The sequence below is a fragment of the Mesorhizobium sp. M0018 genome, assembly GCF_040323955.1.
In the GTDB taxonomy this organism is placed as follows: Bacteria; Pseudomonadota; Alphaproteobacteria; order Rhizobiales; family Rhizobiaceae; genus Mesorhizobium.
Genome location: NZ_JAMYVL010000011.1, coordinates 54223 through 106942 on the forward strand (window position 1 = coordinate 54223; position 52720 = coordinate 106942).

The 52720-nt window shown below is 63.5% G+C and carries 63 protein-coding genes and 2 pseudogenes (2 of these 65 running past the window's edge); 27 read left to right on the forward strand and 38 right to left on the reverse strand.

What is annotated here, in order from left to right; all coding sequences use genetic code 11:
- Positions 1-556: the 5' portion of a hypothetical protein gene (locus NKJ81_RS17115; protein WP_352541136.1), read on the reverse strand. Its footprint begins 17 nt before the window's first position; the window shows 556 of its 573 coding nt (coding positions 1-556); its start codon is at positions 554-556; the stop codon falls past the left edge of the window.
- 107 nt (positions 557-663) lie between these two features.
- Between NKJ81_RS17115 and NKJ81_RS17120 the strand changes: the two genes are divergently transcribed.
- The 3 genes from NKJ81_RS17120 to NKJ81_RS17130 all read left to right on the forward strand — a co-directional run bounded on the left by NKJ81_RS17120 (position 664) and on the right by NKJ81_RS17130 (position 1771).
- Entirely contained in the window at positions 664-852 is a 189-nt protein-coding gene (locus NKJ81_RS17120; RefSeq protein ID WP_352541137.1) for a type II toxin-antitoxin system HicA family toxin, read from the forward strand.
- A 4-nt stretch (positions 853-856) separates the two neighbouring features.
- Positions 857-1258, forward strand: coding sequence for a type II toxin-antitoxin system HicB family antitoxin (locus NKJ81_RS17125; protein WP_352541138.1), 402 nt, complete (start codon positions 857-859; stop codon positions 1256-1258).
- 195 nt (positions 1259-1453) lie between these two features.
- Positions 1454-1771, forward strand: a complete 318-nt coding sequence (locus NKJ81_RS17130) for a YMGG-like glycine zipper-containing protein (protein WP_352453776.1) — start codon at positions 1454-1456, stop codon at positions 1769-1771.
- A 732-nt stretch (positions 1772-2503) separates the two neighbouring features.
- Here NKJ81_RS17130 and NKJ81_RS17135 read toward each other — a convergent pair.
- The 13 genes and pseudogenes from NKJ81_RS17135 to NKJ81_RS17195 form a co-directional block, all read right to left on the reverse strand.
- Positions 2504-2986, reverse strand: coding sequence for a hypothetical protein (locus NKJ81_RS17135; protein WP_352541139.1), 483 nt, complete (start codon positions 2984-2986; stop codon positions 2504-2506).
- Positions 2946-3227 carry a hypothetical protein gene (locus NKJ81_RS17140; RefSeq protein WP_352541140.1) on the reverse strand — a complete coding sequence of 94 codons (282 nt, stop codon included), beginning with the start codon at positions 3225-3227 and terminating at the stop codon, positions 2946-2948. The genes NKJ81_RS17135 and NKJ81_RS17140 overlap by 41 nt, the downstream gene beginning before the upstream one ends.
- 37 nt (positions 3228-3264) lie before the next feature.
- A complete protein-coding gene (locus NKJ81_RS17145) occupies positions 3265-3585 on the reverse strand; it encodes a Bbp19 family protein (protein WP_352541141.1) in 321 nt (106 codons plus the stop codon).
- A complete protein-coding gene (locus tag NKJ81_RS17150; RefSeq protein ID WP_352541142.1) occupies positions 3582-5324 on the reverse strand; it encodes a portal protein in 1743 nt (580 codons plus the stop codon). The genes NKJ81_RS17145 and NKJ81_RS17150 overlap by 4 nt, the downstream gene beginning before the upstream one ends.
- A 179-nt stretch (positions 5325-5503) precedes the next feature.
- Positions 5504-6667 (reverse strand): acyltransferase family protein, encoded by a 1164-nt coding sequence (locus tag NKJ81_RS17155; protein ID WP_352541143.1) that lies wholly within the window; start codon positions 6665-6667, stop codon positions 5504-5506.
- A 361-nt stretch (positions 6668-7028) separates the two neighbouring features.
- Complete coding sequence (locus NKJ81_RS17160; protein ID WP_352541144.1) at positions 7029-7622, reverse strand: hypothetical protein; 594 nt, start codon at positions 7620-7622, stop codon at positions 7029-7031.
- Positions 7623-8060: 438 nt separating this feature from the next.
- On the reverse strand, positions 8061-8297 hold the full coding sequence (locus NKJ81_RS17165) for a hypothetical protein (protein ID WP_352472079.1): 237 nt from the start codon (positions 8295-8297) through the stop codon (positions 8061-8063).
- A 51-nt stretch (positions 8298-8348) separates the two neighbouring features.
- Entirely contained in the window at positions 8349-9440 is a 1092-nt protein-coding gene (locus tag NKJ81_RS17170; RefSeq protein WP_352541145.1) for a methyltransferase, read from the reverse strand.
- A gap of 81 nt (positions 9441-9521) precedes the next feature.
- On the reverse strand, positions 9522-10277 hold the full coding sequence (locus NKJ81_RS17175; protein ID WP_352541146.1) for a phage terminase large subunit family protein: 756 nt from the start codon (positions 10275-10277) through the stop codon (positions 9522-9524).
- 118 nt (positions 10278-10395) lie between these two features.
- On the reverse strand, positions 10396-10941 hold the full coding sequence (locus NKJ81_RS17180) for a hypothetical protein (protein WP_352541147.1): 546 nt from the start codon (positions 10939-10941) through the stop codon (positions 10396-10398).
- A 433-nt stretch (positions 10942-11374) separates the two neighbouring features.
- A pseudogene (locus NKJ81_RS17185) lies at positions 11375-12004 on the reverse strand (terminase large subunit domain-containing protein); the annotation flags it as partial.
- Positions 11970-12374 (reverse strand): hypothetical protein, encoded by a 405-nt coding sequence (locus tag NKJ81_RS17190; protein ID WP_352541148.1) that lies wholly within the window; start codon positions 12372-12374, stop codon positions 11970-11972. The pseudogene NKJ81_RS17185 and the gene NKJ81_RS17190, both read right to left, overlap by 35 nt.
- A gap of 3 nt (positions 12375-12377) precedes the next feature.
- Positions 12378-12782 carry a hypothetical protein gene (locus NKJ81_RS17195; protein WP_352541149.1) on the reverse strand — a complete coding sequence of 135 codons (405 nt, stop codon included), beginning with the start codon at positions 12780-12782 and terminating at the stop codon, positions 12378-12380.
- A 374-nt stretch (positions 12783-13156) separates the two neighbouring features.
- Here NKJ81_RS17195 and NKJ81_RS17200 point away from each other — a divergent pair, with 374 nt between their 5' ends.
- Positions 13157-13984 (forward strand): class I SAM-dependent methyltransferase, encoded by an 828-nt coding sequence (locus NKJ81_RS17200; protein WP_352472084.1) that lies wholly within the window; start codon positions 13157-13159, stop codon positions 13982-13984.
- A 713-nt stretch (positions 13985-14697) separates the two neighbouring features.
- A complete protein-coding gene (locus tag NKJ81_RS17205) occupies positions 14698-15003 on the forward strand; it encodes a hypothetical protein (RefSeq protein ID WP_352472199.1) in 306 nt (101 codons plus the stop codon).
- Between the two features lie 39 nt (positions 15004-15042).
- On the opposite strand, the gene NKJ81_RS17210 is transcribed toward NKJ81_RS17205, so the two are convergent.
- Positions 15043-15474 (reverse strand): DoxX family protein, encoded by a 432-nt coding sequence (locus NKJ81_RS17210; RefSeq protein WP_352541150.1) that lies wholly within the window; start codon positions 15472-15474, stop codon positions 15043-15045.
- A gap of 152 nt (positions 15475-15626) precedes the next feature.
- Positions 15627-16379, reverse strand: coding sequence for a tryptophan 2,3-dioxygenase family protein (locus NKJ81_RS17215; protein ID WP_352541151.1), 753 nt, complete (start codon positions 16377-16379; stop codon positions 15627-15629).
- Between the two features lie 156 nt (positions 16380-16535).
- Between NKJ81_RS17215 and NKJ81_RS17220 the strand changes: the two genes are divergently transcribed.
- Positions 16536-17012 (forward strand): Lrp/AsnC family transcriptional regulator, encoded by a 477-nt coding sequence (locus NKJ81_RS17220; protein WP_352541152.1) that lies wholly within the window; start codon positions 16536-16538, stop codon positions 17010-17012.
- Here NKJ81_RS17220 and NKJ81_RS17225 read toward each other — a convergent pair.
- Positions 16957-17481, reverse strand: a complete 525-nt coding sequence (locus NKJ81_RS17225; protein ID WP_352541153.1) for an Lrp/AsnC family transcriptional regulator — start codon at positions 17479-17481, stop codon at positions 16957-16959. The genes NKJ81_RS17220 and NKJ81_RS17225 overlap by 56 nt on opposite strands.
- Positions 17482-17593: 112 nt before the next feature.
- Here NKJ81_RS17225 and NKJ81_RS17230 point away from each other — a divergent pair, with 112 nt between their 5' ends.
- Complete coding sequence (locus NKJ81_RS17230) at positions 17594-18160, forward strand: RBBP9/YdeN family alpha/beta hydrolase (protein ID WP_352541154.1); 567 nt, start codon at positions 17594-17596, stop codon at positions 18158-18160.
- 52 nt (positions 18161-18212) lie between these two features.
- Here the strand turns inward: NKJ81_RS17230 and NKJ81_RS17235 are convergent, their stop codons facing one another.
- Positions 18213-19172, reverse strand: a complete 960-nt coding sequence (locus tag NKJ81_RS17235) for a prohibitin family protein (protein ID WP_352465360.1) — start codon at positions 19170-19172, stop codon at positions 18213-18215.
- 226 nt (positions 19173-19398) lie between these two features.
- On the opposite strand from NKJ81_RS17235, the gene NKJ81_RS17240 reads away from it, so the two are divergent.
- The 5 genes from NKJ81_RS17240 (at position 19399) to NKJ81_RS17260 (ending at position 21317) form a co-directional block, all read left to right on the forward strand.
- Positions 19399-19758 carry a hypothetical protein gene (locus NKJ81_RS17240; protein WP_352541155.1) on the forward strand — a complete coding sequence of 120 codons (360 nt, stop codon included), beginning with the start codon at positions 19399-19401 and terminating at the stop codon, positions 19756-19758.
- Complete coding sequence (locus NKJ81_RS17245) at positions 19755-20063, forward strand: hypothetical protein (protein ID WP_352472092.1); 309 nt, start codon at positions 19755-19757, stop codon at positions 20061-20063. Before NKJ81_RS17240 ends, NKJ81_RS17245 begins: the two co-directional genes overlap by 4 nt.
- 11 nt (positions 20064-20074) lie before the next feature.
- Complete coding sequence (locus NKJ81_RS17250) at positions 20075-20257, forward strand: DUF3606 domain-containing protein (protein ID WP_023675702.1); 183 nt, start codon at positions 20075-20077, stop codon at positions 20255-20257.
- A 209-nt stretch (positions 20258-20466) separates the two neighbouring features.
- On the forward strand, positions 20467-20664 hold the full coding sequence (locus NKJ81_RS17255; protein WP_352472094.1) for a hypothetical protein: 198 nt from the start codon (positions 20467-20469) through the stop codon (positions 20662-20664).
- A gap of 41 nt (positions 20665-20705) precedes the next feature.
- Positions 20706-21317, forward strand: a complete 612-nt coding sequence (locus NKJ81_RS17260) for a hypothetical protein (RefSeq protein WP_352472095.1) — start codon at positions 20706-20708, stop codon at positions 21315-21317.
- A 15-nt stretch (positions 21318-21332) separates the two neighbouring features.
- Here NKJ81_RS17260 and NKJ81_RS17265 read toward each other — a convergent pair whose 3' ends face one another.
- Positions 21333-22238: a S1C family serine protease gene (locus tag NKJ81_RS17265; protein WP_023675699.1), complete on the reverse strand. Its 906-nt coding sequence runs from the start codon at positions 22236-22238 to the stop codon at positions 21333-21335.
- Positions 22239-22486: 248 nt separating this feature from the next.
- Here NKJ81_RS17265 and yghU point away from each other — a divergent pair, with 248 nt between their 5' ends.
- Complete coding sequence (gene yghU / locus NKJ81_RS17270) at positions 22487-23374, forward strand: glutathione-dependent disulfide-bond oxidoreductase (protein ID WP_352453698.1); 888 nt, start codon at positions 22487-22489, stop codon at positions 23372-23374.
- A 219-nt stretch (positions 23375-23593) separates the two neighbouring features.
- Here yghU and NKJ81_RS17275 read toward each other — a convergent pair whose 3' ends face one another.
- The 3 genes from NKJ81_RS17275 to NKJ81_RS17285 all read right to left on the reverse strand — a co-directional run bounded on the left by NKJ81_RS17275 (position 23594) and on the right by NKJ81_RS17285 (position 26315).
- A complete protein-coding gene (locus NKJ81_RS17275) occupies positions 23594-24418 on the reverse strand; it encodes a hypothetical protein (RefSeq protein WP_352490956.1) in 825 nt (274 codons plus the stop codon).
- Between the two features lie 325 nt (positions 24419-24743).
- Positions 24744-24998 (reverse strand): exopolysaccharide production repressor protein, encoded by a 255-nt coding sequence (locus NKJ81_RS17280; RefSeq protein ID WP_352472098.1) that lies wholly within the window; start codon positions 24996-24998, stop codon positions 24744-24746.
- A gap of 195 nt (positions 24999-25193) precedes the next feature.
- The gene (locus NKJ81_RS17285; protein ID WP_502904297.1) at positions 25194-26315 is read right to left on the reverse strand and encodes a KamA family radical SAM protein; all 1122 of its coding nucleotides are present in this window, start codon (positions 26313-26315) and stop codon (positions 25194-25196) included.
- A gap of 491 nt (positions 26316-26806) precedes the next feature.
- On the opposite strand from NKJ81_RS17285, the gene NKJ81_RS17290 reads away from it, so the two are divergent.
- Positions 26807-27238, forward strand: coding sequence for an SAM-dependent methyltransferase (locus tag NKJ81_RS17290; protein ID WP_023675692.1), 432 nt, complete (start codon positions 26807-26809; stop codon positions 27236-27238).
- A 61-nt stretch (positions 27239-27299) separates the two neighbouring features.
- On the opposite strand, the gene NKJ81_RS17295 is transcribed toward NKJ81_RS17290, so the two are convergent.
- The 4 genes and pseudogenes from NKJ81_RS17295 to NKJ81_RS17310 form a co-directional block, all read right to left on the reverse strand.
- Positions 27300-28922 carry an ABC-F family ATP-binding cassette domain-containing protein gene (locus NKJ81_RS17295; protein WP_352472101.1) on the reverse strand — a complete coding sequence of 541 codons (1623 nt, stop codon included), beginning with the start codon at positions 28920-28922 and terminating at the stop codon, positions 27300-27302.
- A 161-nt stretch (positions 28923-29083) separates the two neighbouring features.
- The gene (locus NKJ81_RS17300; RefSeq protein ID WP_352541157.1) at positions 29084-29635 is read right to left on the reverse strand and encodes an isochorismatase family protein; all 552 of its coding nucleotides are present in this window, start codon (positions 29633-29635) and stop codon (positions 29084-29086) included.
- 363 nt (positions 29636-29998) lie between these two features.
- Positions 29999-30268: a WD40 repeat domain-containing protein gene (locus tag NKJ81_RS17305; RefSeq protein WP_352541158.1), complete on the reverse strand. Its 270-nt coding sequence runs from the start codon at positions 30266-30268 to the stop codon at positions 29999-30001.
- Positions 30269-30329: 61 nt separating this feature from the next.
- A pseudogene (locus NKJ81_RS17310) lies at positions 30330-30380 on the reverse strand (hypothetical protein); the annotation flags it as partial.
- Positions 30381-30445: 65 nt separating this feature from the next.
- On the opposite strand from NKJ81_RS17310, the gene NKJ81_RS17315 reads away from it, so the two are divergent.
- The gene (locus tag NKJ81_RS17315) at positions 30446-30910 is read left to right on the forward strand and encodes a GFA family protein (protein WP_352541159.1); all 465 of its coding nucleotides are present in this window, start codon (positions 30446-30448) and stop codon (positions 30908-30910) included.
- A 39-nt stretch (positions 30911-30949) separates the two neighbouring features.
- On the opposite strand, the gene NKJ81_RS17320 is transcribed toward NKJ81_RS17315, so the two are convergent.
- From NKJ81_RS17320 to NKJ81_RS17345, 6 genes are all read right to left on the reverse strand, one after another.
- A complete protein-coding gene (locus tag NKJ81_RS17320; protein WP_352472106.1) occupies positions 30950-31720 on the reverse strand; it encodes an exodeoxyribonuclease III in 771 nt (256 codons plus the stop codon).
- A 9-nt stretch (positions 31721-31729) separates the two neighbouring features.
- Positions 31730-32374, reverse strand: a complete 645-nt coding sequence (locus tag NKJ81_RS17325; RefSeq protein WP_352541160.1) for an alpha/beta hydrolase family protein — start codon at positions 32372-32374, stop codon at positions 31730-31732.
- 181 nt (positions 32375-32555) lie between these two features.
- Positions 32556-33650: a tetratricopeptide repeat protein gene (locus tag NKJ81_RS17330; RefSeq protein ID WP_352541161.1), complete on the reverse strand. Its 1095-nt coding sequence runs from the start codon at positions 33648-33650 to the stop codon at positions 32556-32558.
- Positions 33647-34561, reverse strand: a complete 915-nt coding sequence (ku, locus tag NKJ81_RS17335; protein ID WP_352472110.1) for a non-homologous end joining protein Ku — start codon at positions 34559-34561, stop codon at positions 33647-33649. Before ku ends, NKJ81_RS17330 begins: the two co-directional genes overlap by 4 nt.
- Before the next feature lie 218 nt (positions 34562-34779).
- Positions 34780-37278: a DNA ligase D gene (gene ligD / locus NKJ81_RS17340; RefSeq protein ID WP_352541162.1), complete on the reverse strand. Its 2499-nt coding sequence runs from the start codon at positions 37276-37278 to the stop codon at positions 34780-34782.
- An 87-nt stretch (positions 37279-37365) separates the two neighbouring features.
- A complete protein-coding gene (locus NKJ81_RS17345; protein WP_352472112.1) occupies positions 37366-37590 on the reverse strand; it encodes a hypothetical protein in 225 nt (74 codons plus the stop codon).
- Positions 37591-37907: 317 nt separating this feature from the next.
- Here NKJ81_RS17345 and NKJ81_RS17350 point away from each other — a divergent pair, with 317 nt between their 5' ends.
- From NKJ81_RS17350 to NKJ81_RS17365, 4 genes are all read left to right on the forward strand, one after another.
- On the forward strand, positions 37908-38858 hold the full coding sequence (locus NKJ81_RS17350; RefSeq protein ID WP_352472200.1) for a substrate-binding domain-containing protein: 951 nt from the start codon (positions 37908-37910) through the stop codon (positions 38856-38858).
- Between the two features lie 228 nt (positions 38859-39086).
- Positions 39087-40661 carry a sugar ABC transporter ATP-binding protein gene (locus NKJ81_RS17355; protein WP_352541163.1) on the forward strand — a complete coding sequence of 525 codons (1575 nt, stop codon included), beginning with the start codon at positions 39087-39089 and terminating at the stop codon, positions 40659-40661.
- Positions 40658-41674, forward strand: coding sequence for an ABC transporter permease (locus tag NKJ81_RS17360; protein ID WP_254819652.1), 1017 nt, complete (start codon positions 40658-40660; stop codon positions 41672-41674). Before NKJ81_RS17355 ends, NKJ81_RS17360 begins: the two co-directional genes overlap by 4 nt.
- 46 nt (positions 41675-41720) lie before the next feature.
- On the forward strand, positions 41721-42218 hold the full coding sequence (locus NKJ81_RS17365) for a GNAT family N-acetyltransferase (RefSeq protein ID WP_352541164.1): 498 nt from the start codon (positions 41721-41723) through the stop codon (positions 42216-42218).
- Positions 42219-42425: 207 nt separating this feature from the next.
- Here NKJ81_RS17365 and NKJ81_RS32650 read toward each other — a convergent pair whose 3' ends face one another.
- The 4 genes from NKJ81_RS32650 to NKJ81_RS17385 all read right to left on the reverse strand — a co-directional run bounded on the left by NKJ81_RS32650 (position 42426) and on the right by NKJ81_RS17385 (position 45374).
- On the reverse strand, positions 42426-43055 hold the full coding sequence (locus NKJ81_RS32650; protein ID WP_502904293.1) for a DUF982 domain-containing protein: 630 nt from the start codon (positions 43053-43055) through the stop codon (positions 42426-42428).
- A complete protein-coding gene (locus NKJ81_RS17375) occupies positions 43052-43267 on the reverse strand; it encodes a hypothetical protein (protein ID WP_352472116.1) in 216 nt (71 codons plus the stop codon). Before NKJ81_RS17375 ends, NKJ81_RS32650 begins: the two co-directional genes overlap by 4 nt.
- Before the next feature lie 103 nt (positions 43268-43370).
- A complete protein-coding gene (gene groL / locus NKJ81_RS17380) occupies positions 43371-45002 on the reverse strand; it encodes a chaperonin GroEL (RefSeq protein WP_352501213.1) in 1632 nt (543 codons plus the stop codon).
- Positions 45003-45059: 57 nt separating this feature from the next.
- Entirely contained in the window at positions 45060-45374 is a 315-nt protein-coding gene (locus tag NKJ81_RS17385; RefSeq protein ID WP_352457303.1) for a co-chaperone GroES, read from the reverse strand.
- 339 nt (positions 45375-45713) lie between these two features.
- Here NKJ81_RS17385 and NKJ81_RS17390 point away from each other — a divergent pair, with 339 nt between their 5' ends.
- Positions 45714-45983, forward strand: a complete 270-nt coding sequence (locus NKJ81_RS17390; RefSeq protein ID WP_352457304.1) for an usg protein — start codon at positions 45714-45716, stop codon at positions 45981-45983.
- 115 nt (positions 45984-46098) lie between these two features.
- Here NKJ81_RS17390 and NKJ81_RS17395 read toward each other — a convergent pair whose 3' ends face one another.
- Together NKJ81_RS17395 and NKJ81_RS17400 are read right to left on the reverse strand one after the other, a co-directional pair.
- A complete protein-coding gene (locus NKJ81_RS17395) occupies positions 46099-46368 on the reverse strand; it encodes a DUF982 domain-containing protein (RefSeq protein WP_352541165.1) in 270 nt (89 codons plus the stop codon).
- 137 nt (positions 46369-46505) lie between these two features.
- On the reverse strand, positions 46506-46718 hold the full coding sequence (locus NKJ81_RS17400; protein ID WP_245274651.1) for a hypothetical protein: 213 nt from the start codon (positions 46716-46718) through the stop codon (positions 46506-46508).
- A 345-nt stretch (positions 46719-47063) separates the two neighbouring features.
- Between NKJ81_RS17400 and NKJ81_RS17405 the strand changes: the two genes are divergently transcribed.
- The 7 genes from NKJ81_RS17405 to NKJ81_RS17435 all read left to right on the forward strand — a co-directional run.
- Entirely contained in the window at positions 47064-47540 is a 477-nt protein-coding gene (locus NKJ81_RS17405) for an Hsp20 family protein (protein ID WP_352453511.1), read from the forward strand.
- A 29-nt stretch (positions 47541-47569) separates the two neighbouring features.
- Positions 47570-48091, forward strand: coding sequence for an Hsp20/alpha crystallin family protein (locus tag NKJ81_RS17410; protein WP_352541166.1), 522 nt, complete (start codon positions 47570-47572; stop codon positions 48089-48091).
- Between the two features lie 63 nt (positions 48092-48154).
- Complete coding sequence (locus NKJ81_RS17415) at positions 48155-48835, forward strand: hypothetical protein (protein WP_352541167.1); 681 nt, start codon at positions 48155-48157, stop codon at positions 48833-48835.
- Positions 48836-48944: 109 nt separating this feature from the next.
- The gene (locus tag NKJ81_RS17420; RefSeq protein ID WP_352501216.1) at positions 48945-49547 is read left to right on the forward strand and encodes a CDP-alcohol phosphatidyltransferase family protein; all 603 of its coding nucleotides are present in this window, start codon (positions 48945-48947) and stop codon (positions 49545-49547) included.
- A gap of 26 nt (positions 49548-49573) precedes the next feature.
- Positions 49574-51361 carry a bifunctional alpha/beta hydrolase/class I SAM-dependent methyltransferase gene (locus tag NKJ81_RS17425; protein WP_352541168.1) on the forward strand — a complete coding sequence of 596 codons (1788 nt, stop codon included), beginning with the start codon at positions 49574-49576 and terminating at the stop codon, positions 51359-51361.
- Positions 51362-51363: 2 nt separating this feature from the next.
- The gene (locus NKJ81_RS17430) at positions 51364-52707 is read left to right on the forward strand and encodes a phosphatase PAP2/dual specificity phosphatase family protein (protein WP_352541169.1); all 1344 of its coding nucleotides are present in this window, start codon (positions 51364-51366) and stop codon (positions 52705-52707) included.
- A protein-coding gene (locus NKJ81_RS17435) for a hypothetical protein (RefSeq protein WP_352541170.1) crosses the window boundary here: on the forward strand, positions 52704-52720 show its 5' end (the start). It continues 412 nt past the right edge of the window; only the first 17 of its 429 coding nucleotides appear in the window; it begins with the start codon at positions 52704-52706; its stop codon lies beyond the right edge, outside the window. The genes NKJ81_RS17430 and NKJ81_RS17435 overlap by 4 nt, the downstream gene beginning before the upstream one ends.

The window sequence follows — 52720 nt, forward strand, 5'->3', positions numbered from 1 at the left end:
AGTTCTCCCAGAGCAGCGTCATGGTGCCCGTAACGGCAATCGTGCCGTCGGCGTCGATATCGGTGCCGGTCGCAAACGCCAGGTTGAGATAGAGGTCGACCGGCGTCGCGGTGCCGTCGAGCGTCAAGGCTGCGGCAACATCGGCAATCGACGCGCTCGACGGCGCGGCACCGGCGCCATCCAGCGTGCGGCCGGTGGCGCCCAGCACATTGACCATGGTGCCGGCAAGCACCGCGCTCGATGCTGCCGTCGAGCCGAGCGACCAGGTCAGCGCGGCATTGTCGTTGATGGTCGACGCGCGGGTAGTCAGCACGGCGAACTGCAGTCTTGCCGTGCCGCCCCTGATGCGGATCTTGCCATCGAGAAAGTCGAAGAGCTTCTGGCTGGCAAAGCCCTGCGCATCGGTGACCGGCACCGGCATGGCATTGAACGAAAAGACGGTGCGGTAGGCGCCGCCCTGTCCGGTCGTCCTGGCTATCAGCCCTGCCCTGGGTGGGGCAAGGCCGGCTTCTCTGGCGGCGGCACGCGAAAGCGTCCGGGCAAGACCTCGGGTCATTTGATTTCTCCATTCTTGCGGGATTGAAAACGGGGTCGGCTGGGCCGCCGCACACAACAGCGGCAAAAGCTCATGGACATTTGGATTTATGTGTATTTATACACAACATGAAGGGCGCCGATGTCATCCACAGGCTGTTGGCGGATGGCTGGTACGAAGTGGCTCGAAAAGGAAGTCACGCCCAGTTCAAGCACAAATCCAAGCCGGGCCAGCTGACAGTTCCGCATCCCAAGCGCGACATCCCGATCGGCACTCTCAAGAGTATTGAAAAACAATCCGGCGTGAAGCTGAGGTAGAGAAATGCGGAACTATATCGGATTGATCCACAAGCAAGCGGACAGCGACTTCGGCGTCTCCTTTCCCGATTTTCCGGGCCTGGTGACAGCCGGCGTCAACCTGGATGATGCCCGTGCCATGGCCGGGGAAGCACTGGCCTTTCATGTCGAGGGGCTGGTCGAGGATGGCGAGGCCATTCCCGAGCCGTCATCCCTGGAGGAAGTGATGTCGGACAAGGACAATCTGAGCGGTGTCGCCATCCTGGTTCCCTTGAAAGCTGAAGCTGCGAAGGTCGTGCGTGTCAACGTCACCATTCCGGAAGATGTCCTCGATCAGATTGACCGATATGCGGAGCGCCACGGCTACAGCCGATCCGGATTTCTGGCCGCTGCGGCGAAAAAGGTAATGCAGATCGAGGCGGCGTAGCGCCCTGGAAGGCGCGACTGGAGATGAAGCTCTTTGGGTCTTGTTCGGTTACTTTCTTTGCGGATCAGGCCGTCAGACAAAAACAACCATGTCTTATTTCGTGAGGCACGGTGCCTATGTTCCGCCGCAAATGCGACCGTACTTGGCAAAATCGGCCCGTGTATTAGTTCATAGGTTTCAAGGGAGTACCAGACGATGACCATGTCCAGAGCCATTGCCGCCATGCTCGTGACCGCCGCATTGGCAGGCTGTGCGCAGACCGAAGCACAGCAGAGAACCAGCACTGGCGCGCTGCTCGGCGCCGGCGCCGGCGCGCTTGCCGGCCAGGCGATCGGCGGCAACACCAAGAGCACGGTCATCGGTGCCGGAGCCGGCGCCCTGCTGGGCGCCGTCGTCGGCAACGCCACCACGCCGCAGCCGCGCAGCGAACAGCTTTGCCGCTATCAGGATCGCACCAGCGGCCGCATCTACACCGCCCCCTGCGACGACCGGTATTATAACGGCGATTATTGATTGGTCCCTTCTCCCCGTTCCATGGGGAGAAAACTCTGAAATGCCGGCTCCGCTCCTCACCAGCCCGCCGGTATCCTCTCCCCGTAGAACGGGGAGAGGGCGCAGCGTCAGCCTCGCGCATCCGTTTCCCCCGATGATTTGGTCCTTCCGCTGATTAGCGGTCAGCGCTATCGTCCAGGGCTACCCACGGGGGCGGGCAATGCGGACTATTGCAACATTGAGGCCGGCGATCCTGCGCCTCATAATCCTTTTGTCGCTTTGCTTGTTTGCAATGGAGCCAGTGAACTCAAAAGATGGCGACGTCTTCATATGTTCAGTAAGCGACTTCCACACATGGTCCGACATACCGTCATCAGATGACTCGGGATTCGTCGCAGCTAACAAGGCCAGGAAATTTGATATCCAAGAATTTGCCGATCACTTCATTGTAACCAGCAAATCGGGCACGTTCAAACCATCGTCAACGAAATACGATATCTTCCGACGAAACGTATATCAGATCGCTGCATTTGACAGCACGACATTTATGCTCGACACCTTCGTTATGAGGACAGCAAATATTGAAGGTCCTCCGACCAAGGCGCGGGTCACGCTACAAACTCCAACATATCTGAACACGTGGTATTTGGACTGCACCTTGCAGAATTGATGCCCGCAGAACCGATGGCTATTCGCGTTCAGGTTTTGCAGTCCATCAGCTAAATCTCTGACGTGCGAAGTCACTAGGATCATTCAATCCTTTTCCGGCTCGTCGAATGAATGAATCCCGGCCGACTCATTGCCGAGGCGCTCAAACACGTCTAGCGCCCGCTCTGAAACAACAAGCGTGTGGTTCGAAGCCATGCCGAAGTCATCATGTCCTGGCTGCCCATGGATCTTTATCCAGACGAAGGTTGGAAGTTCTGTTTCTGGCTGCAGCCGATGAAACAACTCCGAAGCAGTAACCTCGACGTCGGCAAACGTCGCCCCTGAAACTCGCATCTTCAGCAGCTCCAGCTCGGCTTCTTTGGTGACAAGATAACAGGGAAAACTCCTTATCAGGACATCACCTATCCAAACGTCAATCTCGTAGTGAAGTTTGCGCACAATCGGCGGGTGAACGCGGTTATCGAGAACCGTATTTTTGCCAAAATCACCAGCAACAAATGGCTCTACATAATAATAATCCATTTTTTCACCTATATTTTCCGACAGGCGGCACGAAATGATGGCCATATTTCTTATCCATCATTGTAGGATGATCCAGAATCTGCTGCTCCGTTGGATACGGGTACTTTTCATAGAATTTGTCATTTTCGCCCCTAATGATAACAAGATGCAGAATATCGTTTAAATCCTTAGGGATCCCGCGGAGATTTTCTATCGAATTGATCTTTTTCTTCGATAGGAAATTTAGAAGCCTCTTAAGTAATTGCTGCTCAGCCGGATGACGAATTACTACATCCTCGATGTTCACGTCGGGGTTCGCCTGAGCATACGCTTTCCTAAAGCCCCTACGCCTCCAGCCTCGCCGCCTTCTCCAGCGCAGCCAACTGCGCCTCGTCCAGCATCAAAAACCCCATAATATGCTGCACCACTTCGGCCCGCGCGTTGCTCAGCGCGCTGTGCAGCTCGAAGCCGTTCGGCGTCTTGGTCTTGGCCAGCCACTCGCCATAGGACGGGCGGCGGTAATAGCCGGTTGCGGCCGCCAGGTCGGCCAGCACCATTTCGCCGTCCTGGCCCGAGAACACCCTGAGATAGGCCTTGGCCAGGGCATCCCGCGCCTTGGCCGGGCCGCCGGCCTGGCTGGAATGGGCGAAGCGTTTGCCGCTCATGCGCCCTGCCCACCCGAAGCATCTTGCACAGCCTGCGGCATCAGCCCGCCGAGCCCATCGAGCAGGCCGCTGTCGCGCGCCTGCACTGCCGCCGGCACGGCATCCCTGGCGACCTTGCCCGCGGCAGCCATCGCCGCCATGCCGGCCTGTTCTTGCTGTGCCTTGGCGCGGGCATCGCGGATGCCCGCCACCTCGTCCTGGCGGCGAAAAATGCGCTGCGGGCTGCGGCCGGCGCCCTGCACGATCTTCAGCGCCGCGTCGCCGTCGATATTGTCCATCACGCCGGGATCGAACTGCGCCATCTGCATGGCGGTGGTGACAACCTGGATGGTGTCGCGCGCCTCGGCCGAACGGCGCAGCACGTCGAGCGGGCCGGTGAAGGTCGGCCGCAACGCCTTGCCGGCAAGGCTCGCCGGCGGCAGGAAGCGGCTATCTTCCTCGAAAAGTCCCTTGTCCTCGAGAATGCCCAGCTCGCGGTCGAGATTAGAGGCAAAGCCGGCCTGAATGATCGAGCCGGACGGCCCGAGCAGCGCGCCCTTCTCCTCTTGCCGGATCAAGGCCTCGGTCGCCGTCATCTGCGGGTTCTGCACCAGCGTTTGAAACAGGTTGACGAACATCATGTCGCGGATCTCCTCGGCCCGGCTGTCGGCATAATTGAAGGCATAGGTCGGGTTCTGTCCGGTGGCGATCGGCGCGATCAGCGGCCGGCCGGCATCGTCGATCAGCCCGGGATAGTTCTCGCCGGGATTGAGCACCGGCACATAGTCGAGCCTTGCCTTGGAGGCGGTCGCCGGATCGGTGATCTGCTGCAAGGCGCGCAGGCCGGAGCGCCGCACGGCGTTCTCCTCGCGCACCGTCGTCAGCGCCTCGATGGTCGGCGAGATGCCGTAGGGATCGCCCTCGTAGCGGCGCCAGTTGAAGCATGACACCGGGAACGAGCGAAAACCGCTTTCCCTGACGATCGCCTCCTCGTCCTCGATCACATGATAGGAAGCGAACGCGGTATCGAGATACTGGTAGGAGCCGCTCAGACTGTACATCTTGCGCTCGTCGCGCGGCTGGATGCACTGGATTAGCGAGATCTTGGTCTCGCATTTGGCGGGGTCGTCGACCAGAATCTTGATCCGCGCCGGCAGTCTGTCATAGCCGAGCAGTTGCGCCGCCTGTCTTGCCGTGCGCTCGTAGCGGCGGTGGAAAATATCGACCTGGCCCCAGCGGTTGCGTGAGAGATAGCCTTCGACCACTGGGATCGAGGCATAGCGGATCAGCGTGCCGCCAAAACCTTCCTCGGCATAGAGATAGGCCGGGCCATAGCGCACGACATTGCGCAGGCAGGCCTGCGTTGCCGGCACGAAATTGGAATTGGCGGAGTATCGCAGCGAGAACAGGAAGTCGCGCAGCGCTTCCGCCCATTCCTTCTCCTCGTCGGTTTCTTGGTCGTTGATGGCCGCGGTCGACAGCCCATGCCATTTCTCCGACTGCGGGATGATCAGGCTTTCCAGCCCGGCGGCCAGCCGGTTGGCGGCCGAGTTGATGGTATTGGCGTAGACACGCGCACCGCGCCGCTCCTGCCGCTCGGCCTGCGAATCGACGCCGGCCTGACGGCGGCCACTCCACATGTCGGGCGCGTCGGGATCGCAGAATTCGGACACCGCCTCCCAGACATGCTCGTACTGGCTGCGCTCGCTCTCCAGTTCAGCCTGTCGCGACAGGATATCGCGAGCACGGGAATCGCTCATGGTCAGCCTCGCTTGATGGGTGAATGGGAAAAGAAAGATGGCGGGACGTCGAAACTACCAATCTCCCACTTGAGGGGGAGATGTCCGATAGGACAGAGGGGGTCGTCTCGCGTGGATCGGCGACCCCCTCTGTCGCCTTCGGCGACATCTCCCCCTCAAGGGGGGAGATCGGCAGCGCCTTATTCCGCCGGCGTCGTCTCCAGCGCGGCTTTGCGCCCAAAGCGCTGCACCACGAAACGGCCCATCTTCTGGCCGGGCACTTCGATCAGCGTGTAGGTGATCCAGGACAGCAGGCACACCACCAGCAAGACGACGACAACAACGACCGCGAAGCGCAACGGCGCCGACAGCTCGTGGCCGAACTGGGTGATGACCAGAGCCGCCACCGGCTGGAGAACCAGCAGATGGATCAAATAGATGCTGAAGGAAAGCTCACCCATCAAATGAAAGAACCTGTTGGCGAGCGTCATGGCGATCTTTCTGGCCACGATGCCCATCGTTCCCGGCAGCATCCGGTAGAGAACCAGGGCAAAGAACCCCAGGACGAGCGCTTCCCGCATCAACAGCTTGCTCAGCCCATAGCCGCCGCCGAAGGGCAGCGCCGCCAGCAGCATGGCCAGTGCCAGATGCACGAAAGGCCGCTTCTGCCTTTGATGGACGACGCCCGCCAGCAGCATCCCGCACAGGAAAATCTGCATCTTCAACGGCAGGAACGACGGCATCGGAAAGTGGACCGACAATTGTCCCATCAAGAACACGATCGCGCTGCCGATCGCCGCGACCAGCATGGCCGCCCATAGCCAGTCAAGCCTGCGCACCAGCAGCATGATGGCCGGAAACAGTGCGTAGAACTGCATCTCCAGCCCGAGGCTCCAGTCGGGCAGCGGCGTGCGATAGGCGAAATTCGGCACCAGGCCGAACAGGAACAGCAGATGGGCGCCGATATTCTTGAGGCCGCTGTCGAGATAACGCTCGGGCGCCTGCGGCGACCGCAGCAGGAACTCGTCGATGACCATTCTCGACCCGTAGAGATAGGGGCCAAGCGCCAGGGCAACGAACAGCATGACGTAGAACAGCGGCGCTATCCTGAAATAGCGGCGGGTCCAGAATTTCAGCCAGGTTTCCGGCCTTTGCCAAGGCTCCCTGTCCTGGCGCAGCTGGTAGTGGAACACCATCAGGAAGCCGGACAGCATGATGAACAGATCGACGCCGAGGTCCGGTTCGCCGAGAATAGGAATCTGCCAGCCGGTCAACAACAAGCAGTGCCCGATGAGCACCCAGATCGCGGCAAGCGCCCGAAGCCCGTCCAGGCACTCGATGCGCGATGACCGGGCTTCTGTCATGCCGAACTCCTCGATAGCCATGTTGCAATGCAGCATGGCGGCTGAGGGAGGAATGTCAACCGTGCGGAAGGAACACGATTTGCGCTGGGCTGTTACGGAAAACGCGAAACACCTGAGGGCAATTGTAGAGGCATGCACTTGAACACCCGGGGCGCGAAGGATCGCGGCTTACGCGATCCCGGCAGGCAAGCTCCCGTCTATCTCATCTTCAACCTTGCATGCCGGCGCCAGTACCACCAAGCCAGCACCCGGTTGCGGAACACTCTTCTCATGGCGCCCATGTCACACCCCCAGCAGCACGCGGCGCTGGCCGGTCAGCTCACTGGGCGACAGATCGGTCTTCACCGTTCCTGCGGTGCCGTCATTGGCCGCAAGCTGGGCCCGCAAGGCGGCTTCGCGCGCCTGCACGTCCTTGTCGGCAATGGTCGGTGTCGGCGGCAACGGCTTCAGCGCCGGCGGCTTTTGAAAAAGGCACATAGTTTTCTCCAAAGTGAGAGGCTCTTGTCCAGTCGTAGAGCAGAAAATCCTCGCCGTTCCTGCCATAGCCCGGCAGGCGGCAGCGTTGCGTCGCGCCGAGCCGGCCTAGCCAGCGCAGCGCCAAATCATTGGCGGCCAAGGCGCGGGCCTCGACACGCCAGGCGCCGCGCGCGGCAACTTCAGGCCCGAGCACGGCATGAAAGAACTCCGTAATCCCAGGCACGCAGCGCCTCATGTGGCGCGTGCCCCAGCTCCAGGCGATCCATAAGCCGCCGCGCTGCTCGGCAGCGCCAAAGCCGGCCTCCGGATTGCCGTCGAGCTCGGCGACATAGGCAAACCCTTGCAGCGCCGTCAGCGCCAGCAGCGCAGGCGACCAGGCATCGAACTGGCAATCGATCTCGGCCCGGTCCTCGGGCCGGAGGTTGGCGGCGATGTAGGAGAGGTCGCGCAGGGTGGCGGGAATGATGCGGAGGGTCATGTTGGGTCACTTTCCGGCACGCTGCGAAGCGGAGAGCCCTAGAGAAACGAGGCGCCAAGCTAGATTGACTCTCTTTGCCGTCTGGATTTCCTTGGCCTGTGACTTGTGGATGTACCTATGGGAACAAGCGCATGACTTGTAGTAACTGCGCGCCGATCGAGGAGACCCGTACGATCTTTAGCACCGGTTGTCTCGCGGCGGCGATCACGATGGCCAAAGAGGCCATACGCGACGGTATTCTGCAGCAAGTACCGGGTGGTCCTATGTCGAGTGTCATCCCGCTTTCGGATCTCAACCCGGATGGACCATGGGACGATCTGCTTCGTTACCGCTTTCGCTGCACGACCTGCGCACAGGTTTTCTTGCTCTCCGCAGAGACCTATCATGGCAGCGGCGGCGAATGGGCTAAGGAGCCCGGCTAAGCTTTTCGGCGCTTCCTCACCGAAACGCCCCCAGCGGATCGGCCTGCCCGGCCTTCCGCCGCGCGGCCTTGAACATCGCCGGGTCGACCTGCGCCTCCCTCAGCATCATCACGCCGTAGCGGGTCGCGGCCATCAGATCGTGGCGCAGCTTCACCACTTGGCCGTCCCTGCGATGATAGAGACGGAACTCCTCGAACCAGGGCAAAAGCGTCGAAACCATCTTGAAGCGGCTTGATTGCATGCGGCCAAGCATCGGCCCGACCGCCACCGAACCGCCGGCGAACTGCGCGCGGGTGCCAAGCCTCTACTTGTAAGCCACTGCTGCGCTTGCAGGTCCCGCCAACGGAATAATCTCGCAGCGACTAAACCCTGCCTCTTTGCACCACTCGGTGAACTGGGCGCCGGTGAAGTCAAACGCCTCGCCAAATTCGATCAGCATGTTCAGCGACATCATGAGACCGAAGCCGTTTTGCCTGCGTTCGTCGTCGATGATGTTCTCGATGGCGACCAGCGCGCCACCGGTCGGCAATGCACGGTAGGCCTTGGCGATCAGCATTTTCTTGTTCTCGAGATTCCAGTCGTGAAGGATCATTCCCATCGTGATGATGTCCGCCTTGGGGAATTCGTCCGCGAAAAAGTCGATCGTCTCGGCGATGACCCGGCCGCCGAGATTGCGCTCCCTCAAGCGCCGTTCGGCGATCGGCTGCACATCGGCGAGATCGCACGTCCGGCATTGCATATGCGGATGCCGCGCCGCGACGATGGCCGAAAGCTGCCCGGTTGCGCCGCCTATATCGGCCAGCGTCTTATATTTGGAAAAGTCGAATTTCTCGGCAAACGCCGTGAAATTGCCCATGGAGATGCCGCTCATCGCGTCCATGAACTGCTCCAGGCGCGCCGGGTCCGCATAGAGCTCGCCGAACATCGACTTGCCTGTCTCCTTGATCTCGTTTTGAGGCTTTCCGGTTTGCAATGCCGGTGTGAGATCGCCCCAGAACCGATACAGTCGTGCGTTCGCCATCTCAAGGATTCCACCGATGTATTGGGGGCTCCGCTTGACCAGGAACAGCGCGGTCGATGGCGTATTGCCGTATTTGCCGGTTTCACCGGCGCCGTCCCTCTGCAGCAATCCGAGCGCGACGAGGGTGTCGAGAAAATCATACGTTGCGCGCGGATGCAGCCCCATCGCGCCTTGCAGTTCGAGGCCCGTTTTGGGGCCGTCCGCAAGCAGCGAGAAGAGTCCCAGTTCCACGGCGCTCAACAATGTCTTGGCTGGCCAGAACCCAAAGCCAATTTGCAGTATGTGGTCTGGAGAAATTCCGTCTTGCATCTGAGCCTCCCCTATCGGCGAACGCCCCCGTGAGGCCACGCCGATGCGTCCCTTGAGCGGGATCATTCGATGCTACACCACGTCCACGGACGTTCACTACAGTTTTCCAATCGGAGCCGGAGCGCATTGCCTCCCTCCCGATTTTCCTCACCGAAACGCCCCCAGCGGATCGGCCTGCCCGGCCTTGCGCCGCGCGGCCTTGAACACCGCCGGGTCGACCTGCGCCTCCCTCAGCATCATCACGCCGTAGCGGGTCGCCGCCATCAAATCGTCGCGCAGCTTCACCACCTGGCCGTCCCTGCGGTGATAGAGCCGGAACTCCTCGAACCACGGCAAAAGCGTCGCAAACACCTTGAAGCGGCCTGAATGCATGCGGTCGAGCATCTCCATCAGCCCGGCTTCGACCGAGACCGAACCGTCGGCGAACTGCGCATGGCTGGCGAGCATGTTCAGCCCGTGTGCGGAATATTGCTTCGCCAGTGCGGTGCCGGCACCTTCCAGCGTCTCGCGGCGGCCGTCGCGCGGCCATGCCCAAGGCAGCCATTCGCCCCATGGTTTCAAGGTCAGCGCCTGCATGGCGGGCGTCTGCTGCGAAGCCCGGCAGGCCTTTGTGACATAGACGACATCGGCCTCCGTATCCCAGGCGAGCTCGACCGCCGCCGAGGGATGGTCCCAGCCGAAATCGAGGGCCCCGAGCCGCGGCCAATAGCGCGGCAGCGGGAACGGCTCGCAGGCGATCAGCTCCTCGGCCACCGGAAAGATGCGGCCGGAGCCGAGCACCGGAATGCCCTTGGCCCGCGCCTCACGCTCATGCGCCGGATAGGCGGCAATGATCTCGGCGCGCTGCTGCGGCGTATAATGCCCCGCATCGTCGATGGTCATGAAGGTGACGTGGCGGGTCATTGTTTTTCACCCTCGCGGCATTGAATCGTGGTGGCGGGTGCGCGCTTCAACGCCCCGCCTCGCGGCTCCGTTTGCATCGCTCGGAACACCTGCCACGGAGCCGGTCGAAAAGTCGGGATCAGATCGCCCGACGTTTGATGCGCACGACTTTCGGCGCCTGTGCATCCATGAACATGTAGCACCGGCCTAGCAGCGCCTTTTTGCCAAAATCATCGAATACGTTCTGCCCGAGCGGCGTGAACAACACCTCGTCGGTCGTCAGTCCGTCCTGGTGGCGAGCCTCGATCTCTGGCCAATGCGCCTTGGCAATGTCGGTCAGCACGACGTTGAAGGCAGGATGATTGTAACTGACCAACAAATTGCCATCGTCCATATCAGACGGTTTCATGTCCGGGTGGTAGTTGTAGATCTCGGCAAGCGTCTGGATGGCTGCCAAGGATGCAGCGCCATCGGAAAGACCAGCCTCCGTCAGCACACAGGTGCCGTTTTCAAGGATGGCAAAGTCACGCTCCTGGTTGAAGTAGTAGCCAAAGCGCTCTTCGATGCGATCGATGGGCTGCGAAAACGATGGCCGCCATTTCGGAACGGGAGGAAAGGTCGCTGACATCTCGGCTCTGCCCGCTGATGATACTGCAATTGAAGACAGGCCGCCGACGAACACCATCCGCCTATTCATAGTCGTGCCCAACGCAGTCAGTCTAGTTCCGGATCGTGACTTGGCAACCGCGATGATCTCGGCGCAGCGTGTAGTGTCCGGCATCGTCGATGGTCATGAAGGTGACGTGTTTCACCTTGTCCGCATTGAATCGTTTTGGCAGGCGCCGGACGCATGGTGTTGTTCGGCAAAGAAACTTTACGCGCTCGCTCAAAAGGCTTGGGTTCCTCGCCCCACGGAGTGGGGAGAGGTGGCTCGGCGAAGCCGAGACGGAGAGGGGGAATGGCGCCGACCTGTGCAGACAACAATCGAGGGAGCCAGCGTCTGGTGCTTGCCAAAGTCCCCTCTCCGGCCGCTGCGCGGCCACCTCTCCCCACTTTGTGGGGCGAGGAACCCAAGTCCTGCGATGTCACCTCCCCATCCCTCCCACCTGCTCCGCAGACAAAAACAGCAGCACCACATCCGACATGCCGAGCAGCGGCGTGAAGGTGACGATGGTGATGCCGCCGGTGGCGTTGGTGCGGGTCAGCCCTTCGGAATAGATGTCGAGCGGCGGTTCCTCGTCGAACCAGACGCCGTGCAGCGTTTCGCCCTGCCATTTCTCGCGACCCTTCTCGTAGCTCTTGAACGACAGCACCGATTCGTCGGCCTGGACATCGCCGCCGCCGCCCCAGCGCACCACGACGCTGTCGAGCGCGCCCGGCGCCCGTCCCGCCATCGTGCTGACGAGGGCGTCGGCCGGGATCATGCCGGTGCCCCAGGCCGCCTGCTGCTGCGGCGGGCCGATCAGGATGCGCTGCGGGTTGTCGCGCGTGCTTTCGCCGGTGACGCCGGCCGCCCATATTCGAACCGGACAATCGAAAATCTTGCCTTGCCACCAATCTGGATAGCGGCCGGTGAGGTGCATCGCCCATTCGGCGCCGCCGGCCCTGGTCTTGCCGAGCTGGTTGCCGGCCATGAACAGGCGCTCGCGATTGGTCGCGCCGGCGGCGTGGAACTCGGCCTGTCGGGGATAAGGCCGATAGGCGGCAAGCTGGTTAGTGCGGCGCCTGCGGTCCAGCTCCGCCAGCAGGCTGAGATATTCCGTCCTTGCCGCCCGGCTCTGCGAGGCCTTTTGCGAAGCCCGGCTTCTCGAGGAACGGCCTGAGGACGGCTTCGAGGCCGCGGATGCGCTGCCTGATTTCGTCATCGCTCAATGCATCCAGATTGTTGATGTTGACACTAATATCCTTGGGCAGCACCGACAGCACGAGCTTCAGGTACTGGTCGGGCTTTTCGGCGCGCACCTCGGCGATGACGCCGGCGCCATGGGCGCGAAAATCGGCGCGGATCGCTTCGAGAAAGCCGTCGGCCAGCGTCTTCTTCGGCCGCCTGGTTCGGCCGGGCTTGCCGGGTGCTTGATCGTGCGGCTGCGGATCGCCGGCGGAAGGAGCCTTGGCCATGCCCTACTCCGCCGTCCCGGCGGACATCGGCTTCTTGTTGCCTGGCCGCACGATGCGCTTGCGCGGCTTGGCCTTCTTGCCGGCCCGTGCCGACTTCGGCTTCCGCAGCTGGCTTGCCGGTTTCGCATCAGTCGTCGTGCCGGGCTTCATCGCACCGGCGTCGGGCAAGGCATTCAGCCTTGCCCTGAGAATTGCCACCGCGTTGCCGTCGAGTGCTCCCGACGGGAAGCCAAAGCCGCCGACCGCATCGACGGTACCGCCGCGCACCATGCCGATCCGCACGCCGGCGGCGACCTGCTCGAAGCGGCCATGGCGGGCATAGGGTGCGGCGCCGGCGAACTCGCCAATAGCGCTGACGACCTCTCGGCCGTCATCGTCGGTGATGATGGTGGCGTAACGGTTGGACATGGGGTGTTCTCTGAAATGGGCGCACGGGCGCGTTGGGAAATCTATGGACGATAGGTGGTTGCGGACCGGGATAGTCGGTCGCGTTCATTCGCGCCGACATACCTCGGCAGCACACGCAACATTCGGTCGAACAGGAGCCCGAAATGAAAAACCCGCCTCGACGGGCGGGTCGTTGGAGCCAATTGGCACCATACCCAAATTAGTAGCATAGCTGCCGGCACAAAGCAAGAACAAAATGTGGCGCGGTGGCAGAAAAATGCGCTGCCGACCTCGCATCCCCGTCGGTGAACGGATGGAAAGAGGGGCGAAAAAGGCGGGGCATTGCGTGAGACTTGCGTTGATGGGATGGTGGTTGCGCTTGAGGGGAACGCGTCATGGGCAATGTCACCAGTCACTACGGCAGCGAGGGCAGCGACGGCATCGTCGATCGCATATTGGCCGCGATCCCGGACGCCGACCCGGCCGGCAAACTCGCGGCCGCGCAACTCTATCCGTTCGATCAGTTCCATGGCCGCGAACTGACCGCCACGCAGGAGCATGCGGCCCGTCTTGCTCCTTCGCCGACAGATCGAATCCTGGATATCGGCAGCGGCATTGGCGGGCCGGCAAGGTTTCTGGCCTCGGCCTATGGCTGCGAGGTCGACGGCATCGACCTGACACCAGCCTTTGTCGCCGCGTCGAGCCGATTGACCGCACTCAGCGGACTGGCAGACAAAGTTCGCTTCCATCAGGCCGACGCAACGAAACTGCCTTTTGGCGACAGCACCTTCGATGCGGCGATCTGCTTCTATGTGGGCATGAACATCGAGAACAAAGCCGCGGTCATCGACGAGGCCTGGCGCGTGCTGAAACCGCGAGGCAGGCTGATCTGGACCGAAGCCGTGCTCGCCGGCGGCGAGCCCTACTATCCCATGCCCTGGGCGGTTTCTGCGGCGACCAGCCACCTCGCCGATCGGGAAAAATTGAAAACCCTGTTTGTCGATGCCGGATTTCGCATCGACGAAATCGTCGACGAAACCGGCGAACATGTTGAGCTGGCGCTGAAGAGAGCCAATTCCGGCATCGTGCCCTCGCCGGCGCAGCAGCAGGCAAATGAAGTCGTCATGGGCGCGGAATTCCTGCAGCGCCGCCGCAACTACATCCGAAGCCTGAGTGACGGAAAACTCGCGTCGCTCGCCGTGATCGTCTCCAAACCGGCCTGAAACAAAAAAACCGCCTCGGCGGGCGGGTCGTTGGGGCCAATTGGCACCATATCCAAATTAGTAGCATAGCTGCCGGCACAAAGCAAGAACAAAATGTGGCGCGGCGGCAGAAAAATGCGAATTCCGTTCAGCGCCTCGCCTTGTCCGCCTCCCGATTGACCTTCCAAGAAGACCGCTAGGCTGCATTCCTTCGCGGCCCCCTCTGTCCTGCCGGACATCTCCCCCACTTGGGGGGAAATCGGCTTTCGCGCCGGCTTTCGCCAATCTCCAACGTTGCAGGAAGAGCGCAGCGCCGAAACCGCCAATCTCCCCACTTGAGGGGGAGATGGCCGGCAGGCCAGAGGGGGGTACTGTCCCGAGCGCTGTCCCGCCGACTTCACAGCCGGCAACACAAGCAACGTTCGATCGAAAAGAAGCCTGAAAACAAAAACCCGCCTCGGCGGGCGGGTCGTTGGAGCCAATTGGCACCATACCCAAATTAGTAGCATAGCTGCCGGCACAAAGCAAGAACAAAATGTGGCGCGGCGACAAAAAACCGAATTTCTCTTCGGCGCCTCGCGTTGCCCGCCAGCCACTTTGTGGGCGCGAACGCAGCGTCGGCAATTGGCGCTTCCTCCATTTGCCGAGGCATCTCACCGGCCGACGAGCAGCCGCAGCCGCGGATCAGAACAGGCATTCGCGCGTTTGAACCCCAGCCAATGGGAGCAAAAGCCATGAACGTCGCCAATCTGCAACTCGAAGGCCTGCTGATGGCCATCGCATCGATCAATCAGGTCCTGGTCCGCAAGGGCGTGGTCTCCGTCGAGGAGATAGACATCGCCTTGCGCAAGGCCGAAGCCAGCGAGACCAACGAGGAAAGGTCCGAAGGCATGTCGGCGTCGAGCCGCGATGCCGTCAACTTCCCGATCCGGTTGCTGGAGTTGGCCAATCAATGTCAGCCGGAGACGGACATGCCGTCCTTCTCGAAACTGGCGCGCATGGTCGGTCAGATCAAGGAACCTTACAACGACCAGATGTGACGCGGCGACCGAGGATGACCGCCGCAGCAAGCTTTGGCATCACCCCCTGCCAAGCCTCAGCGCCAAGACGCGGCCCGGCCCGTGCACGGCGGCAAACAGCAGCCCGGCCAGGAAGGTGAAGTGATCGACGAAGAAGCCGAACTCCGCCTGGTTGCCGGCCCAGTGCGACGGCCCGTGGAAGGCAAAGCCGAGGAACAGCACATAGGCGGCGGCGACGAGTGCTGCCCATGAGAAGAAGGCGCCGGTCAGGAAGCATAGAACGAGGACGACCTCGAGCAGGGCTGCGCACCAGGCCAGGAACAGCGGGAACGGAAACCCGGCCGCCGCGATATAGCCGGCGGTGGCGCCGATATCGACGAATTTGAAGATCACGGCCATCAGGAAGACGGCGGCAAAGATCAGGCGGGCGATAAGGATTGCCGCGGTCTGCCACGGCGACTGAACGGATGATTGAGCGGTTTCCAAGGTCATGATGTCCTCCCAGAGTTGCGATGGTTGTGCCCCAAGGACGCACCACCAGCCGCAAGCCCGACATCATCCCCCGAAAAACCTGAGAGATACAAGCGCCGGCACCAAAGTGGCGCCTTCCCTTCTCCCCTTGTTGTGGGAGAAGAAAGGTTGCGCTACCCCAACTTGACCCCCGGCTTGCTGATCGGCTCCCGTACCGTTCCATATTGGCTGCCCCAGCGGTCGGTCATCGCCCAGCGTATGTCCCAGAGTTCCGGGAAGAAGCGGTGGCGGGCGCCGGCTTCCAGCAATTCGACCGGCCGGCCCTTCAGCGATTTCGCGCCGAGGCCGATCGTGCGGTGGATGAGATAGAGGTGGTTGGCACGGAATTTCTGGAACAGCTCGTCGAACTCGATCAGCGCTTCGGCAACGACATAGCTGTCGCCGTGATCGTAGCCGGTATCGTAGACATCCTCGACCGAAAGGCCGCGGTCGTCGAGGTACGACGCCTTGAAGGCCCGCCACAGATCGGGCGGCAGACGCAGCAGCTGCTTGAAACCCGGCGATTCCTGACCGCTGCCATTGCCGAGCTGCAGCCGGATCTGCTGGTATTCCTTGGGCGACATGGTTTCGAGCAGGTCGAGCTGCGCCGTCATCAGCCGTATCAGCCGGTGCACGCGCGCCATCAGCGTGACGATGCGATGCGTATCCTGCTTTTCCAGGAAATCGACGACATCGACCAGCGTATAGGCGATGAGCTTCATCCACAGCTCCTCGACCTGATGAACGATCTGGAACTGCAGCTCGTCGGCATTGACCATCTCGGCCAGCGGCTTCTGGCAGGCAAGCAGCCTGTCGCATTTGAGGTAGACGCCATAGTCGCGCATCTCAGGCGTTTCGATGCGGGCATAATAATCCTGCTTGTCCATGGCCATGCTCCCTGCCCCGGCCGTTGGGCCGCAGGCGCCTGTTGGATCCCGGTCCCTGAGTCTAATCGCTTTCTTGCCGAACATTGTCCCTTTCTGTTATTCGATTAGCGCAAAATGAAGGACAAACACTGCGTCTGAAGCGGATAGGAAGAACGAATGATGCTGGATGCGATCGACCGGAAGATCATAGCTGCGCTCGAACGCGAGGCCCGCATCTCCTTTGCCGCGCTCGCCGACGAGGTCGGCTTGAGCAAGACGCCGTGCTGGAAGCGGGTCAAGACGCTTGAGGACGCCGGCGTCATCCGCGGCTACTCGACCCTGATCGACCCAGCCAAGCTCGGCTTCGGCATCGAAGCCTTCATCCAGGTGTCGATCGATTTCGAACTGTCGGACGCCTTCGAGGCGGCGGTCAAAAAGCATCCGCTGATCCGCCGCTGCCACGCCACGACAGGCGAGGCCGATTATCTCCTGCAGATCGTCACCGTCGACATGATGGCGCTCGACAGGATGCTGCGCGAGGAGCTCAGCCGGCTGCCCGGCGTGCGGCGCACGATCACCTCGATGGCGATGCGCGAGATCAAGGGCGGCATCTCGTTCGCCAATGCCGTCGGGCATACGCAGACCAAGCGATAGCCCTGGTCATCAATTCGCGTCCCAGCCGCTTCGGTTGCTCGGCGCGCAGAACCACATTTGTCGTCACCGTGCCGTACCGGCCGATGCTGTCGACGATGCTTTCAAGATCGGGCGGTGACGGGACCACGACCTTGACCAGAAAACAATCCTCGCCGGTCACCCGCAGCACCTCGACCACCTCCGGCAATTGGGCGAACTTCTTCAGGCAGGCCTGGATATGCTCATGCGTGGTGCGCAGGCGGATGACCGCCATGGTGCCGAGCCCGAGCGCTGCCGAATTGATCACCGCCTTGTAACCGGTGATGACGCCGCGCTCCTCCAGCCGCTTCACCCGTTCCGAGGTGGCGGGCTGGGACAGTCCGACGCGGCGGCCAAGCTCGGAGATGCCGATGCGGCCATCCTCCTGCATGATCTCAATGATCGCCAGATCGGTGGGATCGAGCCTTGGCCGATAATCGCCGTTCCGCATGATCGCCCTTTAATCCATCGGATTTCGTCGCTGCTTTCCGATGATCTCTCATTCCGCCACCTGGGAGAAGACCTAGAATTGCACGCGCTGCATCAGGAAAGAAGGGCTTCGCATGACCGACTTCATCATTGTGCCGGGCATCGGCGGATCGGGCGAAGCCCACTGGCAGACACGTTGGCAGCAGGCAAACCCGGCGATGCGGCGGTTCAACCCGGCGAGTTGGGACGCGCCGGACGTCGACGACTGGGTGGCCGCGCTGGAAACCGCTGTATGCCAGGCAAGGACACCGCCGGTGCTCGTCGCCCATAGCCTCGGCTGTCTGCTCGTCGTACACTGGCAGCGGATCTCCCCCCGCTCTATCGGCGGTGCGTTGCTGGTCGCGGTTCCGGACCCTGCGTCGCCGGCCTTCCCCTCCTCCGCCCGGGCCTTCGCCGACGCACCGCAACAACGGCTTCGCTTTCCGTCGCTGATTGTCGCCAGCACCAACGATCCCTACGGCTCGCTGGACTATGCCAGGGCGAAATCCGAGCGATGGGGCAGCGATCTCCATATCGCCGGACCGCTTGGCCACATCAATGGCGACAGCGGGCTCGGCGACTGGCCGGCGGGAATGGAGCTGCTGACAGCTTTTCTAAGTCAAACGCAGGCAATCGCCCGAGGCGCCGTGCTTCAGCCGTAACCGCACCAGGACGGCTATCGCGCCGGCGCCCTGATCTGGCTTGCGCCGCGCCTCAGTTCGATGCTGCGGCAGGCGTGCTGAGTTCGAGGAACGGTACGGTCGAGCCCGGGATCATCGACTTCGGCAATTCGCCGTTCCACCTCTCCGCCTTGGTCAGTTCGACCAGCAGCGGATTGTTGGCGATTGCGGCGGCGCGAGCCTTGATGGCGCCCGCGGTCGCATCGCCTTCGACCCTGGTCTTGTAGGCGCTGGCCTCGGCTTCGGCCTTGACGCTGTCGGCGCGGCCCTTGGCCTGGGTGACGGCGATATCGGCCTTGATCTTTTCCTGCTGCAGGTTCTGTTCCTGCTTCTGCACCTCGACCTGCGCCGTCATCCTGGCTTCGACCGCCTGCTCGTAGGCATCGGAGAAGTCGATGTTCTCGACCTGCACGCTGTCGATCATCACCGGCCCGTCGGTTACCGCCGCGATGGCCTCGGCGACGTCCTTGTTGAACTTCGCCCGGTTCTGGATAACCGACACCGCGTCGTACTGGCCGAACACCGTCTTGATCTCCTGCGGTGCCTTCCTGGCAATGACACGGTCGGCCAGTGCCTCGATCGATCCATAATTGGTGTAGACGTTGCTGACTTCGGCGGCCGGCACGTGGAAATTGACGGTGACGCGCATGTCGGCCGGCTGCTGGTCGCGCGAATAGGCCTGCATGGCCGGCAGGCCGCTGCAATCGTTCTGGTTCTCGCAGCCCCATTTGAGCACCTGCTGGCGCAGGCTGATCTTCTCGACACGCTGTAACCACGGCAGCTTGAAATGCAGTCCGGGATCAACGACCGAACTCAGCGCTCCGTTGGTCAAAAGCACGCCGCGGTCGCCCTGATCGATCGTGTACCAGGATCCAAACAGCGCAAAGACGCCGAGCGCCACGATGACGAGTGCGATCAGGCCGGAACCGATCGACCCCGATGCCATCCCCGGCTTGCCCTGCGGACGGCTTGAATTGCCTTGCGTTTCGGTCATCACCCCACCCCAACCTGATTGCCCGTGCTGCTTTTGCCCACAATAGTGGCGGCATTGCAATCCTCTGGATATGGAAAGACCTTCGAGGCAGCCGGCCGGACCGGCGGGTGGTTCAGGGTGGCCAGCCGATTTCCCCTGCAGCCGCGGCTGCGGGCTGGGACGCGTTGCCTGGCGTCTGCTTCTGCCGTCCGGCATCGGTTCTGCGCTTCGGGCAATCCTCGTAGTCGTGGTCGCAGATTGCGAAGGCTTGCGCACCGGCAAGGTCGATTTCGCCACGGAACCGCTGCCGCCGCATGAAAGTTATCTGCTCATTGCAACGGGAGCACAGGACATGGCCGACGACCCGAACCGCTACGAGACCGGAGCGAGGAAATATCCGGCAAAGACGAGCCGCGACGCGGCCGACGAATTTTCGCAGGATGCGGCCGGCAACAAGCCACCTCCCGGCGGCATGGGATTGACCAGGCCGGCTGACGATTTCGATGACAGGACCCTGCATTCGGAGGGCCAGAACCCGCCGCGCGCAGCGATCCGGCCAGACGGCAAGGCCACCGCCAAGAAGCCCGGCAAGGACACAAGACGATGAACGTCGCCAATCTCCAGCTCGAAGGATTGATGATGGCGATCGCGGCCGTCAACAACGCGCTGGTCCACAAGGGCCTGCTGTCGGTCGACGAGGTCGACATGGCGTTGCGCCGGGCCGAGGCGGCGATGACCAGCGAGGAGCGTCTCTATGAAGACATGTCGCCATCCAACCGCGACGCCGTCTGCTTTCCGCTCAGGCTGCTGCAGGCGGCCAACAATGCCCAGGGTGAAACCGGCGTACCGTCCTTTGCCGAACTGGCCAGGATGGTCGGCCGGACCAAGGAGCCCTATAACGACCAGATGTGATGGAGGACGCCATGGCCGACGACAAATCCAAGACCAAGCAGGATCGCAAACTGGTCTCAGGCGAAGAGCCTTACGAGGTCGCTGCCTTTGCCCGCAAATACGGCATACCGCAAAGCGAGGCCGCGACCATCATCAAGCGTTACGGCCCCTCGAGGAGGAAGCTCGACGCGCATATGGCGAGCCGCAACGCCTGATCCAATTCTAGCGGTGGCCGCCGTTCACGCCGGAAGCGTCCCTGCCCTGCCGCCTTGTCGAGAGTATCGGCACCGTCAGCCGTGACCTGTCGGGTTCGCCCCTGTGGGGATTCAACGCCTGGTTTTGACAGCCGCGGAATACTCTCGCGGCGCAACAACTCATTTACCTCGACGCTGTACCAGTCCGATGAGCAAAGCCGGGGGGTCGGATGCAGGAACAATTATTGCGCTACGAATGTGTCATGGAGCCGAACGGCCGATGGATGGTGTGGGACATCGTTCACGATCTGCCGGCGCAATTTTCGCAAATCGCGCTGATCGGCCTGAGCCGTCGTGAAGCGGTTTCGCTCTGCCGGCTGCTCAACGAGACGAGCCGTTCCGAGACGCGGCAGAGCCGGGCCTCCTGAGAAGCATGCTCTCAGGCCTGCCCAAGCGCGAGGGGATCTACATGCGATCGACAATATTCGGTCTGGTCCTGCTGCTGCCGGCCGCCGCCCTGGCAGAACCGATCGAGACGCAGAAGATCATCACGGCGGCGACCGGCGACTGGAACAGCGACGGCGCCGCCGATCTGGCGATGATCGTGGAGACCGAGCCCGGCCATCCCATGGACATGTATTTTTTCCTCAAGGATCGCGATGGCGATTTTCTAAAACCTGCCGGGGTCGTGCATGAACAGATTTACGGCGAATGGAAGGATTATGACCGGCCGGGCCCCGCCACATCCGACACCGAGCCCGAACTCACCGCGCTCCCCAACGGTTCGATCAAGCTCTATGTTCCGGCGATGGAGATCGGCAGCGAGCGGACCAATAAGACGCTGACGCTCGCCTGGCGCAACGGCACGTTCGTCGTCGCCGGTTTTGCCTACGACTATTGGGATTACATGGACGACAATGTTGCCGGCGACTGCGACTACAATGTGCTGACCGGCAAGGGCAAAAGCAGCAAGAAGCTGGCGGACGGCAGCACCAGGCAAGCGACCGTATCGGTCGAAGGCAAGGTCATCCCATTTGCGGAATGGACCCCGGGCACTGGCTTCAGCGCTTGCGGAGAGTGAGAGGTTTCGGTTGCCTCACTGCAGCGGCGGCTTCCACAGCAGGCTGTTGCGATCGGCGGACTTGACGCGCAGCCAGGTTTCGCGGCCATCGCGCAGCACCCGGAGCGGGATCTCGGCACCCGCCGGGCCGCTCTTCCAAAGCTTGCGATAAAAATCGGCAAGCCCATCGACCGCCGTGTCGCGGACATCCGAGATGACATCGCCTTGGCGAAGGCCCGCCTGGGCGGCTGGACCGCCCTCGGCGACGCTCATCACCACGACCTTGCCGTCGCTCTCGGCCGAGAAGGCGCCGAGCCACGGCCGCGGCGGCCTGGCGACCTGCCCGCGCGTCAGCAGATCGTCGAGGATGGGCGGCAGAAGATCGATCGGCACCACCATGTTGATGTCGGCGACCTCGCCGTTGCGGCTCATCTGCAGGCGCAGTGAACCGATGCCGAGCAGCCTGCCATCCGCGCCGATGAGGCCGGCGCCGCCCCATGAGGGGTGAGCCGGCGCCGTGAAGATCGCCTCGTCGAGCAGATATTCCCAATAGCCGGCGAATTCCTGCTTGGTGACGATCCGCGCCCGCACGGAGCGGCCGACGCCGTCGGCGAGCACGACGGGATCGCCGATCTTGGCCCTGGACGCATCGCCGAGCGCAATGGCGGGCAGCCCGAGCGGCGCCAGCGCCTGCACCAGGCCGAAGCCCGACTCCTGGTCGTAGGCGAGCGCATGGGCGGGAACCACGCGCCCGTCCTGGTCGGCCAGCCAGACCTCCTCGGCCTCCGTGATGAGATAGCCGATGGTGAGTACCAGCCCGTCGCCGCGGATGACCACGCCACTGCCCTCGCGGCGGGTGCCAAGTGTATTTGCCGTGAAGGCGTCCTCTGGCACGGTGGCGCGGACGGCCACGATGGATCGCAAAAGGGGTTCGATATTCATGCTTTGGTTCCTGGCAATGTTCGCAGCTGATATGGGCTATAGGTATGGCGCAGGTGATCAGGCGCAAGAGGTGGCGCCGGCTTTGGCGTGGACCGGCGCCGCGCCGTTCGCGCCGGGGTTTTGCAACAGCGCCGGCAGCCCTATCTGTACCTACGGCTATCCCAAGCTGCCCTATGCAAAGTTCCTCCGCCATTGCCCACGTTGATATCTGATATCCTCCCAACCCAACCCTTCCAAAGGCCTCCCAAATGAACGACTACGCAACGGACCAATACACGCCGCCAAAAGTCTGGACCTGGAACAAGGCAAATGGCGGCGCTTTCGCCAGCATCAACCGGCCGATCGCCGGCCCGACGCACGACAAGAAACTGCCGGTCGGCAAGCATCCGCTGCAGCTTTATTCGCTGGCGACACCGAACGGCGTCAAGGTGACGATCATGCTGGAGGAACTTCTGGCGCTCGGCCACAGCGGCGCCGAATACGACGCCTGGCTTATCAGGATCAACGACGGCGACCAGTTCGGCAGCGGCTTCGTCGAGGTCAACCCCAACTCGAAGATCCCGGCCATGATGGATCGCAGTGGGAAAAAGCCGGTCCGCATCTTCGAATCCGGCTCGATCCTGCTCTACCTCGCCGAAAAATTCGGCGAATTCCTGCCGACGGAGCAGCCGGCTCGCGCCGAGACGCTGTCATGGCTGTTCTGGCAGATGGGCTCGGCGCCCTATCTCGGTGGCGGCTTCGGCCATTTCTACGCCTATGCGCCGACGAAGATCGAATATGCCATCGACCGCTTCGCCATGGAAACCAAGCGGCAGATGGACGTGCTCGACCGACGCCTCGCCGAAAGCGAGTATTTAGGCGGCAGCGACTATACGATTGCCGACATTGCGGTGTGGCCCTGGTATGGCGGGCTGGCCAAGGGCCGTATGTATGACGATTCCGGCGAGTTCCTGCAGGTGGAGCAGTACAAGAACGTGCAGCGCTGGGCCGACGCCATCGACGCGCGGCCGGCGGTCAAGCGCGGCCGCATGGTCAACCGCACCTTCGGCGAGCCTTCGATGCAACTGCACGAGCGCCATGACGCCAGCGATTTCGAGACCAAGACGCAAGACAAGCTCGCGGCGGCCAAAAGCTAAGCGGACGACTGAAACTGCTGATCTCCCCCCACAATGGGCAGGGCTATTGCAGATGGAAAGCCGAGGCTTTCGCTCTACGATGGACCCCCACCCCTAACCCCTCCCCACAAGGGGGAGGGAGACTTCCGTTGGCGCTGACCTCGGCAAATTGCCTGCCTTTCGGCGCCAAAAGGGGAAGTAAGGGCGCGCGGCAGCATTCCCTCCCCCTTGTGGGGAGGGTTAGGGTGGGGGTCCATCTTCGTAAGAATCCAAATGCGATTGCCCTGCCACAAGGGGGGAGATCGGCAGCTTCGGCCGACTGCTCAAGCTCGCCTTCACCGCCGCCATCCACAGCCGGTCGATGTTGGCCAGGAATTTCTCGTCGAGCTTTTCGAGGTGCTTCCAGTACATGCCGTCCTCGAAGAAATAGCCGAGTTCCTTCTCGATCCTGTCGGCCTCCTCCGCCTGATCGAGCCGCAGGCCGGCAAGCATCTCGGCCTTCATTTCCGAAAGCCGCGAGGAAGAAAGCGCGCCGACTTCATCGAGCGTCAGCCGCGGGAAGACCAGCCGGCTGCGCGGCAGGTCGGATAGGTTGACGCACAGGCAGCCGCGCCGAAGCGCATGGATGAGCAGGCGGGCCGACTTCGCCTCGAGGTTGCGCAGGGTGACGTCGTTGCGCAGCGGATCGGCGCGGCCGACGCCGTAAAAATGCGTGTTGCCGGGCTGGTCGTAAATCATGTCGCAGCCAAGGAATGCCAGCACGTCCGGCTTCTGACTGTGGATCGTCCAGTAGGCCGCCGTCATCGACATGGTGCCCCCGGCATAGACGAAGCCGCCAAAGCTGTTTTGCGCCGGCACGTAATGCGAGGCGCTGAAGATCTGCGCCTGCTGCAGGGGACCGCCTTGCGGCATCCGCTCCGCCGGGAAATCGCCGGCATGGACGAGGAAATCCCAGTCGGGCCGCACGCGCCAGGCGTTGTTGATGGCGACGATCTTGCCGAAGGCCTGCTTGGGCCAGGCGGCGCAGCGCACCACATCGGGGGCGCTGCCGATCAGTAAGATCACGTTTGGCGTTCCGTCGATCACCACAACCCTCTCGACCGGCCGAAATGCATCCCGATGCCGCCCGGTTGAACGGCTTTATAGCCTCAACCGCCCATCGAAAACACCAGCCGGATTTAGGCTGCATCAACGAAAGGGAGCTTGCCAGCCGGTTGTAAAATGTGGCCTTAGGCACAGTCGTACAAGCAGCAGGCAGGTTTTCCCGCTAGCCCAAAAACGACGATATGAGTTGGGCGATATATATTAGTTGGCTAAACTAGCGGAACGTCCAACGCACATTCCCAGAACCGAACATGTCCTGTCTAGACCATGATATCTATATGGGACATTACTGCATAAGCTGAATGCGACCTCGACGGTTCGGCGGCACAGCCCTCAGACGCCGCGGCTTTGCCGCCGCGCCTTTCGCCCCGGATCCGTAGATCAACCGGACGACGAACAGGAAATATCCAACCTGCATGACGATCAAGGTCAAGATCGTCCAGGCCAGCGTCTTCCAGATTGAACCCGTCGCAAAGTAAGTCGAGATCGCCACGATGGACGATGTGGTGGTCAGCCCCACCAGGAACTGTGGAAAGTTCATGACTTTTCTGCGCCGCCCCGAAACTCGCAACAGCCGGGACGAACTCCCCTAACCCATTACCCCAGGCCAACGTTTTCACTATTTTAGCAATTGCGCAAGCACCAAATAGAACAGCAGTTAACGCATGCTTCCGTGATCAAGGGCTGCATGTCAGGTCACCAAGGTGGGCTGGCTTGGACAGCGGCTGCGCGTCCCCTACTCCCCAGCAACCTCCCTATACGCCCTCACCGCCCCATCAAGCCCACGTATTCGCCACGTCTCCCCTTCGCGCGCCTCGAGATAGGACGGGCCGAGCGGGACTTTCCCTCCGCCGTCCGGCAGATCCAGCACGTAGACGGGATTGCAGATGCCCGACAGGCGCGCACGCAAGGCGCTGACCAGCGCCTGGCCCTCGGCGATCGTGGTGCGCCGGTGCGCCATGCCGCGCACGAGATCGCCGTGGTGCAGGTAATAGGGTTTGATGCCAAGGCGATACATCAGCTCGCGGCACAGCTCTTCCAGCACCTCGACCGTATCGTTCACGCCTTTCAGCAGAACGCTCTGGTTCAGCAGCACGAAGCCGCCCTGCCGCAACGTGCGGCAGGCCCGCTCGGTCGCCTCCGTGATTTCGCGTGGATGGTTGAAATGGGTGACGACAGTGACCATCAGCCGGCCCTGCAAGGCTTGAATCAACCCGCCGGTGACGCGCGACGGCAGCGCGACGGGTACGCGCGTGTGGATGCGCAACAGCCGCACATGCTGGATCGCCTCGACACGGGCGCGGATTTCCGCCAGCGCCCTGTCCGGCAGCGACAGCGGGTCGCCGCCGGTCAGGATCACCTCGCGGATTTCCGGATGGGCCGCGATATAGGCGAAGGCCGGCTCCAGCGCCTCGCGCGAAAAACCCCGGCCGATCGAGGTCAACTGCTCCTTGCGAAAGCAGAACCGGCAATAGACCGCGCATTGATAGGTCGGGAACAACAGAACCCGGTCGGCATGTCGATGCGTCAATCTAGGCACGGGACTGAAGGCGTGGTCGGCGATCGGATCGTCGAGTTCGCCCTCCTGCTCTGCCAGTTCGTCGGGCGACGGGATGACCTGAAGCCGTATCGGATCGGCGGGGTCGTTCCAGTCGATCAGGTCGAGATAGGCCTTGGGAATGCGAACCTTGTGGCGCGTGGCCGCGGCTTTGGCCGCCGCCCGCTCGGCTGGCGACAGCGGCAGCGAATCCAGATCGCCTACCTGCCGCACGCCCTCGCGAACATCGTCGCGCCATGCGGCATCCGCCTCGCGAGCGCGCCGGTCATCGGCTGCCACGCCGGCCGCATCGACCGCCATGCTGGCGTCGGGGATGTCGGGATGTGAGGTCATCGCAGGCTCCTTGAATTTCGGGCCGGGGTACAGCATTGGAGCCAGGACTTGAAGGCAATAAGCGGTGTTTGGCCGGATTGGAGGGCGCGGCAGGAAGCCACAACCGGCCATGATCAGAACAATCGTCCAACATCGCTGACGCAAAACATTAGCTTGCTCTTATATTAGCTTGAGCGTATAGACATAAACGGCCGGTGATCTACCCCCCAACCGGTTAGGCTCGGCGCCAGTTCCCTCCCTACCCCTCAGGTCAACGACGCCGGGCCGCTCGGGCCCGCCCGGTCGCCCGCGGTCGAGACCGGATCGTCGACCTCTTCGATGTCGATCATGCCCCCTGCTCAAGCAGCACCCAGCTGAACATGCCAGCTGAACACATCGGCGATGCCCGCGTCTCTCGGCCTTCCCGTCGCCGGCCGCGGTCGCTAATCTCGGATTGTGAAAAAGCTGGAGAACAGCGTATGGCGAACGACTTGTCGCCAAGGCTTTTGGAGATCGTCAATGCGCTGCCTTTGCGGCAGGGCATGCGAGTGCTGGAGATTGGCTGCGGACCGGGTGCTGCAGCGCGCGAGATCGCGCGCCGGATCGGCGGCGGGCACGTGCTGGCGATCGACCGCTCGGCCAAGGCCATCGCGCAGGCCGGGGCCGCCTCGCGCGCCGAGATTGCGGCAGGCCGGCTGAGCCTTCGCCAGATCGCCATCGAGGACTTCGAGTTGGAGGCCGATGAGAAGCACTTCGACATTGCCGTTGCCGTGCGCGTCGGCGCGCTGGACGGGCGTCATCCCGAAGCAGGAAAAATTGCCCTGCGACGGCTCAAGGCGGCGTTGACCGCGCAAGGCCGGCTGTTCATCGACGGCGGCGATCCGCTGCGCGAAATTGCGATACATGGCTGAGCACCTCGTGCTTGGCCCCCGGAATCGAGCGTCTACGTGACCGTGCGCGGCAGAGCCGGCCTCAGCTCCGCAACCCCGGCGCCTCCTGCCCGGTGCGCTCGACATATTCGGTATAGCCGCCGCCATAGGTGTGGATGCCCTCGGGCGTCAGTTCCAGCACCCGGTTCGACAGCGCCGCCAGGAAATGGCGGTCGTGCGAGACGAACAGCATGGTTCCCTCGTACTGCGACAGTGCCGTGATCAGCATCTCCTTGGTGGCGATGTCGAGGTGGTTGGTCGGCTCGTCCAGCACCAGCAAATTGGGCGGATCGAACAGCATCAGCGCCATCACCAGCCGCGCCTTCTCGCCGCCCGACAGCACGCGGCATTTCTTCTCGATCTCGTCGCCGGAAAAGCCGAAGCAGCCGGCCAGCGCCCTGAGCGGCGCCTGGCCGGCCTGCGGAAACGCATCTTCCAGCGTCTGGAACACGGTGCGCTCGCCCTCCAGCACTTCCATGGCGTGCTGGGCGAAATAGCCCATCTTGACGCTGGGCCCGCGCGCCACCGTGCCATTGTCCGGCTCGGAAGCGCCAGCGACCAGCTTCAGCAGCGTCGACTTGCCGGCGCCGTTGACGCCCATGATGCACCAGCGCTCGCGGCGGCGCACCTGAAAATCCAATCCCTCGTAGATCGAGCGGCTGCCATAGCCCTTGTGCACGTTCTTCAGCGTCACCACGTCCTCGCCGCAGCGCGGCGCCGGCTGGAAGTCGAACGATACCTTCTGGCGGCGCTTGGGCGGCTCGACCCGGTCGATCTTGTCCAGCTTCTTCACCCGGCTCTGTACCTGGGCGGCATGCGAGGCACGCGCCTTGAAGCGCTCGATGAAGGCGATCTCCTTGGCCAGCATCGCCTGCTGGCGCTCGAACTGCGCCTGCTGCTGCCTGTCGGCAATCGCCCGCTGCTGCTGGTAGAATTCGTAGTTGCCGGAGTAAGCGGTCAGCGAACCGCCGTCGATCTCGACCACCTTGTTGACGATGCGGTTCATGAACTCGCGGTCGTGCGAGGTCATCAGCAGCGCGCCGTCATAGTTCTTCAGGAACTGCTCCAGCCAGATCAGGCTTTCCAGGTCGAGATGGTTGCTCGGCTCGTCGAGCAGCATGGCGTCGGGCCGCATCAAAAGGATCCTGGCCAGTGCCACGCGCATTTTCCAGCCGCCGGACAGCTTGCCGACGTCGCCGTCCATCATCTCCTGGCTGAAGCCGAGGCCGTCCAGCACCTCGCGCGCCCGGCCATCCAGCGCGTAGCCGTCGAGCTCCTCGAAGCGGTGCTGCGCCTCGCCGTAGCGGGCGATGATCTCGTCCATCTGGTCGGCCTGGTCAGGGTCGCCCATGGCGTGCTCGAGCTCGCGCATCTCGGCCGCCACTTCGCTGACCGGTCCGGCGCCGTCCATCACTTCGGCCACCGCACTGCGGCCTTCCATGTCGCCGACATCCTGGCTGAAATAGCCGATGGTGACGCCGCGATCGACCGAGACCTGGCCTTCGTCGGGCTGCTCCTCGCCGTTGATCATGCGAAACAGCGTCGTCTTGCCGGCGCCGTTAGGCCCGACCAGCCCGACCTTCTCGCCCTTCTGCAACGCGGCGGAGGCTTCGATGAAGACGATCTGCCTGCCATTCTGCTTGCTGATGCTTTCGAGACGAATCATGGTTTTCCGGGGAAGGCCAAAGGAGAGTTCCTGCGCCAATACGCGATAGACCGCGCCGGCGGAAGCCCGCAGTAGTGAGGCGCCCCGCGCCAAATTGTCTGAACCCGCCAGTCGCTTCCCGGCTGGATCAGGCTTTGACGGCGTAGGGATGAGCCGGCGGATCAGCTATCGGTCAGGGCTTTTGTCGTCGCCAGCTTGACCCCGGCGGCGGCAAATGCCGCATTGTGCCGGGCGATGATCTCCGCGGCGGTCTCGCTGGCCGCGTCGAGCGTGCTGTGGGCGTCGGAAACCACGGTGACGCCCAGGCCCGCTGCAAAGGCGCCCTTCACCGTGGCCGCCACGCAGAAATCGGTCTGCGCGCCGATCAGAACGACCTCGCCGGCGCCCTGGCCGGCCACCCATTCTGCAAGGGCGGCATTGCTGAACGCATCGCCGACACACTTGGCGAAAGTCGGCTCGTCCGCGGCCTGGCCGAGCGCCGGCCACACCGGCCAGCCCGGCTCACCCGGCGCCAGAGGATCGCCCTGTGGCCCGTCATGCCTGATGAAGGCGACTTTGCGCCCGCTGCGCCGTGCCCATTCGATCAGCGCGCGGGTGCGGGCAACGATGCCGTCGGCATCATGGATCGGCGGTTCGGCAACACCGTCGAACATGCCGGTCTGAAGGTCAATCACGATGAGCGGCGCAGCGGCCGCGGGGCTGGTCTCTGACATGGACGCGAGCATAGCGTGGGTGGTAGGCGGGTCAAGTATACGCGCCGAAGCCGACGCTGGAGCTGCTGATCTCCCCCTCGTGGGGCAGGGCTATCGCAGGTGGAAAGCCGAGGCTTTCGCTCTACGATGGACCCCCACCCCTAACCCCTCCCCACAAGGGGGAGGGAGACTTCCGTTGGCACTGACCTCGGCAAATTGCCTGCCTTTCGGCGCCAAAGGGGAAGTAAGGGCGCGCGGCAGCATTCCTTCCCCCTTGTGGGGAGGGTTAGGGTGGGGGTCCATCTTCGCAAGAATCCAAATGCGATTGCCCAGCGCAACAGTGGGGGTGTCCAAGCCCCGGCGACGAAATTGGATATCCCGCAATCAATCCGGCGCCCCGGCGAAAAGCACCATCCTATCGGCGCCGCCAGCCGGCCAGTCCCTGATGCTGCGGTCGTAGCCGCCGGTCAGCACCGTGCCGCCCGCGGCAAAGGCAACCGCATAGATCGGGCCGGACTGGCTGTCGAACATGGCGAGCTGGTTGCCGGTCTCCATGTCCCACAGCCGCGCCGTGCCGTCGAGCGAGCCTGAGAGCAGCCGCTCGCCGTCGGCTGAGAGCGCCAGGGAGCGCCAGGGCGTACACGGTGCCTTCATGGCCGTCGAAACGGCGGACCTCGCGGCCGCTGTCCAGATCCCACAGCTTGATCGTGTAATCGCCGCTGCCGGTGATGACATGGTGCCCGTCGGCGCCAGCAGCCGCAGGCATCGCCGCGTTTGCCGGCAGGCCGGTCGCGCGCTAGATCGCTGGCAGAGGCTAAGGCGAGGCCAGCAATGGACGATTGGAAGCTCCCTTGGGACGGCGGTTGCCTGTGCGCCGGAATACGCTTTCGCATCAGCGCCCCGCCCTTGCTGACGATGGCGTGTCACTGCACCGGCTGCCAGAAGCTGAGCGCCAGCGCGTATTCCCTGACCATCGCCGTGCCGAGCGACGGTTTTGCCATAACGCAAGGCGAGCCGGTGGTCGGCGGCCTGCACGGCCCGCATCGCCAGCTCTATTGCCCGCATTGCAAGAACTGGATGTTCACGCGCCCGCATGGCCTGGACTTTTTCGTCAACATTCGTGCGACCATGCTGGACGAGCACCAATGGTACGTGCCTTTCGTCGAAGTCTTCACGTCGGAAAAGCTGCCCTGGGCTTCGACCGCCGCTAGCCACAGTTTCGCTACGCAGCCCGACCTTGAGGGATACGCACCTCTGATCGAGGCGTTCGCCCGCGAAGCGGCGCGGCCAACTTGACTGGTTGCCGCCCGGAAAGGCGGCGCCAGCCTCCGTGCCTCACTTCAACTCCACCCAGACCGGCGCATGATCGCTGGCGCCGGTCTCGCCGCGCACGTCGCGGTCGATGCCCGCCGCTACCAGCCGGCGCGACAGCTTCTTGCTGAGCAAGATATGGTCGAGGCGCAGGCCGGCATCGCGCGGCCAGCGGTTGCGGCGATAGTCCCAGAATGTGTAGAGCGTCTCGTTCGGGTGCTTCTTGCGCAGCGCGTCAAGCCAGCCCTGGTCGAGCAGCCGCTGGAACGATGCGCGGCTTTCCGGCTGGACCAGCGCGTTGTCGTCATAGGAGCGGGTCGGGTAGATGTCGCGCGGCTCGGGCACGATGTTGTAGTCGCCGGCCAGCACCACCGGCAGGCCGGTGTCGAGCAACTGCGCCGCATGCGCCTCCAGCCTTTCGTGCCAGTTGAGCTTGTACTGGAATTTCGGGCCGGGCTGCGGATTGCCGTTCGGCGCGTAGAGGCAGGCGACGACGATGCCGTTGACCGCCGCTTCGATGTAGCGCGCCTGCTGGTCGCTATCGTCGCCGGGCAGCGCCTCGCGGGTCAGAACGGGTTCTGCGCCACGCGAAAGGATGGCGACGCCGTTCCAGGTCGGCTGCCCGACCCAAACCGCGCCGTAGCCGGCCGCCGCCAGCGCAGTGCGCGGAAACTGCGTCTGTCTCGCCTTGAGCTCCTGCAGGCAGGCGATGTCGGGTTTGGCGGCAGCCAGCCATGCGAGCAGGTTCGGCAGCCGGCTGTTGATGTTGTTGACGTTGAAGGTGGCGATCTTCATCGGCCTGCTTCAGCGCACGATGCGTTCGGTCCACGCCTTCACCGCATCAGCGAGCGTCTTCAGATGATCGGCGGTGGAGAAGCCGGAGATGTTTTTGCGCGGCTTCAGATCATGGTCGCCGTCTTCCAGCCAGAAGATCTCGATTGCGTCGGACAGAGCATAGGTCGCGACCTCGTCTTTGGTCCCGAACTCGTCGCGCGTGCCCTGGAAGATCAATGTCGGCGTCTTGAGATCGGCCAGGTGTTTTGTCCGAAGCTGCGTCGGTTTGTCAGGCGGATGGAAGGGATAGCCGAGACAAAGCAGCCCTGAAATCTCGCCCTTCGAAAACATCTCGTCGGCGATCATCGAAGCGACGCGTCCGCCCATCGACTTGCCGCCGATGATCAGCGGACCCTTCACGCCCTTCGCCCGGAGGTCGGCGATCGCCTTGACGTATTCCGGGTTAACCGTCTCGGCGCGCGGCGGCGGCTTGCGGTGGCCGTAGCGGCGAGCCGCCATGTAGTGGAATTCGAAGCGCGCGACGCGGAAGCCGGCTGCGGCCAGCGCCTTGGCGGTGGCGGTCATCGAGGGCGAGTCCATAGGAGCGCCTGCGCCATGGGCGAGCAGGATGATGATGGCGGCGGTGTCGGGGCCGTCGAAGAGGAAGGTTGTCATGGGGACTCCAACGCTGGTGACCCCTTCTCCCCTTGTGGGAGAAGGTGACCGAGCGAAGCTCGGTCGGATGAGGGGTGTTCCAGGGAACGCCGACGCCTCATTTCTTCCAACACCCCTCAACCGTCTCGGCGCTGCGCGCCGATCCACCTTCTCCCACAAGGGGAGAAGGAGGCGCTACCACCTATCCCGCCGACATCCGCGCCAGCTGCAAATCCACGAACTGTATCCCCTTGGCCGCCGTGCGCGCCCATTCGGAATTGGCGTCGAGCTCGAGGTAGCGCACCCAGCGACGCCGCGCCTCGGCGAGATTGCCGGCGTCGAACTCCAGCCTGGCAAGGTTGAACACCGCGTCGGCATAATTGGGATCGAGTGCGATCGCCTTCAGCAAATGGCGGCGCGCCGAGGCTACCCGCCCCTCTTCGCTCATCAGCCCGGCGAGATTGAACCAGGCCTCGACGAAGCCGGGATCGAGCTTTATGGCGCGGGCATAGTCGTGCGCCGCCTCGGCCGCGTGGCCGGCGGCGCGCAGGCAGTTGGCGCGGTTGAAGGCGGCGATGGCATCGCTTGGGTCGATGGCCAGGCAGCGCTGGTAGAGCGCCGCCGCCTGCTCGTGGTCTTCAGCCCCTTCCGCCGCCTCGGCATCGGCGAACAGCTCTTCCAGCGTGTCGTCATCCTGCGTTCCCAGATCGAACAGCAGCTGGCCGTCGAGTTCGCTCTGGCCGCCTTCGAGATAGATCGCATCGGCCCGCCCGTGCTGCGAGCCGACGGCGAGCGACTTGGCGGTGAGCGAGGCGACCGGGCCCGAGCGGTGCACCGAGCGCGCAATCGCCCCCCACGAGGCGCCGCCGGCAACCAGCCCGGCATATTTGCGGGCGAGGATCAGGTCGCGAAAGGAATACGGTTCGCAATCATGCTCGAAGGCATCGAACAGCGACAAAAGGTCGAGATCCGCGCCGGTCAGCCGCGACTGGTCGATCAGCGACTGCCGCGACAGCGCCGAAGCCTCCGGCGCTTTCATCAGGCCGAGCAGGCGCAGGAAGCCGTTCTCGCTGACCAGCTTGCGCCCGGCCGCGCGCTCCGCAGCAGCGCGACGCTCGATCTCGCTATCGCCGGCTTTGGCGAGCAACTTGCGGCCCAACACGACATGTGTGGTGCGCCGAGTGACGCCGCGCCGCAACTGGCCATGCTGGCGCTCGACCTCGCGCGCCGCCAGCCTGAGCGGAAAGGCCGCCAGCGCGCCGACGATGCCGAAGACCGTGCCGGCGAGAGCCGTCACGCCTTGCTCTTGCCGACGGCTTTGAGAAGGTTCGCCTTGAGCGGGTTTTCCTTGACCGCGGCGGCGCCGGCCTTGGCGGATTTCGCCGCGGGCTTGGCCGTTTCATCGGCCTTGCTCTTCGACTTGGCCGGCGGCTTGGCCGATTGCGACAGGCTCGCCTTCAGCGCGTCCATGAGATTGATCACATTGCCGCGCTCCGGGGCCGCCGCGATGATCGGCTTATGGCCCTTCAGCTTCTCGCGGATCATCGCCATCAGCGCGATCTCGTAGCGGTCCTCGTAATTCTTCGGATCGAACGTGGTTTCCTTCTGCTTGATCAGCGCTTCGGCCAATTGCAGCATTTCGGGATCGGGGTTTCCGGCCGGGATATTGCCGAAATACTCAGCCGTGCCACGCACTTCGTTCGGATTCCTCAAGGTGCAGACGAACATGCCGTTCTCGCGCGCGCCGATCGTCACCACGCGCTCGCGGCTGGACAGCACCAGGCGGGCGATCGCCAGCTTGCCGGATTTGCGCATCGCTTCGCGCAACACGGCAAAGGTCTCCTCGGCCATTGCGCCGTCCGGCGCCAGGTAATAGGGCGCGTCCTGATAGATGACGTCGACCGAATGCTCGTCGACAAAAGCCTCGATGTTCATCGTATGGTTGGATTCGATGCGCACCGCATCGAGATCGGAGTCCTCGATGATGATGTACTGCTTGTCCTCGTATTCGTAGCCCTTGACCAGGTCCGAACGCTCGACCAGCCCGAGCTCGGGGTCGACCGGCTTCATGTTGATGCGGTTGTGCGTCTTCTTGTGCAGCTGGTTGAAGCTGATGCGCTCGCTGGCGCTCGTCGCCGGATAGAGCCGGACCGGACAGCTGACCAGACTGAGCTTGAGGTAACCTTTCCAACTTGCCCTGGGCGCCATGAAATACTCCTACGCGGCCTTGTGCTGTCGAACTGTTCGCAGCGTTCATTCGTCCGGAGGACGAATGCGGCTGCCGAAATCCTACATTGCCCTTACAATACCGGCAAATCCCTAGCGAAATCTTCCTCCGCCGGAGCCCCTGCAGGTAAGAGGTCCGTGGCGAAGAATAATTCAAATTTTCCGGAGCGTCGATGGAGTCTGGGGCCGCGCCCGCGGGACTATCTCGCAGTGCCCATCACCGGCAAATCCCGGGCGAAATCTTCCATGTCGGCCCAAGGGTCGCCTGACGTCGCCAGCAGGCCCGGCAGTGACGAATAATTCAGATCCTGCGGGGCATCGATGGTCGCCAGGTCGCTCCAGCTCACCGGTGTCGAGGCCGGCAAATTGGTGCGGGCGCGCAGCGAATAGGGAGCCGCCGAGGTGTGGCCGCGCGCATTGCGGTGATAATCGATGAAGATGCGCCGCTTGCGGTTATCCTTGCCCATGGTGGTGGTGAAAGTGTCGGGCGCGGTGGCGGCAAGATGCGTCGAGATGGCGCTGGTCGCCTGGTGCAATTTCTTCCAGTTCTGCTTTTGCGTCACCGGTACTGATATGTGGATGCCGTGGCCGCCGGACGTCTTGGCGAACGGCACCAGCCCTAGCGCTTCCAGCTCGCCCTTAATGTGCACCGCCGCCTCAACCACCTCGCGCCAGGCGATCCCCTCGCCCGGGTCGAGGTCGAAAACGACCAGGTCCGGCTTGTCGAGCCGCGTGCGATGGGTGCCCCAGGTGTGGAACTCGACGACACCGAACTGCGCCAGGGCCAGATAGCCCTTGGCGTCTTCCACCGAGAGATAGGATTTGGTCTCGCCCTCCGAATTGGTCGCTTCGAAAGTCGCCACGGATGACGGCATGCCGGTGAAGGCGTGGCGCTGGAAGAAACAGTCCTGCGGCCTGCCGGTCGGGCAGCGCACCAGCGACACCGGCCGGCCGAGAATGTGCGGCAGCATGAAATCGCCGACCAGCGCATAATAGACGGCAATGTCGAGCTTGGTCGGGCCGGTCTTGCCGAACAGCCGTCGCGTCGGGTTGGTCACCCAGATGGTGGCGAGGTCGGCCTCGGCGATCAGCCGCTTGCGCTTGGCCGAAACCGGCGTTGACAGGCCGACGTCGCGCAGGCCGCGGAACACGGCATGGCGCAGCGCATTGTCGGTGGTCCGGTTGGCGTAGTGGATGTGCGCCGAAAGCAGCGGCCGCACCCATTTCATCTCGCGCATGATTTCGCGCGGAACGCCTTCCGGCGCGGACGCCCCGGCGCGCAACGGCTCCAGCCGCGCCAGCAACTCGCCGGCGGTGGCGGCGTCGAAGCCGGTGCCGACCTTGCCGCGATAGTGCAATTCGCCATCCTCGAATTCGCCGAGGCCGAGTGCGGCCAGCCCCTCGGCCGCATCGGAGACTGTGTAGCCGGCGATGACGAAGTCGCCGGTCTGAAGCGCCTTGGTCTTGGTCCAGGTCTTGGTACGGCCGCTCTGGTAGATTGCCGTGGCGCGCTTGGAGACGACACCCTCGAGCCCCATCTCGGACGCCTGGTCATAAAGTGCCTGGCCGTCTCCTTCGACATGATCGCTGAGCTGGATGGCCGAATTGGCGCCGAGACCGGACAGCAATTGCGAAAGCAGCGCCTTGCGCCGGCGGAGCGGCGCTTGTCTCAGGTCCCGGCCGTCGAGATACAGAAGATCGAAGGCGTAGAAGTGGAGTTTGTTGCCGGCGCCTTCGGCCAGCGCATTCTGCAAAAGGGCAAAGCGGCTGATGCCCTTGGCGTCGAGCGCGACGACCTCGCCGTCGATGATCGCCTCGCGGCACGGCAGCCTGGCGAAGGCAAGCGGCAGGTCGCCATAGCGCTTCGTCCAGTCGAGGCCGGCGCGGGTGATCAGCCTGACTGCGCCGTTAGCGAGATGCGCCATGGTGCGGTAGCCATCGAATTTGATCTCGTGCAGCCAGACTTCGCCCGTTCGGGCCGCTGGGTCATCGCCGCCCGGCGGTTTCGAAACCTGCGTCGCCAGTTGCGGCTCGATGCGGGTGGGCAGCGGCGCCTTGACGGCGCCCGGCAAAGCACCTGGCTTCAGCACCACCGGCCTGGCAGGCTTGGCGGCCGGCTTCGGCGTTGCCGCCAGTTCCTCGATGCGGCGTCCGGATTTGACGCTTTCCGGCCGGGCTTCCAGTATGTCGAGCTTGGCGTCGGCGGCGAGATCGCGCTCCTTGAACAGCAGCCAGTTCTTCTTGCCCGCATCCTCGCCGGGCTTTGGTTTCAGCCGCGTCAGCATCCAGCCGCCATTCAGCTTTTCGCCGGCGAGGCGGAACTTGAAGGAACCGGTGCGCAGGCTCTTCTCGACATCGTCCATCGGCGCCCAGACACCGGTGTCCCAGACGATCATCGGCCCGCCGCCATATTCGCCTTCGGGAATCACACCTTCGAAGTCGATATACTCGAGCGGATGGTCCTCGGTCTCGACCGCCAGCCGTTTGTCGGCGGGGTTGAGCGACGGGCCGCGCGGCACCGCCCAGCTCTTCAGCACGTCGCCGACCTGCAGGCGCAGATCGTAGTGATCGGCGGTGGCCTGGTGCTTGTGAACGACGAAGCGGTTGCCTTCCCCGGCAACCAGCCCGCCGGCCGGTTCCGGCGTCCTCGTGAACTCGCGCTTGGCGCGATAAGCCTTGAGCTTTGGCGGGGCGGTCACGGCCACATGCTCTTGCGCAAAAACAACGGCTTGATGCGCATGTCTTGAATCATTTTGTCAGCATGCGGCAGGTCGGCGTCACGCCGCTCAATCGTCCGTGGCCGGCGTCAATTCGAGTTCGGCCGGCGACAGGCCCTGCTGCAGCTGGCTGAGCCGGAATTCGTCGACCCAGTAGGCCTCGCCGTTGACCAGCACCCGCGCGCTGTAGCTGCCGGCCGAAAAACGCTGCGCGGTGATGTACACCTTGTGGCGGTCGAGCGCGTTCCGCACCGCGGCGCGCTTGGATTTCTGACTGGCGACGGAACTGGCCATGCTGGTTACTCACGCACAAGCCGCAAGGCGGCGTGCCTTAAGGATGGCCGAGAGCGTGTCGGCTGTCAATTTGGCGGTCGCTGCGAGCCGCGCGCGGTAGCGCGTTCTTGCGCAAAGCTCCGGCCTTGGCTAGCATCCGCCGGCAGGCACCGAGCGGAGGAGAACGTCGCGGTGGACCGGCTGGAGCGCCGTTGCGTCCCTTCAAACACGAGTTGGGCGCTCGAAGGACACTCCATTTTTGAATCGACGCAAGGAACCTTCCGGAAAACCCATTCCGGTTTCGGGGTCGTGCGCTCATCTGGGAGGAGACTAAATTGATCAACAGACGTGAATTCCTGCTGTCGACCGCGGCGATGGGCGCTTTGGCGCTGGCCGCTCCGCAACTGGCTTTTGCCCAGGACAAGCTGACCATCCTGGGTTCGGTGCCGAGCCTCGGCTTTCCGTTCTTCGTGCACATGCTGAACCAGATCAAGGCGGAAGCCCAGGCGCAGGGCGTCAACCTGGTCGAAAGCGACGGCCAGAATTCGGCGCCCAAGCAGACCGCCGATATCGAAGCGGCGCTCGTGCAGAAGGTCAACGCCATCGTCATCTCGCCGCTCGACGTCAATGCGCTGGCCCCAGCCATCGAGGAAGCGGTCAAGGCCGGCGTTCCCGTCGTCACCATCGACCGCCGTGTCGAAGGCGTCGAGGGCATCCTTGCCCATGTCGGCGCCGACAACGTCAAGGGCGGCGAGGCCGAAGCGAAGGCCATGGTGGCGGCATTCCCGAACGGCGCCAAGATCTTCCATCTGCAGGGCCAGCCCGGTGCCGGCCCGGCGATCGACCGCAACAAGGGTGTGCACAACGTCCTCGATCCGATGAAGGATAAGTACCAGATCATCTTCGAGCAGACCGCCAACTTCGCCCGCGCCGAGGCGCTGTCCGTCACCGAGGCCGGCCTTGCCGCCAACGGCAAGCCCGACGCGATCATCTGCGCCAATGACGACATGGCGCTTGGCGCGGTTGAAGCCTGCGCGGCGCGCAACTTCACCGACGTCAAGATCTACGGCTTCGACGCGCTTCCCGAAGCGCTGGTCGCCGTGCGCGACGGCAAGCTGGCCGGAACGGTCGAGCAATTCCCCGGCGAACAATCGCGCACTGCGGTGCAGATCGCGGTCGCTTACGCCAGGGACAAGACCGAGCCGAAGGAAAAGCTGGTGCTTTTGACGCCGATCGTCATCGGCAAGGACAATCTCGACAAGGCGGAGAGGCTGGGCGAGACGAAGTAAGGTTGCACAAAGGGCGCGCAGCGGCAAAAGTAGCATTCTGTCGCGCCCCCCCTCTGCCCTGCCGGGCATCTCCCCCCACTTGGGGGGAAATCGGGAGCTTCGCCGATGGCGCCTTTTCTGCAACGCAGGAAGATTGGCGAAAGACATCCAATCTCCCCCTCGTGGGGAGATGTCCGGTAGGACAGAGGGGGCGCTGTCCCGCCATCAATCGCAAATTGGGAGCAACCTTTGCCCGCAGCCGAAGCCGCAGCGCCTTCACCCTCTCCCGCCCTGCTCACCGTCGAGGGCGTGACCAAGCGCTTTGCCGGCGTCACCGCGCTGAACGACGTATCGCTTGAAGTCCGCCCCGGCGAGATCCTCGGCCTGCTCGGCGAGAACGGCGCCGGCAAGTCGACACTGCTCAAGATACTCTCCGGCGTGATGCCGCCGTCCAGCGGCCGCATCGTCTTCGACGGCGTCGAATTCAGCCCGCACAATCCGCAGGATGCCAAGCGCCACGGCATCGTAACAATCTACCAGGAACTGAGCCTGATCCCGACGCTGACGGTAGCGGAGAACATCTTCATCGGTCGCGCGCCGCTCGGCCGGTTCGGGCTGGTCAGCTGGCGAAAGATGGTGGAAGACTCACGCGCGATCATCGCTCGCGTCGGCCTCGACCTCGACCCGGCGACGCCGGTGTCGGCGCTGTCGGTGGCCGAGCAGCAGCTGGTCGAGATCGCCCGCGCGCTGTCGCTGAAGAGCCGCTTGATTATCATGGACGAGCCGACCTCGGCGCTGACCGAAACCGAAGTGCACAGGCTGATGTCGATCATGGACCGGCTGCGCAAGGATGGCGTCGCCATCATGTTCGTCACCCACCGGCTGGAGGAGGCCTCGGCGATCTGCGATCGCATGACGGTGCTGCGCGACGGCAGGCTGGCCGGCCATCTCGACCGCGAAGGCGGGCCGATCAAACTGCCGAAGATCATCGAGAAGATGGTCGGCCGCGCCGCTTCCGAGCTCTATGCCAGGCCGACGCAGCGCGACGTCGCCGGCGACGTCCGGCTCTCGGTGCGCGGCCTGCGCACGGTGCGCGATCCGCAGGCGCCGCACGCCATCGTGCTCGAAGGCGTCGATCTCGACCTCAAGGCGGGCGAAATCCTCGGCGTCGCCGGGCTCGTCGGCTCCGGCCGCACCGAGCTCGCCCGCGCCATCTTCGGCGCCGACCGCATTGCCGCCGGCACCATCAGGCTCGACGGCAAGCCGATCGCGCCCGCCTCACCCGCCGACGCCATCGAGCTCGGCATCGGCCTGGTGCCGGAGGACCGCAAGCACCAGGCAATCTTCGCAGCACTCGCCATCCTCACCAATTTCTCGATCGCCGCGCTCGACCGCTACTCCAGTGTCGGCTTCATGGCCGAGCGGCGCGAGCGCGAGGCGCTGGCGAACTACAGGAAGATGCTGTCGATCCGCATGGCCTCGCCCGAGCAGGCGATCGAGGGCCTGTCCGGCGGCAACCAGCAGAAGGTGATCCTTGCCCGCTGGCTGGCGCGCGATCCCAAGGTACTGATCGTCGATGAACCGACGCGCGGCGTCGATGTCGGCGCCAAGGCGGAAGTGCACCAGATCCTGGTGGAGCTCGCCGCGCGCGGCATCGCCATCATGATGATCTCGTCCGAGCTGCCCGAAGTGCTTGCGGTGTCGGACAGGATCGTCACCATGCGGCGCGGGCGCATTACCGGCGAGATGCCCGGCGTCGAGGCGACCGAGGAGAAACTGATGGAACTGATGGCGCTCGACCAGAAGCAGGAAGCAACACAATGACCAGCACGACCGAACGGAGCCAGCGCGGCGGCGTCAATATTGCGCGCCTGCTGATGAGCTTCGGCCCGCTGATGTTCCTGGCGTTGCTGATCGTCGTCTTCACCGTGCTGAAGCCGAGCTTCATCGACCCGATCAACCTGTTCAACATCATGCGCCAGATCTCGATCACCGGCCTGATCGCGCTCGGCATGACCTTCGTCATCCTCACTGCCGGCATCGACCTGTCGGTCGGCTCGCTGCTCGCCTTCTGCGGCATGGTCGCGGCGGTGGTGGCCAAGGGCGGCACCGCCAACACGCTGTCGCTGTCGACAACGGGCACGCAGGGCTATGGCTGGTTCGCCGCCCTTCTCGCCGCCGTCGTCGTCGGTGCCGTGGCCGGCGGCGTCCAGGGCTTTGCCATCACCAGGCTGAAAGTGCCGCCCTTCGTCGTCACGCTTGGCGGCCTCACCGTGTTTCGCGGCCTGACCTTGACGATTTCCAATGGCGGCCCGATCTCCGGCTTCGACGCCTCGATGCGCTGGTTCGGTACCGGCCTGATCGGCCCGGTTCCGGTGCCGGCGATCATCTTCGCGATTGCCGCGATCCTTTGCCATATCGTGCTGCGCTACACACGTTACGGCCGCGCGGTCTATGCCGTCGGCGGCAATGCCGAGGCGGCACGACTCTCCGGCCTGCGTGTCGACCGCATCCTGATCTCGGTCTACATCATCGTCGGCTTCTTCGCCGGCCTTGCCGCCTTCGTTTTGTCGGCGCGGCTCAACTCCTCCGAAGCCGTCGCCGGCATCGGCTACGAGCTGACGGTGATCTCGGCGGTCGTCATCGGCGGCACCTCGCTGTTCGGCGGCATCGGCAGCGTCGGCGGCACGGTGGTCGGTGCAGGGCTGATCGGCGTGCTGCAGAACGGGCTGCAGTTCAACAACGTCTCGTCCTACACGCAAAGCATTGTCATCGGCCTGATCCTCATCCTCGCCGTGGCCTTCGACCGCTGGCTGAAATCGCGGGTAAGGCGGTGATGGCGGAGCGAACGCTGCGATGCCGTAAGCTGCCCGGGAGGTGGCGGTGCCCCAAATAAGAACCATGACCGAACAGGTCGTGCCGGTGGTGTCGCGGCTGCTGGGCCAATCCTGGCGACACACCTATTCGCCAATCCTGGGTGCCGAGACGACGGCACGGCTGTCGGATGACAAGCACGCGCCGGAGCGGCTGGCGGCCGAGCTCGGGGATGACAACAAGATGTCCTTCGTCGCCGAGCGGGCTGACGGCTCGCTCGCCGGTTATGCGATGGCAGCGATGGACGACAAGGGCGAGGTCATGCTCGAGCGGCTCCATATAGACAAAACAGAGTACGGCACCGGCCTTGCCGCCGACCTGCTGCATGCCGTTCTTGCCGCGCATGCGGGTATTCCCAGCATCGCCCTGGAAGTGATCGAGGGCAACGACCGCGCAATCGCCTTCTATCGCAAGCACGGCTTCGAGGTCGTCGAGCGCCGGCCGGCTGCACACGGGGTGGGCGGCCATGCCTCGCTGATCATGCGCCGGCTGCTACCGATGGCTTAGTAGGCGAAAGCGGCTGAGCGCGTAATCTCCCCCCTCGAGGGGGAGATGGCCGGCAGGCCAGAGGGGGTAGCCGCGCTTGAGGCGCCAACTTTCTCTTTCGTCCAACATGGCGTCGCGCCAGGACGTACCGACCCCCTCTGTCGCCTTCGGCGACATCTCCCCCTCAAGGGACCCTCAAGGGGGGAGATTGGCGACTTCTCCAACCGCTCAGGCTGGGGCGTTGACGCGCTGTGCGCGCGTTGCCCAATCGGCAACCGTCGCGCCAGCAACGCTCTCGCCGGCAACCATCCCGTTCGTCTGCGGCGCAAGCAGGTCGTTGCGGCGGGCGAAGGCAACGAAGGTGGCGCGCGCCGTCTCGGCGTCGATCTCTCCTTCCAGTGCTGCACGGCACGCTTTTGCGGCGATGTCATGCGCGGCCGTCCGGCTCGTTGCCGGCCACTCAGCCAAAAGTGCATAAGCCTCAGCCGCGCTTTCTATCTTCGTCGGCGTACCGAGGCCGGTGAGGATGGTAACCGGCTTGTCGAACGAAGCACGATCGATGACACTCTCCTTTCCTGGCTCAATCGGCTCCTTTCGGAACTCAACCGCGCGGGCGCTTCGATCCGCCTGCAGGACGGCGTCGATCGGCGAATGCAATACGGCTTGCATGCCCGGCCGCGGCAGCAGCCGATGCACCTTGACCAGCGCCTCGAGCCAGGCCGCCACGCCCAGCGGCGGATGTTCGCGCCCGTAGAGCCACGCCTTTGCCTTGGCGAGCGGGTATCCCGCCTCTTCGGCGAAATCGGTTTCCGACCAACGCAGCAGGCGCAGGCATTCGCGCATCCGCGCCGCGATCATTTGCGCTCCTCCGTGCCGGCCCCCACGCGTTGAGCCGACAGAAACATCAGCGTGTAGGCCGCCTTGCGGCGGTCCCAGCCGGCCGACTCGGCCATATCCAGCAAGCCGTCGACCAAAGGCGCCAACGCCGCCCTGCAGTCGGTTTCATAGTTGAAATCGTTTTTCGGGCGGGTCGGTGCCGCGATCTTTCCAAAACTGTCCATCATATCCATGGCAACACCTGCTCAGCATTAGTCCCGGACCGGCAAGACCGTGCCCGCTTTTGGCGGGCACGGTCCATCTGCCGTTTCGAAGTCGCGCTTTGGAAGCCTGGCCTTAGAAGTCCATGCCGCCACCGCCGGGCATGGCCGGCGCGGCAGCTTCCTTCTTCGGCTTCTCGGCCACCATCGCCTCGGTCGTCACCAGCAGGCCGGCAACAGAGGCGGCACCCTGCAGGGCAGTGCGCACGACCTTGGCCGGGTCGATGACGCCTTGACTGTAGAGGTCGCCGAACTCGTTGGTCTGCGCGTTCCAGCCATAGCCGAAGTCGGTCGTCTCGCGCAGCTTGCCGACGATGATCGAACCTTCGGCGCCGGCATTCTCGGCGATCTGGCGCACCGGCGCTTCGATGGCGCGACGCACGATGTCGACACCGGTCTTCTGATCGGGATTGTCGACGACGACATTATCGAGCGCCTTCGCCGCTCTCAGCAGCGCCACGCCGCCGCCGGGCAGGATGCCCTCCTCAACCGCCGCGCGTGTGGCGTGCATGGCGTCGTCGACGCGATCCTTGCGCTCCTTGACCTCGATCTCGGTCGAGCCGCCGACACGGATGACGGCGACGCCGCCGGCGAGCTTGGCCAACCGCTCCTGCAGCTTTTCGCGGTCGTAGTCGGAGGTGGTTTCCTCGATCTGCGCCTTGATCTGGCTGATGCGCGCATGGATTTCATCCTTGCGGCCGGCGCCGTCGACGATGGTGGTGTTCTCCTTCTCGATCAGCACCTTCTTGGCGCGGCCGAGCATCTCCAGTGTGACGTTCTCGAGCTTGATGCCGAGGTCCTCCGAGATCGCCGTGCCGCCGGTCAGGATGGCAATATCCTCCAGCATGGCCTTGCGGCGATCGCCGAAGCCCGGTGCCTTGACGGCCGCGACCTTCAGGCCGCCGCGCAGCTTGTTGACGACCAGCGTCGCCAGCGCCTCGCCCTCGACGTCCTCGGCGATGATCAACAGCGGCTTGCCGGATTGCACGGCGGCTTCGAGCACAGGAAGCATGGCCTGCAGGTTGGACAGCTTCTTCTCGTGGATCAGCACATAGGGTTCTTCGAGTTCGACGCGCATCTTATCCTGATTGGTGATGAAATAGGGCGAGAGGTACCCACGGTCGAACTGCATGCCTTCGACCACTTCCAACTCGGTCTCAGCGGTCTTCGCTTCCTCGACAGTGATGACACCCTCATTGCCAACCTTTTCCATCGCCTCTGCGAGGAAGCGGCCGATCTCGGCATCGCCATTGGCAGAGATGGCGCCGACCTGAGCGATTTCGTCGTTCCTGGTCACCTTGCGGGCATTGGATTTCAGGTCGGCGACCACGGCGTCGACCGCCTTGTCGATGCCGCGCTTCAAATCCATCGGGTTCATGCCGGCAGCGACCGCCTTGGCCCCTTCCCTGACAATGGCCTGAGCAAGAATCGTCGCGGTCGTGGTGCCATCGCCTGCGGTGTCGCTGGTCTTCGAAGCAACTTCGCGGACCATCTGAGCGCCCATGTTCTCGAACTTGTCCTCGAGCTCGATCTCTTTTGCCACCGTCACGCCGTCCTTGGTGATGCGCGGCGCGCCGAACGATTTGTCGAAGACAACGTTGCGGCCCTTGGGACCGAGCGTCACCTTCACCGCATTGGCAAGCATATCGACACCGCGTAACATCTTCTCGCGGGCTTCGGTATGAAATTTCACATCTTTGGCAGCCATTGGAACACTCCTCGATAGGCAGCTTTTCGTTGACTGGAATGCTTGTTCAGGCCCCGCTCAGGCAGCCTTCTTCATTTCGCCCGTGGCTTCGATCACGCCCAGCACGTCGCTCTCTTTCATGATGAGCAGATCCTCGCCATTGAGCTTGATCTCGGTGCCGGACCATTTGCCGAACAAAATGCGGTCGCCGACCTTGACGTCGAGCGGCTGCAATTGGCCGCTGTCGTCGCGCGCGCCCGGACCGGCGGCAATGACCTCGCCCTCCTGCGGCTTCTCCTTGGCGGTGTCGGGGATGATGATGCCGCCCGCGGTCTTTTCGTCGACCTCGATGCGGCGGACCAGGATGCGGTCATGCAATGGACGGAACGCCATGTCGTTCTCCTCTCGGGACAAACAGATTTTCGAACATCCTCCTGACCGGACCGGCAATATCGGCCCGGCACGGGGTGCGCGATCTCTTCTTCAGGCATCGCGCGCATACGAACTAGTCGCGCTTTTTTCAGCTTTCAAGAGGATCATGCAAAAATTTTAGCACTCGACACCTGAGAGTGCCAATACGCTGTAATTGTTCGCACATTCGCCGTTTCCGGCGCGATGACCCGGCCGGATTTCCAAATCTGTCCGTCTCCTGAGCCGCTTGCCGGCGGCTGGAACCTATGTGGAAGGCGAGGCGTTTTGCAGACCGAGGTTCATTGGGAAAGGAAGGATTGCATGACCAGCAGGGACTTTCAGCTCCAGATGCAAGGGTTTGGCCTCACCACGGCGGAGATCCACTACCGCCTGCCCGATCATCGAAGCCTGCTTCAGCTCTATATCTGGCAGGAATACGATATCGCCCCTGATTTCCCGACGCTGAAGCATTTCCTCGATTTCTGGGAGCGCGAGATCGAAGGCCCGCTGCATTCGGTGCGCGTGGCTCATCACCGTCTGATCCAACCGTCCGAATGGCGGGCCGTAAATGGCATTATCACCGTCCACTGAGGAGCAAGCCGATCTGCCGCCAGACAGCAAACAAAGTGCCTCCGAAGCGGGGGAGAGGGGTAGCTGACTCTCCCCCACTTTGTTTTGGATCTCACAATATCGGAGGGCGTCCGGACTAGCCGGCGTGGTCGACAGGCTTGCGGGCCGCTGCGAGCAATCCAGCCTTGCGCGCCGCCCTGACGAAGGCCTTGCGCGCATCACGCGCGGTGCGCCAGCCGTCGAGCGCGTCGCGGCAGGTCCGATAGGCGGCGCGCCAGCTCCGGCCGCGTGCACGGTCCGGCCACTGCTGGCGCATGCATTCGATGGCTTCCCAACTGCTGGCGACCTTGCGCTCGCTGGATTGGAATTTCAACGTGATCGGCTCGGCGAAGCGGACGTCGTCCATCACTTCCTCCTTGTTTTCTGATCGTCTTCTTGTTTGAGCAAGCAACGTTATGCTGGCGGCACCGGCGGCCGGCCGGCGCCGCTGAAGGACATGGTTCGTCCCTTTGCGCGATTCAAGAGCATCGCGGCAGCAGCCGGTTATTCCTCCTCGTCCGGCCCTTGCAGCAGTTCGATCAGCGTCGCTACCCTTGCCGTCGGCAGCGGTCGGCCCTCGTTCACCAGCGCCTCGTCGGCGGCGATCCAGGCCAGGGCCTCGCGCAATTCCTGGACCGTCCCGTCCGTCGCCGCAATGTCGGCGATCACGGCTTCGTCGACCGGGCCCAGCACAGAAATGATCTCGTCGCGTGTCATGGTCAGCTCCATCTGCGAGTGCCGGGAACGGGCCCGGCAACACAAGAAATCTGGGTCTTGACCTGCTGCAGACAATAACCGGCCGGGGAAGTCAGCGTTGGCAATTGAAACCAGACAGGCAATCTCGTGCCGGACATCTCCCCACTTGTGGCGAGATTGGCAGCCTCGCCGAACCGACCGAAAACCGGCCCGAAAAACCGGCAACGCGAGAGCCACCGGGTCTTGACTTGCGGCGGACAATAACCAGATCGAAGGCACCGGTCGCCGAAATGGGGCCGGCGGAACCAGGGAGCGCCAGCTCTTTGGCGCCCCTCGTATCTATGTTGCTCGATGGAGGATGTAGCTATGAGAACCGCATTCGACTTTTCCCCGCTCTATCGGTCGAGCATCGGCTTCGACCGCGTCTTCAACCTGCTGGAAAATGCTCCGCAGGCCTTCGACGCCTGGCCGCCCTATGACATCGCGCGCAGCGGCGAGAACAACTACCGCGTCACCATCGCCGTAGCCGGGTTTTCCGAGGACGACCTCGAAATCACCCATGAACCCAACCTCCTGATTGTCTCCGGCCAGCACAAGGAGCCGGACAACGCGGAGTATCTGCATCATGGCCTCGCCACACGGCCCTTTACCCGCCGTTTCGAGCTTGCCGATCACGTCAAGGTCGCAGGCGCCTCGCTCGACAACGGCCTGCTCAGCATCGATCTGGTACGTGAGGTGCCAGAGGAGATGAAGCCTCGGCGCATCGCCATCGCGACCGATGTCGCCTCGCCGAAGACCGGGCCGAAGGTCGCGCAGGGCGAAGCAAACAAGCAGGCTGCCTGAATGCACCAGTCGAGAAAGGAGACTATGCAATGGCTATTCGTGATCTCATTCCGTGGGGCCGGGAGAACAATCAGCCCCCCAGCCTGTTCCGCAACGGCGACGGCGATCCCTTCCTGACGCTGCATCGCGAAATGAACCGCCTGTTCGACGAGGCGTTCCGCGGCTTCGACACGAGGCTGCCGTCGCTCGGTGGCTTCTCCGCTGCCCGCGCCAGCTGGCCGAGTGTCGAAATCTCCGATAGCGAAAAGGAGATCCGCGTCACCGCCGAGATCCCCGGCATGGACGAGAAAGACGTCGAGTTGCTGCTCGATGACGGTGTGCTGACGCTGCGCGGCGAGAAGCGCGAAGAGACCGAGGACAAGGACAGGCAGTTCTCCGAACGCTTCTATGGCCGTTTCGAGCGGCGTATCCCGCTCGGCTACGAAGTCGACGAAGACAAGGTGAACGCCGCGTTCCGGAACGGTGTGCTCAGCGTGACGCTGCCCAAGACGGAGCGCGCCCAGGCAAAGGCCAAGCGTATCGCCATCACCGGCGGCGACGGCAAGTCCTGACGGCTCGTAGGACGACGCCCCTTCTGCCTGCCGGTTCCGGCGGGCAGAAGCGGGCAAATGTCGATGACCCGTTCTCCCGACGCTCCGGTTCCGCCTGACCAGGCGCAGCACGCCCTGCAGTGCCTGACGACCGAGCATTTCGTGCTGCAAAACGCTCGCGCCGCGACCATTCAGGAAGCGAACCAGAGAGCCGATCTGTTCCTGACCTCGGTCTCAAGCGCAACGATTGCCTTGTCCTTCGTCGCGCAGGTCACGGAGATGGGCAGGCCGTTCGTGTTGTTCAGCCTGATCTTGCTGCCTTGCCTTTTCTTCATCGGACTGGTCACCTTTGTGCGCGCGGTGCAGGTTGCCATCGAGGACATGGTGCATGCCCGCGGCATGGCCAGGATCCGCCACTATTTCGTCGAACTGGCGCCGGTCCTGCAAAGATACCTCGTCAATTCCACGCATGACGACCCCTCGGCGGTGCTGGTCGACAAGGGCCTCAGACCCTCGCCGCTGCAATATTTCATGACCACCGCGGGGATGGTGGGCACGATCAACGGCGCCATTGCCGGCGTCTTCACCGGCATCGTTGTTAAGTCCGCTTTCGGCGGGGGCATGTCGCCCGGCGTGATTTGCGGGCTGGCGGTCTTCGCGACATGCATTCTCATCCTGCGGCGCTATCATAGTCGCGCCTGGGCGGCGGCCGAAGAAAGCTTGCCCGCACGGTTCCCGGGCGACAGTGGCGACAGCGAAAGCTAGCGCCGACGCAACCGGATGTCGAAAAGTGGCAGGGCGCCGCCCTTGCGTCTTGCGCGGCAATTGACCATCCTCGCCAACATCATTTGCACCGCGGCCGGGGGGTTCGCATATGCCGACGCTTTATGCGCTGAAACCGGCCTTCCAGGCCAGGCTGCGGCCGCTTGCCGATGGCCTGGCCAGGGCCGGCGTCACCGCCAACCAGATCACACTGCTGGCCGCTGCCCTCTCGCTCGCCGCCGGCCTTGCGGTGGCAGTCCTTGCAGGCCATCGCGCGGTCTTTCTGCTGATGCCGCTCGTGCTGTTTACGCGAATGGCGCTGAATGCCATCGACGGCATGCTCGCAAGGGAACATGGCCAGGCCTCGAAGCTCGGCATGTATCTCAACGAGCTCTGCGATATGATCTCCGACCTCGCTTTGATCCTGGCATTTGCCGTCATTTTTCCCGCCTGGGGTGTCGTTGCATTTGCGATCGCGGCTATGATCACTGAGTTCGCCGGCGTGCTCGGCATCGCCGCCGGAACCGGGCGCAACTATGCCGGCCCGTTCGGCAAAAGCGACCGGGCGCTGGCGCTCGGCATCCTCGCCGTGCTTATCGCGTCCGGCCTGTGGGTCCCGGCGCTCACGCCGCTCGTGTTTCCGGCCATGGCTACACTCTCGCTGGCGACCGCCATCAACCGGATACGCAGCGGTCTTAACGGGAGCGGCAGCTGAATTCCGGTCTCGCCAGGGAGAACAACATGCTTCACCAACAGACGGCTGCCGCAGTGGCTTCAGCCAATATCGAGCGGGTGGCGCAGGAGCGCAGCTTCAAGAGCCATGATGGCACCGAGGTCTTCTATCGCTATTGGCCGGCGCTGTCGGGAAACCGCAAGGGTGCCATCCTGCTGTTCCATCGCGGCCACGAGCATGGCGGCCGCATGGCGCATCTGGTCGACGAGCTGCAGATGCCCGATCACGCCTTCTATGCCTGGGACGCGCGCGGCAATGGCCGCTCCGCCGGCGAACGCGGCTATGCGCCGTCGTTTGCGGCGCTGGTGCGCGACATCGATTGCTTCGTGCGCGAGATCGGCAGCGACGGCTTTGCCCGGCGCGACATCGCGCTGATCGCGCAATCCTTCGGCGCCGTGCTTGCCGCCGCCTGGGTGCATGACTATGCGCCTGACATTCGCGCCCTGGTGCTGGCCTCGCCGGCCTTCTCGGTCAAGCTCTACGTACCCTTCGCCAAGCAGGGCATTGCGTTGTGGCAGAAGCTGAAGGGCCGCTTCTTCGTCAATTCCTACGTCAAAGCGAAATTCCTGACGCATGACCCCGAGCGCATCGCCTCCTTCGACGCCGACCCGCTGATCACCCGGCCGATCGCCTCCAACATCCTGGTCGAGCTCTACGATCATGCCGCGCGCATCGTCGCCGACGCCCGCGCCATCACCGTGCCGACACAGCTTTTGATCTCCGGCAGCGACTGGGTGGTGCGGCATGGACCGCAGCACGAATTCTTCGTCAATCTGGCGAGCCCGGCCAAGGAGCGGCACGTGCTGCCCGGCTTCTTCCACGACACGCTGGGCGAGCGCGACCGCCACAAGGCACTCGACCTGATCAGGCCCTTCCTCGAAAAGCAGTTCGCGGCGCCGGAAGAGCCGGTCGACCTGACCTGGGCCGACCGCGCCGGCTACACACGCGACGAGGCCGACCGGCTGGCCTCGCCGCTGCCGCTGCTGTCTCCCAGGGGGCTCTACTGGGCAATGAGCCGCGCCTCGATCCGCATGGGCGCCTGGCTGTCGTCCGGCATGAAGACGGGGATTGCCACCGGCTTCGATTCCGGCTCGACGCTCGACTATGTCTATGAGAACGAGGCGCGCGGCATCAGCCCCATCGGCCGCATGATCGACCGCACCTTTCTCGATGCCGTCGGCTGGCGCGGCATCCGCCAGCGCAAGCTGCATCTGGAGGAGCTGATCGGCAGCGCCGCCGCCTCGCTCAAGGCCGCCGGCCGGCCGATCCATATCGTCGATATCGCCGCCGGCCATGGCCGCTACGTGCTCGATGCCGTGCAGAAAGGCGCCGCGCCGCCGGCAAGCGTACGGCTGCAGGATTTCTCCGAGCTCAACGTCTCGCTCGGCCGCAAGCTGATCGCCGAGCGCCAGCTGCCGGCGACCGTCTCGTTCCATCGAGGTGACGCCTTCGACGCCACGCTGCTGGCCGGGCTCGACCCGGCGCCGGATCTCGCCATCGTCTCGGGGCTCTACGAATTGTTTTCCGACAATGCCATGATCGCCCGCTCGCTCGGTGGACTGGCCAGCGCCATGCAGCCCGGAAGCCTGCTCGTCTACACCAACCAGCCTTGGCATCCGCAGCTCGAGATGATCGCGCGCAGCCTGACCTCGCACCGCGGCGGCCAGGCCTGGGTGATGCGCCGCCGCACGCAGACCGAGATGGACCAGTTGGTGGCGGCCGCCGGCTTCGAGAAGCTCGACCAGCGCATCGACCAGTGGGGCATCTTCACCGTTTCGGTCGCGTGGCGCGTCTGAGCATGGACCTGCCTGCCTGTGCCTCACCTCGCGATGCCCCTGCCCTTCCGGCCTTGCCACGCGAGCCGTATCCCGGGATCGTCCTGCGCGCCGCATTGTGGCTGGCATTTGTGGCGCCGTTCTTCTACGCCACCTACGGCTTCGCCAACTGGCTGGCGTCGCGGCGCGACGACGTCGGCAGCATCGTCTTTGGCTGGGAGCATGGCATCCCGTTCCTTGCCTGGACGATCGTGCCCTACTGGTCGATCAACCTGTTCTATGGCTTGTCGCTGCTGTTGAACAATTCAAAGAGCGGCGTCGACCGCCTTGCCGGCCGCTATCTGACGGCGCAGATCGTCGCCGTCGCCTGCTTCATCCTGTTCCCGCTGACTGCGACGTTCGTGCGCCCGCAGACGAGCGGCCTGCCCGGCTTCATGTTCGCCGTGCTCGGCGGCTTCGACAAACCCTTCAACCAGGCGCCGTCGCTGCATATCGCGCTGCTGGTCATCATCTGGGACCATTGGCGTCACAGATTGACCGGCATCGCCGGCGTCGCCTGGCATGTCTGGTGTTTCCTGATCGGCGCCTCGGTGCTGACGACGTGGCAGCACCATTTCATCGACATTCCGACCGGCGCGCTGCTCGGCCTTTTCGCGCTGTGGCTGTTTCCGCGCGACGGCGCCTTGCCTTTCGCCGGCTTCCGCCTGACCGCGGGCCCGAAAGCGCGGCTTCTGGCGCTGTTCTATGCGCTTGGCGCAGCCTTTGCGCTGGCCGGCGCTGCTGCCGGCGCATTGGTCTCGGCGCTATGGCTCATCCTGTTGTGGCCGGCACTGGCGCTGGCCATAGTCGCTTTCGCCTATGCCGGCGCCGGCGCCAAGGTGTTCCAGAAAACAGCCGATGGCCGCGTGTCGCTGGCCAGCCGTCTTCTGCTGTGGCCCTACCGGGTTGCCGCCAAGGTCAATGTGTGGGCATGGACGCGAAAGCTCCCGGCGCAGATCGTCATCGCCGACGGTGTTTCCCTTGGCCGTTTTCCGACCGCCGCCGAGGCCGACGCCTTTGGCACGGTGATCGACCTTGCCGGCGAATTGGAACGGCCGCGTGGCGCCTCGATCCACTGGATGAGCCTGCCCATGGTCGACCTTTTGCCGCCGTCTCGCGAGGCGCGTGCGCAAGCGGTGGCGGCGATCGAGACGGCGCAGAGCCAGGGCACGGTGCTGGTCTGCTGTGCGCTCGGCTTCCAGCGCAGCGCCGCCGTCGTCGCCGAATGGCTGGTCGCCAGCGGCCGGGCCGCCACGCCGGATCAGGCGCGAGGCAAGCTCGCTGCCGCCGGCCGGCCTGTGCATCTTGGCATGGACGCGGCGACATGACCGCTTTTCGAGA

What these genes read in the sequence shown, in the direction of transcription:
- NKJ81_RS17160 (WP_352541144.1), bottom strand. Translation starts at nt 7,622, where the DNA reads ATGACCCTCCGCATCATTCCCGCCACCCTGCGCGACCTCTCCTACATC.
- NKJ81_RS17290 (WP_023675692.1), top strand. Translation starts at nt 26,807, where the DNA reads ATGGCGAACGACTTGTCGCCAAGGCTTTTGGAGATCGTCAATGCGCTG.
- NKJ81_RS17305 (WP_352541158.1), bottom strand. Translation starts at nt 30,268, where the DNA reads ATGAAGGCACCGTGTACGCCCTGGCGCTCCCTGGCGCTCTCAGCCGAC.
- NKJ81_RS17400 (WP_245274651.1), bottom strand. Translation starts at nt 46,718, where the DNA reads ATGACACGCGACGAGATCATTTCTGTGCTGGGCCCGGTCGACGAAGCC.
- NKJ81_RS17230 (WP_352541154.1), top strand. Translation starts at nt 17,594, where the DNA reads ATGACCGACTTCATCATTGTGCCGGGCATCGGCGGATCGGGCGAAGCC.
- NKJ81_RS17120 (WP_352541137.1), top strand. Translation starts at nt 664, where the DNA reads ATGAAGGGCGCCGATGTCATCCACAGGCTGTTGGCGGATGGCTGGTAC.
- yghU (WP_352453698.1), top strand. Translation starts at nt 22,487, where the DNA reads ATGAACGACTACGCAACGGACCAATACACGCCGCCAAAAGTCTGGACC.
- NKJ81_RS17265 (WP_023675699.1), bottom strand. Translation starts at nt 22,238, where the DNA reads ATGAATATCGAACCCCTTTTGCGATCCATCGTGGCCGTCCGCGCCACC.
- NKJ81_RS17215 (WP_352541151.1), bottom strand. Translation starts at nt 16,379, where the DNA reads ATGGACAAGCAGGATTATTATGCCCGCATCGAAACGCCTGAGATGCGC.
- NKJ81_RS17250 (WP_023675702.1), top strand. Translation starts at nt 20,075, where the DNA reads ATGGCCGACGACAAATCCAAGACCAAGCAGGATCGCAAACTGGTCTCA.
- NKJ81_RS17255 (WP_352472094.1), top strand. Translation starts at nt 20,467, where the DNA reads ATGCAGGAACAATTATTGCGCTACGAATGTGTCATGGAGCCGAACGGC.
- NKJ81_RS17155 (WP_352541143.1), bottom strand. Translation starts at nt 6,667, where the DNA reads ATGACAGAAGCCCGGTCATCGCGCATCGAGTGCCTGGACGGGCTTCGG.
- NKJ81_RS17150 (WP_352541142.1), bottom strand. Translation starts at nt 5,324, where the DNA reads ATGAGCGATTCCCGTGCTCGCGATATCCTGTCGCGACAGGCTGAACTG.
- NKJ81_RS17315 (WP_352541159.1), top strand. Translation starts at nt 30,446, where the DNA reads ATGGACGATTGGAAGCTCCCTTGGGACGGCGGTTGCCTGTGCGCCGGA.
- NKJ81_RS17390 (WP_352457304.1), top strand. Translation starts at nt 45,714, where the DNA reads ATGACCAGCAGGGACTTTCAGCTCCAGATGCAAGGGTTTGGCCTCACC.
- NKJ81_RS17345 (WP_352472112.1), bottom strand. Translation starts at nt 37,590, where the DNA reads ATGGCCAGTTCCGTCGCCAGTCAGAAATCCAAGCGCGCCGCGGTGCGG.
- NKJ81_RS17375 (WP_352472116.1), bottom strand. Translation starts at nt 43,267, where the DNA reads ATGGATATGATGGACAGTTTTGGAAAGATCGCGGCACCGACCCGCCCG.
- NKJ81_RS17170 (WP_352541145.1), bottom strand. Translation starts at nt 9,440, where the DNA reads ATGATCCCGCTCAAGGGACGCATCGGCGTGGCCTCACGGGGGCGTTCG.
- NKJ81_RS17135 (WP_352541139.1), bottom strand. Translation starts at nt 2,986, where the DNA reads ATGGCCATCATTTCGTGCCGCCTGTCGGAAAATATAGGTGAAAAAATG.
- NKJ81_RS17320 (WP_352472106.1), bottom strand. Translation starts at nt 31,720, where the DNA reads ATGAAGATCGCCACCTTCAACGTCAACAACATCAACAGCCGGCTGCCG.
- NKJ81_RS17195 (WP_352541149.1), bottom strand. Translation starts at nt 12,782, where the DNA reads ATGTCCAACCGTTACGCCACCATCATCACCGACGATGACGGCCGAGAG.
- NKJ81_RS17245 (WP_352472092.1), top strand. Translation starts at nt 19,755, where the DNA reads ATGAACGTCGCCAATCTCCAGCTCGAAGGATTGATGATGGCGATCGCG.
- NKJ81_RS17205 (WP_352472199.1), top strand. Translation starts at nt 14,698, where the DNA reads ATGAACGTCGCCAATCTGCAACTCGAAGGCCTGCTGATGGCCATCGCA.
- NKJ81_RS17200 (WP_352472084.1), top strand. Translation starts at nt 13,157, where the DNA reads ATGGGCAATGTCACCAGTCACTACGGCAGCGAGGGCAGCGACGGCATC.
- NKJ81_RS17235 (WP_352465360.1), bottom strand. Translation starts at nt 19,172, where the DNA reads ATGACCGAAACGCAAGGCAATTCAAGCCGTCCGCAGGGCAAGCCGGGG.
- NKJ81_RS17410 (WP_352541166.1), top strand. Translation starts at nt 47,570, where the DNA reads ATGGCTATTCGTGATCTCATTCCGTGGGGCCGGGAGAACAATCAGCCC.
- NKJ81_RS17145 (WP_352541141.1), bottom strand. Translation starts at nt 3,585, where the DNA reads ATGAGCGGCAAACGCTTCGCCCATTCCAGCCAGGCCGGCGGCCCGGCC.
- NKJ81_RS17385 (WP_352457303.1), bottom strand. Translation starts at nt 45,374, where the DNA reads ATGGCGTTCCGTCCATTGCATGACCGCATCCTGGTCCGCCGCATCGAG.
- NKJ81_RS17210 (WP_352541150.1), bottom strand. Translation starts at nt 15,474, where the DNA reads ATGACCTTGGAAACCGCTCAATCATCCGTTCAGTCGCCGTGGCAGACC.
- NKJ81_RS17295 (WP_352472101.1), bottom strand. Translation starts at nt 28,922, where the DNA reads ATGATTCGTCTCGAAAGCATCAGCAAGCAGAATGGCAGGCAGATCGTC.
- NKJ81_RS17395 (WP_352541165.1), bottom strand. Translation starts at nt 46,368, where the DNA reads ATGGACGACGTCCGCTTCGCCGAGCCGATCACGTTGAAATTCCAATCC.
- NKJ81_RS17280 (WP_352472098.1), bottom strand. Translation starts at nt 24,998, where the DNA reads ATGAACTTTCCACAGTTCCTGGTGGGGCTGACCACCACATCGTCCATC.
- NKJ81_RS17415 (WP_352541167.1), top strand. Translation starts at nt 48,155, where the DNA reads ATGACCCGTTCTCCCGACGCTCCGGTTCCGCCTGACCAGGCGCAGCAC.
- NKJ81_RS17165 (WP_352472079.1), bottom strand. Translation starts at nt 8,297, where the DNA reads ATGCTTGGCCGCATGCAATCAAGCCGCTTCAAGATGGTTTCGACGCTT.
- NKJ81_RS17420 (WP_352501216.1), top strand. Translation starts at nt 48,945, where the DNA reads ATGCCGACGCTTTATGCGCTGAAACCGGCCTTCCAGGCCAGGCTGCGG.
- NKJ81_RS17130 (WP_352453776.1), top strand. Translation starts at nt 1,454, where the DNA reads ATGACCATGTCCAGAGCCATTGCCGCCATGCTCGTGACCGCCGCATTG.
- NKJ81_RS17285 (WP_502904297.1), bottom strand. Translation starts at nt 26,315, where the DNA reads ATGGCGGTCGATGCGGCCGGCGTGGCAGCCGATGACCGGCGCGCTCGC.
- NKJ81_RS17430 (WP_352541169.1), top strand. Translation starts at nt 51,364, where the DNA reads ATGGACCTGCCTGCCTGTGCCTCACCTCGCGATGCCCCTGCCCTTCCG.
- groL (WP_352501213.1), bottom strand. Translation starts at nt 45,002, where the DNA reads ATGGCTGCCAAAGATGTGAAATTTCATACCGAAGCCCGCGAGAAGATG.
- NKJ81_RS17225 (WP_352541153.1), bottom strand. Translation starts at nt 17,481, where the DNA reads ATGCGGAACGGCGATTATCGGCCAAGGCTCGATCCCACCGATCTGGCG.
- NKJ81_RS17325 (WP_352541160.1), bottom strand. Translation starts at nt 32,374, where the DNA reads ATGACAACCTTCCTCTTCGACGGCCCCGACACCGCCGCCATCATCATC.
- NKJ81_RS17175 (WP_352541146.1), bottom strand. Translation starts at nt 10,277, where the DNA reads ATGACCCGCCACGTCACCTTCATGACCATCGACGATGCGGGGCATTAT.
- NKJ81_RS17125 (WP_352541138.1), top strand. Translation starts at nt 857, where the DNA reads ATGCGGAACTATATCGGATTGATCCACAAGCAAGCGGACAGCGACTTC.
- ku (WP_352472110.1), bottom strand. Translation starts at nt 34,561, where the DNA reads ATGGCGCCCAGGGCAAGTTGGAAAGGTTACCTCAAGCTCAGTCTGGTC.
- NKJ81_RS17360 (WP_254819652.1), top strand. Translation starts at nt 40,658, where the DNA reads ATGACCAGCACGACCGAACGGAGCCAGCGCGGCGGCGTCAATATTGCG.
- NKJ81_RS17300 (WP_352541157.1), bottom strand. Translation starts at nt 29,635, where the DNA reads ATGTCAGAGACCAGCCCCGCGGCCGCTGCGCCGCTCATCGTGATTGAC.
- NKJ81_RS17260 (WP_352472095.1), top strand. Translation starts at nt 20,706, where the DNA reads ATGCGATCGACAATATTCGGTCTGGTCCTGCTGCTGCCGGCCGCCGCC.
- NKJ81_RS17405 (WP_352453511.1), top strand. Translation starts at nt 47,064, where the DNA reads ATGAGAACCGCATTCGACTTTTCCCCGCTCTATCGGTCGAGCATCGGC.
- NKJ81_RS17190 (WP_352541148.1), bottom strand. Translation starts at nt 12,374, where the DNA reads ATGGCCAAGGCTCCTTCCGCCGGCGATCCGCAGCCGCACGATCAAGCA.
- NKJ81_RS17220 (WP_352541152.1), top strand. Translation starts at nt 16,536, where the DNA reads ATGATGCTGGATGCGATCGACCGGAAGATCATAGCTGCGCTCGAACGC.
- NKJ81_RS17425 (WP_352541168.1), top strand. Translation starts at nt 49,574, where the DNA reads ATGCTTCACCAACAGACGGCTGCCGCAGTGGCTTCAGCCAATATCGAG.
- NKJ81_RS32650 (WP_502904293.1), bottom strand. Translation starts at nt 43,055, where the DNA reads ATGATCGCGGCGCGGATGCGCGAATGCCTGCGCCTGCTGCGTTGGTCG.
- NKJ81_RS17180 (WP_352541147.1), bottom strand. Translation starts at nt 10,941, where the DNA reads ATGGTGTTCGTCGGCGGCCTGTCTTCAATTGCAGTATCATCAGCGGGC.